Genomic DNA, 56,163 nt, shown 5'->3' with positions numbered 1-56,163 from the left:
GCCGCCGTAGATCCGCAGCCGCCAGTCCGGGCGGGCCGCGGAGACCTGGGCGAAGGCCCGTACGAGCAGGTCGTACCGTTTGACCCGGTGCAGCCGGCCCGCCGCCACCACCCACTTCAGGTCGCCGTCGGCGGGCGGGAAGGCGGACTCGGGAACGGCGTTGGGGATGGCCTCGATCCGCACGCCCGGCAGCTTCATCCGCCTGCGGTAGTCCTCGGCGTCGGCGCGGGTGACGGTGGTGAGGGCGTCGAGCAGGGTGTACCGGTGGGCGATCTCGCGCCGCAGCCGGTAGCCGTGGTTGTCCAGCGTGAGGTGCTCCTGACCGACGCGCACCGGGCCCCGGCGGGTCTGCCGGCTGATGTGCACGTTCAGTCCGGGGCGGGTGCCGACGACGACATCGGCTTCGAGCGCCTGGAGATGGGCGGCGATCCGGGCGTCGGTGAGCCTGCTGTACTGCTTGTGCCGGCTGTCGCCGTGCGGGAACACCGTGGCGGGCCGGGCGTGTTGGGCGGCGTCGCCGTCGAACGTCGCGCTCTTCTTCCGCAGATCGACGAGGTGGCGCATCGTCACGCCCTCGGGCGCGCCGAGCACGGGCGCGTCGCGGTGCCGGAAGACGGAGACGATCTCGACGTCGTGCTGTTCGGCGAGAGTGCGGGCGAGTGTGAAGGTCGTGCGAATCGTTCCCCCGATGCCGTACGCATTGTGCAGAAGAAATGAAATATGCATGGTGCCGTTTCCCCCTGGTCTGGCCGGTCTGTTGCGACTCTACGTCCAGCCGGTTTACCACCCGAAATCCGTCCGGAATATGCCCGGAATCCGGCTGGATTTCGCAGCTGAATGCAGGGCCCTATCCGGCTCCCCGCCGCCGGAGCCGGAACCGTCGCTGACCAGCAGGTTCCCGGAATCCCTGAATCCGGATCGCCGTCGACACCCGGCGCCGTCGCACGATTCGACGGCGCCCGGTTCGCTCTTCGGCCGCCTGCCCGCCGCCCGTTCCGGCAGCGTATTCCTCACGTGTTCGACGGAGAACTCCACGGAAAGGTTGCCTGCGGCCGGGTAAAAACTCCGGAGACTCTCCGCACCGCGGCACAACCGCTCCCGGGGCCCATGGATCGACTCCTCGACGTAGCGATGTGTCGACCCGGTCCTCACTTCCGTCGCCGTCGGTGCGTGACCCCGGCCACGGATCCCGCGTTGTCTCTTCATGAGCCGGGAACCCCTCGGCCCACGCACCGAGTTCGAGGAGCCACCCGTGCCGCGCATGCTCGACGTCAGCCAGGACGTACGCGCCGAGATCGGCGACGACGAAGCCGACCGGCTGCTCGTCGGCGACGACACCCCCGGCAGTTACGACTGCACCTCCTGCCGCACCCCCGGCGACTCCGACCAGGAACGCACCAGCACGGTGCTGTTCATCGGGGACGAGACCGCCGTGCTCGCGTTCGCCCACGCGACGTGCATCCCCTCGCAGGTCGTCAAGGTCGCGGAGGACCAGCTCCAGGGCGCGGTGCGCAGCATCACCGGCAGCGAGCAGAAGAATACGGAGGGGCGCATGCCCGAACAGGCCGTCCTCGGCATCACCAGCGGTCTCGTTCTCATCGAGGACGATGTCCGACCGGCCCTGGTCGTCGAACCGACGGGGCCGGTCGCCCGGCCCGGCACAGACGGCAGCGGGGGCGACGAGTTCCTCCAGCTGCTCCTGGAGCAGGGCTTCCACCCGGCCCCCGACCTGAACCGGCTGCCGGCGGTGCTGCCCGGCTGGTCGGTGCTGCTCGCCGTGGGCCAGCTGCACGCCGTGCTGCAGCCCGGTTCCGGCGGAGGCAACCCGGTCGCCTGGTGGCAGGCCCACCAGCCGCTCCAGGTGACCGACGGCTGGCGGGCCGCGGTCAACAAGTCGCAGACGGTCCTCGTCTTCGCCGCACCGGCCGGCACCATCGGCCAGCAGCCGCGCGAGGACCTGCTCCGGGACGCCCTGGAGAAGGCCGCGGTCAACGGGGCTCTGGTCGCCGCCTCGATGCCGCTCGCCGGGACCTGATCATGTCCGCCCCGCTCGGGCACCCCCGCCGAACAGCGTTTTCTCCGGCGGGACCGCATCCGACGGGCGGTGAGGTCGTTGGCACCTACGTGCACTCATACGACCCCTCCCGCCAGCACCAGAGCCAGATTCCTGCCATGCGTCCCTCGCAGGAACCATCGGTGGGCATGTCCGCCACCCCGATCTACGACGCGCTGTACTCCGAGTACCGGCGCTCGTTCCGGGCGTTGCCGGGTGACCGGAGCGGTGAGGAGAACCTCCGCTTCCCGGCCTTCGGCGCCGGGCTCTTCGCCTCCCGGGCCCCGCTCGGCCACTCGGCCCCGGCCGGACAGGACCGGCACTCCGGGACCGGCAGCGGCAGCGGCAGCGGCAGCGGCCAGAGCCAGCACACCGGGACGCTCGGCTCCTGGCAGCGGGTGGGACGCCACGCCGGGCGTCCCCGGCCCGCGGCGCTTCCGCCGGGGTCCCGGGAGTCCTGAGTCCGCGTACGGGAGAGCCCCGGCGGTCCCCCACATGGGGACCGCCGGGGCTCTCCCGTACGCGTGGGTGCTACTTGTTGCGGCCGCGCTTCTCGCGGACCCGGACCGAGATGTGGATCGGGGTGCCCTCGAAGCCGAACTCCTCGCGCAGCCGGCGCTCGACGAAGCGGCGGTAGCCGTGCTCCAGGAAGCCCGAGGCGAAGAGCACGAACCGCGGCGGCTTGGTGCCCGCCTGGGTGCCGAACAGGATGCGCGGCTGCTTGCCACCGCGGATGGGGTGCGGGTGGGAGGCGACGATCTCACCGAGGAAGGCGTTGAGCCGGCCGGTCGGGATGCGGGTCTCCCAGCCCTCGATCGCGGTCTCGATCGCCGGGACGAGCTTCTCCATGTGCCGGCCGGTGAGGGCCGAGACGTTGACACGGGGGGCCCAGGCGATCTGCGCGAGCTCCGTCTCGATCTCGCGCTCCAGGTAGTAGCGGCGCTCCTCGTCGAGGGTGTCCCACTTGTTGAAGGCGACGACGATGGCGCGCCCGGCGTCCACGGCCATGGTGATGATCCGCTGGTCCTGGACGCTGACGGACTCGCTGGAGTCGATCAGGATGACGGCGACCTCGGCCTTCTCCACGGCGGCGGCCGTACGGAGCGAGGCGTAGTAGTCCGCGCCCTCCTGGAGGTGGACGCGGCGGCGGATGCCTGCCGTGTCGATGAACTTCCAGGTGATGCCGCCGAGCTTGATCAGCTCGTCGACCGGGTCGCGAGTGGTGCCGGCCTGCTCGTTGACGACGACCCGGTCCTCGCCCGCGACCTTGTTCAGCAGGGAGGACTTGCCGACGTTCGGACGGCCGATCAGCGCGATGCGGCGGGGGCCGCCGAGCGCGGTGCCGAACTTCTGCTCCGGGGCGTCCGGGAGGGCTTCGAGGACGGCGTCCAGCATGTCGCCGGTGCCGCGGCCGTGCAGCGAGGAGACCGGGTAGGGCTCGCCGAGGCCGAGCGACCACAGGGCGGTGGCGTCGGCCTCGCCGCTCTGGCCGTCGACCTTGTTGGCGCAGAGCACGACGGGCTTGCCGGCCCGGCGCAGCAGCTTGACGACGGCCTCGTCGGTGTCGGTGGCGCCGACGGTCGCGTCGACCACGAAGACGACGGCGTCGGCCGTCTGGATGGCGTACTCGGCCTGGGCGGCGACGGAGGCGTCGAGGCCCAGCACGTCCTGCTCCCAGCCGCCGGTGTCCATGACCTTGAAGCGGCGGCCCGCCCACTCGGCCTCGTAGCTGACGCGGTCGCGGGTGACGCCGGGCTTGTCCTGCACGACGGCCTCACGGCGGCCGATGATCCGGTTCACCAGGGTCGACTTGCCGACATTGGGGCGGCCGACGACGGCGAGCACGGGGAGCGGGCCGTGACCGGCCTCACCGAGGGCGCCCTCGACCTCTTCGGGGTCGAAGCCTTCCTGCGCGGCGAGCTCCATGAACTCCGCGTACTCGGCATCGCCAAGTTCTCCGTGCTCGTGGTCCGAGCCGTCGGAGTGAATCTGGTCGTTCATGAAGTCCGTTCCTCTTTGCATCATCATCGATGGACCGCGATCAGCGCCGTCCACTACTCAAGTCCGGTCAAGTCTGGCCTATCGCCCGGTGAGGCGCTTGGCACTTTCCAGGTGGGCGGTGAGCTTCCCCTGGATCCGCAGGGTCGCCTCGTCCAGCGCCTTGCGCGTACGCCGCCCGTCGCCGGCGCTCGCGTCGAACGCGTCACCGAAGACGACGTCGACCCGGCTGCGCAGCGGGGGCAGCCCCCGTATCAACCGTCCGCGGCGCTCCGTGCTTCCCAGAACGGCGACGGGGACGATCGGCGCCCCGCCGCGTACCGCGAAGTACGCGAGTCCGGCCCGCAGTGAGGCGAAGTCGCCCTCGCCCCGGGTGCCCTCCGGGAAGATCCCGAGCGCCCCGCCGTCCGCCAGGACGCCCAGCGCGTGGCCGATGGCGGTGCGGTCGACGGTCGTACGGTCCACCTCGATCTGTCCGATCCCGTGCAGGAACGGGTCGAGGGGGCCGACGAACGCCTCTTTCTTGATCAGGAAGTGCACCGGCCGGGGTGCGGTCCCCATCAGCATCGGTCCGTCGATGTTGTGGGAGTGGTTCACCGCGAGTATGACGGGTCCGGCGGCGGGCACGCGCCACGCGCCGAGCACCCGGGGCTTCCAGAGCCCGTACATCAGGCCGATGCCGATCCTTCGCCCGACCGCGGCTCCGCGCAGTGTGGGCGCCCCCGTGGCGTCGCTCACGCGGCGGTCCGCTTCTCCTCGACGAGGGTGACGACGCACTCGATGACCTGCTGGAGGGTCAGCTCGGTGGTGTCCACCTCGACCGCGTCGTCCGCCTTGGCGAGGGGGGAGGTCTTGCGGCCGGAGTCGGCGGCGTCCCGCTTGATCAGGGCCTCACGGGTGGCGGCGAGGTCGGAGCCCTTGACCTCACCGCTGCGGCGGGCGGCGCGGGCCTCCGGGGAGGCGGTGAGGAAGATCTTGAGGTCCGCGTCGGGCAGCACGGTGGTGCCGATGTCCCGGCCCTCCACGACGATGCCGCCCTCGGCGCCGGCGGCGATGGAGCGCTGGAGCTCGGTGATGATCGTGCGCACCTCGGGGACCGCGCTGACGGCGCTGACCTTGGAGGTGACCTCCTGGGTGCGGATCGGGCCCGAGGCGTCCTCGCCGTCGACGGTGATCGTCGGGCCGGTCGGGTCGGTGCCGGAGATGATCACGGGCTTGGCGGCCGCCGTCGCGATCTCCGCCGGGCTGGTCACGTCGATGCCGTTGTTCAGCATCCACCAGGTGATGGCCCGGTACTGCGCGCCCGTGTCCAGGTAGCTCAGGCCGAGCTTGGCGGCGACGGCCTTGGAGGTGCTCGACTTGCCGGTGCCGGAGGGCCCGTCGATGGCGACGATCACTGCGGAGCTTGCGGTTTCCACGGCGGTGGACACCTTCCTGGTACACGGGGTGGGGACGGACGGGCCTGCGGGCGGCCTCGTACCAGGTTACCGAGTGCCGGGCGCGCCCTTGTACCCCGTACGGGGGAGCCTCCGTCCCCGTACGGGGGTGGCGCCGGGGGCCCGCCCCCGTACCGGTCTCAGCTGCGGATCGACCAGCCGCGCTCGGTGAGGGCCGCGCCGAGCGCGGGGGCGGCGCTCGGTTCGACCATGAGCTGGACCAGGCCCGCCTGCTGTCCGGTGGCGTGCTCGATGCGGACGTCCTCGATGTTGACCCCGGCCCGGCCCGCGTCGGCGAAGATCGCGGCCAGCTCGCCCGGCTTGTCGCCGATGAGGACGGCCACGGTCTCGTAGGCGGCGGGGGCGGCGCCGTGCTTGCCGGGGACCCGGACGCGGCCGGCGTTGCCGCGGCGCAGGACGTCCTCGATGGCCTCGGTGCCCGCGCGCCGCTTCTCCTCGTCGGCGGAGTGCAGGCCACGCAGCGCGGTCACGGTCTCCTCCAGGTCGGCGGCGACCCCGGCGAGCACGTCGGCGACCGGTCCGGGGTTGGCGGAGAGGATCTCCACCCACATCCGGGGGTCGGACGCGGCGATCCGGGTCACGTCGCGGATGCCCTGGCCGCACAGGCGTACGGCGGTCTCGTCGGCCTCCTCCAGGCGCGCCGCGACCATGGAGGAGATCAGCTGCGGGGTGTGGGAGACGAGGGCGACGGCCCGGTCGTGGGCGTCGGCGTCCATGACCACGGGGACGGCCCGGCAGAGCGCGACGAGTTCCAGGGCGAGGTTGAGAACCTCGGTGTCGGTGTCCCGGGTGGGGGTGAGGACCCAGGGGCGGCCCTCGAAGAGGTCGGCGGTGGCGGCGAGCGGTCCCGAGCGCTCCTTGCCCGCCATCGGGTGCGTACCGATGTACGGGGTCAGGTCGACGCCGAGCGCCTCCAGCTCGCGGCGCGGGCCGCCCTTGACGCTGGCGACGTCCAGGTAGCCGCGGGCCGCTCCGGCGCGCATGGCCGCGGCCAGGACGGTGGCGGTGTGGGCGGGCGGTACGGCGACGACGGCCAGGTCGACCCGGCCCTCCGGCGGCTCGTCGGTGCCGGCGCCGAGGGCGGCCGCGGTGCGGGCCGACTCGGGGTCGTGGTCGACGAGGTGGACGTGGATGCCACGGCCGGCCAGGGCCAGGGCGGCGGAGGTGCCGACGAGCCCGGTTCCGATGACGAGGGCGGTTCTCACTGGGCGATGTCCTTGCGCAGGGCGGCGGTGGCGCCGAGGTAGACGTGCTGGATCTCCGCGCGCGACAGGTAGGTCTCGACGTGGGCGAGGAGGCGGACGACGCGGGGCATGGCCCCCTCGATGTCCAGCTCCTGGGCGCAGATCAGGGGTACGTCGACGATCCCGAGGCCGCGCGCGGCGGCGGCCGGGAAGTCGCTGTGCAGGTCCGGGGTTGCGGTGAACCAGATGCTGATCAGGTCGTCGGCGACCAGCTCGTTGCGTTCCAGGACGGCCGTGAGCAGCTCACCGACCCGCTCGTCCATGTGCCCGGCCTCGTCCCGCTCCAGCTGGACGGCTCCTCGGACCGCTCGTACCGCCACGTCGTACTCCTTGTTCGTTCACTTCGGCGCTGCTCCCGATCACCCTAGAGGGGTGGTGGAGAGCCCGGTCACCGCGCTCTCTCCGTGAGACGGGCGGTGGCGTGGACCGCGAGGAGCATGCGCCAGATCCGGCCGGCGAGCTCCCCGGGCGTCGCGGTGATCCGCCCGTGCACCCAGTCGGCGAGCATCCCGGTGAAGATCCCGGCCACCGCGCTCGCGGTGAGGTCGTGTCCGGTGTCCGCCGGGCGGCGGGCGCGCAGCTCGTCGAGGCTGCGCTGCCGCAGCTCCCGGTGGAGCAGTTCGCCGAGCGGGCCGCCGCCGCCCTCGCGCAGCAGGCTGCGGTAGACAGGTGCCCTGTTGTGGATGGAGGCGAGGAGGGTGGCGAGCGGGGCCGGGGGCGCGTCCGGGCCGGGCGGCGCGCCGTCCCAGGCGTGCAGGGCGTCGACCGCCTCGGTGACGACCTCGGCGCAGGCGTCCACCGCGAGGGCGTGCAGGTCGTCGTAGTGGAGGTAGAAGGTGGCGCGGCCGACCCCGGCCCCTCGGACCACCTGCGCGACGCTGACCTGTTCGAGTGGCCGGTGCTCGCAGGCGGCGAGCAGGGCCGCGCGGAGCTTGGCCCTGGTGCGTGCGGTGCGCGGGTCGGCGCTGCCGACCGTGACTGCGGGTGTCATCGGCCCAGGATCTCAGCCCGCGAGCAGGACGGCTCCGAGGGCGAGTGCGGACGGCACCGCCTGGACGAAGAGGATCTTCCGGCTCACGGTGACGGCCCCGTAGACCCCGGCGACGACCAGGCAGCCCAGGAAGAAGATCTGCGCCTGGTAGGAGACCGGGTCGGAGGCGAGGAGGCTCCAGACCAGTCCGGCGGCCATGAAGCCGTTGTAGAGGCCCTGGTTGGCGGCGAGGGTGGCGCTCTCTCGGGAGAACTCGGGGGTCGTGCCGAAGGCCTTGCGGCCCCGGTCGGTGTCCCAGAGGAACATCTCCAGGACCAGGAAGTAGACGTGGATCAGCGCGACGAGCGCGACCAGGACCTGAGCTGCGGAGTGCATGACGGTGGGCCTCCCATGGGCGATTTCCTGGACGACTGTACAGGAAGTGTCTTCGGTCCGCCCGGTTGCTTCACCTGTGCGCTCCCCGGCACCACCATGGCCAGCACAGATCGCCCCTTTCACGTCTCGACAACTGGAGAGCCCATGAACGCACGGCGAAGGACGGTCCTGACCGCGGGCGCGGCGGGCGCCGCCGCCCTGGTGACCGGCTGTGGATCGTCCGGCGACGAGGGCGGCGGAGGGGACGCGAGCGGTACGCCGACGGCGTCGGACACGGCATCGCCCGGGACCTTCCCCGACGCCTCGCCCGGCGGTGAGGAGCTGGCCGCGACGAGCGACATCCCGGTCGGCGGGGGCACGATCTTCAAGGAGCGGAAGGTGGTGGTGACCCAGCCGGAGGAGGGCGAGTTCAAGGCCTTCTCCGCCGTCTGCACCCACGCCCAGTGCCTCGTCTCGACGGTCAGCGACGGCACCATCAACTGCCCCTGCCACGGCTCCAAGTTCTCCATCACGGACGCGGCGGTCGAGGCCGGCCCGGCGACCCGTCCGCTGCCGGCCGAGCAGATCACCGTCTCGGGCGGGGCGATCCTGCTGGGCTGAGGGCCGGGACTCCCAGCAGCGGGCGGCCGGAATCCAGAAGCGCGGCGGCCCGCCGTCCACGTACCCTCGCCGCCATGATTACTCCTGCCGACGAGACGCTCGTACGCGACCACACGGTCTACGCGTGCGTCATGGGTTCGCGCGCGTTCGGCCTGGCGACGGAGGGCAGCGACACCGACCGGCGGGGCGTGTACGTCGCCCCCACCCCGCTGTTCTGGCGCTTCGACAAGCCCCCGGCGCATATCGAGGGCCCAGGACCCGAGCAGTTCTCGTGGGAGCTGGAGCGCTTCTGCGAGCTGGCGCTGCGGGCCAATCCGAACGTGCTGGAGTGCCTGCACTCACCGCTGGTGGAGTACGTCGACGACACCGGCCGCGAACTGATCGCGCTGCGGGCCGCCTTCCTCTCCCGCCTGGCCCACGGCACGTTCGTCCGCTACGCGCTGGGCCAGCGGAAGAAGCTGGAGGCGGATGTGCGGCAGTACGGGGAGCCCCGCTGGAAGCACGCGATGCACCTGCTGCGGCTGCTGGCGAGCGGCCGGGACCTGCTGCGCACCGGCGAGCTGCGGATCGACGTCGGCGAGGCGCGTGAGGAGCTGCTGACGGTGAAGCGGGGCGAGGTGCCCTGGCCGGAGGTGGAGCGCCGGATGAACCGCCTCGCCGAGGAGAACGACGAGGCTGCGGACACCTCCCCGCTGCCGCCCGGGCCGGACCGGGCGGCGGTGGAGGACTTCCTGGTCCGGACCCGGCGGGCGTCGGCCTAGGAACCGGGCGTCAGGGCGCGAGCCTCGCCCGTACGACGAGGTCGTGCAGGTCCTGGAGGGCGGTCGCGGCCTCCGGCAGCCGGGAGCGCTCCTGCGCCTCGTCCAGGACGCGGTGCAGCTCCTCAATGCCCCGGGCCACCGATCCCCCGTCCAGGTCCGTCTCGACCCCGTCCCGCTCCCACATCCGGGTCCGGGTCTCCTGGGGCTCGTACAGCCCCCACCAGGTCCTCGGCTGACAGGCCGGCCCGCGCCAGGGTGAGGGGCGGGGTGCTCATGGATCAAGCGTCCCAGAGCGCCGCCAGCGACAGCAGGTCGCTCCGGTACTCGATGCGCTCCGACCACTCCTTGGGCCAGGCCCCCGCGCCCAGGTGGGCCCCGGCGAAGGCTCCCGCCAGGCAGGCGATCGAGTCGGAGTCGCCCCGGGTGCAGGCGGCCCGGCGCAGGGCGGTGAGCGGGTCCTCGGGGAAGAGCAGGAAGCAGTGCAGGGCGGTGGCGAGGGCCTCCTCGGCGATCCAGCCGTCCCCGGTCCGCTCGCACGGGTCCGTCTCGGGCGAGGGGTCGCGCAGGGCCTCCTGGACGGCGGCCAGCGCGCTCTGGCACTCGTCCCAGCCGCGGGTGATGAACGCCTCGGGCGAGGCGTCCCCGGCGTGGCGCCACAGGTCGCCGAGCCAGCGGGTCAGGTAGCGGCCGCTGTTCTCGTAGGCGTAGCTGCGCAACTGGCCGATCAGGCCGAGGGGTTCGGCGCCCTGGGCGAGCAGGAAGACGGCGCGGGCGGTCAGGTCGGAGGCGGCCAGGGCGGTGGGGTGGCCGTGGGTGAGGGCGGCCTGGAGCTGGGCGGCGCCGGCGCGCTGCTCGTCGCTGAGGCCGGGGACGAGGCCGACGGGCGCGACCCGCATGTTGGCGCCGCACCCCTTGGAACCCGTCTGGCTCGCCTGCTGCCAGACCGGGCTGGATTCGAGCATGCGGCAGGCGGTGAGGCAGGTGTTGCCGGGGGCGCGGTTGTTCTCCGGCGAGTGGTACCAGGCGATGAACTCCCTGCGTACCGGGTCCACCAGGCGCTCCGGGGTGAGCAGTCCGCTGTCCATGGCCGTGCGGATGCCGCGGCCCAGCGCGATCGTCATCTGGGTGTCGTCGGTGACGATCGCGGGGGTCGGCAGGGCCATCTGCCGCCAGGGGCCGCTTTTGGTGAGGATGGCGGGGACGTCGTTGAACTCGGTGGGGAAGCCCAGCGCGTCGCCGAGCGCGAGCCCGGTGAGCGATCCGGTGGCCGCCTGCTTGGTGATTCTTCGGGTGGCTGTGGTCATGGCGTTCGTCCTTCCGGGCGCGAGAGGGAGGGTTCGGTGGGCGGCGGGCGCAGCAGCGGCGGGTGCAGGGCCGTGGCTCCGCCCGCCCGGTACAGCGCGGCCGGTTTGCCCCGGCCGCCGGTGCGGCGCGGCGGACCCTCGACCGGCTGGACGAAGCCCGGCGCGTTGAGGACCTTGCGCCGGAAGTTGGGGCGGTCCAGCTCGACGCCCCAGACGGTCTCGTAGACCTGCTGGAGCTCGCCGAGGGTGAACTCGGCGGGGCAGAACTCGGTGGCCAGGCAGGTGTATTCGAGCTTGGCGCCGATCCGGTCGCGGGCGTCGGCCAGGATCCGGTCGTGGTCGAAGGCCAGCGGCCCGGCGGAGCCCGCACCCCACCACCGGGCGCTCGCCGCGTCCCCGCCGCCGCGCGGTTCGGGCAGGTCCGGCAGGAGTGCGGCGTACGCGACGGAGACGACCCGCATCCTCGGGTCCCGGTCCGGGTCGGTGTAGGTGCGCAGCTGCTCCAGGTGGAAGGCGCCCACCGCGTCCGGGCCGAGCCCGGTCTCCTCGGCCAGCTCGCGGCGGGCCGCCTCGTCGGCGGACTCGCGGGGCAGGACGAAGCCGCCCGGCAGCGCCCAGCGCCCCCGGAAGGGGTCCTGGCCGCGTTCGACCAGCAGCACGTGGAGCGCCGCGTCCCGGACGGTGAAGACCGCGAGGTCGACGGTGACCGCGAACGGCCAGAAGGCGTGCGGGTCGTACCCCTCGGGTACGCCGGTGCTCATCGTGTCTCCGGGAGCGGGGCGGCGAAGTCCCAGCCGGTGGCGAGGAGTTCGTCCACGGCGGCGACGGCGGCGGTGAGGCGGGCCTCGGGCGGGCCGGTGATCTCGATGAACCGGCGGCCCGTGCGGGTGAGTTCGGCGCGGAAGCGGTCGGTCATCCAGGGGCGCAGCTCCTCGCCGTCCCGCAGCCCGTCGTCCTCGAAGGCGACGCCCTCGTGGTCGGTGAGCAGCCACAGGTGGTGGGCGGTCCGGTCCGCGATCTCCTCGACGAGCGGGTTGCGGCCGCCGACGTACCGCTCGTGCCAGACAGTGGTGGCGAAGGAGTCCGTGTCGCAGAAGAGCGCCGGGGACCCGATGCGGGCGGCGGCCTCCTCCCGGCCGTTCTGGGCCTCAGCGATGAGCGGGAAGTCCTCGGTGGTGAAGGCGACGTCCTCCCAGGCGGCTCCGGGCCACTGCGCGCGCAGGGCGGCGAGCTTCTGTTCGCTGTACTCGCGCCCGTACTCCGCGACGTACGCCGTCCGGGCCCAGACCCCGCCGCGGTCCCGGTAGTGGCCGGTGAGGGCCCGCGCCAGGGTGGTGGTGCCGGTGGACTCGGCGCCGAGGACAACGACCCGGCGGGCGAGGGCGGCCCGGACCGGCGGGCGGAGGAAGTCCCAGCAGCCCACGGGGTCCTTGCGTACGGCGGTGCCGGAGACCGGGAAGAGGGTGCGGTCGGGGTCGACGAGGACGGACGCGGCGCCGAAGCGGCGGCCGAGCTCCTCCCCGTACGCCTCCGAGGTGAAGACCGCGTCGACCCGCTCGGGCACGGCGGCGGTGAAGACCGCCATGTGCGCGTCCCAGACCGCCGGGTCGTGCACGTCCATGTGCGTGTCGTCGACCGCGCCGACCACCGTGACGTCCGGGTGGATCTCCCGCATCCAGGCGACCCGGTCGGCGAGCGGTACGGACTCCACGGAGGCGGCGCAGACCAGCACGGTCAGCCGCTCGCACTGGTCCCGGGCGGCCTCGACGAGGTGGTGGTGACCGGCGTGCGGCGGGTAGAACTTGCCGAGGACCAGGCCGTGTTCGTAGCGCTTCATACGGCGGCCACCTCCAGGGGCCGGGCGTTACGGGCGGTCAGGTCGCGGTGCCAGTTGCGCAGGCCGACGAGGCAGAGGGCGAGGAACCCGGCGTACAGCAGCGAGGTCAGGTACAGCCCCTTGTGCGCGTAGAGCGGGATGTAGACCACGTCGGCCGCGATCCACAGCCACCAGGACTCCAGCCGCTTCCGGCACTGCCCGTACGTGGCCATCAGCGACAGCGAGGTCGTAGCTGCGTCCCAGAACGGGACGGTGGAGTCGGTGGCCCGGGACAGCAGCAGGGTGATCCCGAGGGTCCCCACCACCCCCGCCGCGAGCAGCCAGGTCCATTCGGTGCGGGTCGTTCTGCGCACCGGCAGGACCGAGGTCCCTGGTCCACCCCCGTGGGTCCAGGTCCACCAGCCGTACGCGGCGAGGGTGATGAAGACGATCTGGAGGCCGGCGTCGGCGTACAGGCCGGACTGGGCGAACAGCAGGATGAAGAAGACGTTGTTGGCGATGCCGATCGGCCAGTTGGCGAGGTGCTGGCGGGCCACGAGCCAGACGCAGAGCGCCCCGCTGCCGAAGCCCAGAACCTCGGTCCAGCTGACCGGGGTGTCCAGGACCGTCACCAGGGGCTGTTGCAGGGGATCGAGTATGTCCGCGAGACTCACCGGTCCGCCTCCTTCTTTATAGTCACTCTGACTATAAAGGGTGGACGGGGGCAGCAAAAGGCCCGCGGCCGGTTCTGTTCGAACTTTCCGAACGGATACCGGCCGCGGGCCTCGGGGCAGAGCTGTTAGAGGCCGACCTCGCGCATCAGCATGCCGACCTCGGTGTTGGTGAGGCGGCGCAGCCAGCCGGACTTCTGGTCGCCGAGCGGGATCGGCCCGAAGGACGTCCGCACGAGGCGCTCGACCGGGAAGCCGGCCTCGGCCAGCATCCGGCGCACGATGTGCTTGCGGCCCTCGTGGAGGGTCACCTCGACCAGGTAGTTCTTGCCGGTGTTCTCGACCACGCGGAAGTGGTCGGCGCGGGCGTAGCCGTCCTCCAGCTGGATGCCGTCCTTGAGCCGCTTGCCGAGGTCGCGCGGCAGGGGGCCCTGGATGGCGGCCAGGTAGGTCTTCTTCACGCCGTACTTGGGGTGCGTGAGGCGGTGGGCCAGCTCACCGTGGTTGGTGAGCATGATGATGCCCTCCGTCTCGGTGTCCAGCCGGCCGACGTGGAACAGCCGCGTCTCGCGGTTGGTCACGTAGTCGCCGAGGCACTGACGGCCGTCCGGGTCCTCCATCGAGGAGACGACGCCCGCAGGCTTGTTCAGCGCGAAGAACAGGTAGGACTGGGCGGCGACGGTCAGACCGTCGACCTTGATCTCGTCCTTGTGCACATCGACGCGCTTGCCCTGCTCGACGACGATCTCGCCGTTGACCTCGACGCGGGACTGCTCGATCAGCTCCTCGCACGCGCGGCGCGAGCCCATGCCGGCCCGGGCGAGGACCTTCTGCAGCCGCTCGCCCTCCTCCTCGGCACCCGGGTGGGTCTTGGGGAGGTTGATCACGGGCTTGTTCGCGTACCGGTCGCGGTTGCGCTGCTCGATCTTGGCGTCCAGCTCACGCGGGCGCGAGGGGGCCGCGCGGCGGAAACCGCCGGTGCGGCCGCTGCCGCCCTGTGCGGGCTTCGGGCCGCCCTTGGCACCGCCGCGGGCCGCCGAGCCGCGGCCCTTGCGGGGGCCTTCCTGCTCGCGGGCCTCGCGGGCGCCGGGGGCGTCGTTGCCCACGTCGTAGCGGCGCTCCTCCGGGCGGGGCCGGCGGGGGCGCTGCTCCTCGTCACGGCCGCCCTGGTAGCTCGGGCGTCCGTCCTGGTAGCTCGAACGCCCGTCCTGGGAACCCGGGCGTCCGCCCTGGGAGCCCGAACGCCCGCCCTGACCGGTGGGACGACCGCCCTGACCGCCGGGACGGCCACCCTGGCTGCCGCCGCGCCCGCCCTGAGCGGAGGGACGGCCGCCCGGGGCTCCGGGCCGCCCGCCCTGGCTGCTGCCGCCGCGTCCGCCGCCCTGGCCGCCGCCGCCCTGCCCCTGGCGGGAGGAGCCGCCGCCACTGCGGCCGCCGCTGCCCGCGCCTCCGCCACTCCGGCCGCTGCCGCCGCTTCCGCTGTTCCTGCCACTGCTTCGCATCAAAATTCCGTCTTGTCGTCTGCGTGAGTATCCGGGGTGTCCGGTGCGTCCGGATCGAACGACGGCACACCCTCTAGCGTCTCAGCCTCGATCGCGTCCGCCTCGGGGAGGAAGGGCGCGAGTTCCGGGAGCTCGTCCAGGCCTCGCAGGCCCATTCGCTCCAGAAAGTAGTTCGTCGTCCTGTACAGGATCGCACCTGTTTCGGGTTCCGCGCCCGCCTCGGCCACCAGGCCCCTCTGGAGGAGGGTCCGCATGACGCCGTCGCAGTTGACTCCGCGCACCGCCGAGACCCTCGACCGGCTCACCGGCTGCCGGTAGGCGACCACCGCCAGGGTCTCCAGAGCGGCCTGGGTCAGCCGGGCGTGCTGGCCGTCCAGGACGAAGCCCTCGACGGCCGCCGCGTACTCGGGGCGGGTGGAGAAACGCCAGCCACCCGCGACGAACCGCAGGTCGAAGCCCCGGCGCTGGACGGTGTACTCGTCGGCCAGCTCCCGCAGGGCGGCCGCCACGGCTCTGCGGGGCCGCTGGAGGACCTTGGCCAGCTGGTCGACGGTTGCGGGCTCGTCGACGACCATGAGGACCGCCTCCAGGGCGGGCTTCAGATCGAGCGAGGCGACCGCGTCCTCGTCCGGGCTCCCGTCCGGGCCGCCGGCCTGTGCGGTGGGCTGTGGGGTGGGCTGTGGGCTCATTCCCGTACGTCCTCCTGTTCCTGCGCCGATACGGCTGCCTCCTGGTCGAACTCGTCCGTCACCACGGGTTCCGTCTCCGTCCCGCCGCACCAGGAGACCAGCAGGTCGCCCAGCGCCTCGTCCTGGTCCAGGGTGACGGCCTTCTCCCGGTACAGCTCCAGCAGGGCCAGGAAGCGGGCGACCACGGTGAGGGTGTCCGGGGCGTCCTCGGTGAGCACCCGGAAGCTCACCGCCGTTCCGGCCTCGCGCAGCCGCTCCACCACGATGCCCGCCTGCTCCCGCACGCTGACCAGCGGGGCGTGGATGTGGTCGACGTACACCTGTGGCCTGGGCCTGGGCTGCATCGCCTTCACCGCGAGCTTCGCGAACCCCTCGGGCCCGATGCTGATGACGACCTCGGGCAGCAGCGCGGCGTGGTGGTCCTCCAGGCCGACGGTACGGGGGTGGCGGCGGGCCTCGGACTCCAGGCGGCTGCTGAAGATCTCGGCGATCCTCTTGTACGCCCGGTACTGGAGCAGCCGGGCGAAGAGCAGGTCCCGTGCCTCCAGGAGCGCCAGGTCCGCCTCGTCCTCCACCTCGGCGGCGGGAAGCAGCCGGGCGGCCTTCAGGTCCAGCAGGGTGGCGGCGACGACGAGGAACTCGGTGGTCTGGTCGAGGTCCCAGTCCGGGCCCATGGCGCGGATGTAGGCCATGAACTCGTCGGTGACCTTCGAGAGCGCGACCTCGGTCACGTCCAGCTTGTGCTGGGTGATCAGCTGGAGGAGGAGGTCGAAGGGCCCCTCGAAGTTCACCAGCCGGACGGTGAAGCGTGTGCCGTCGGCTTCCGGCTCCTCTACGGGCTCCGGGGCCGCCGCCTCCGCCTCCGCCGGCGGCACCACCGCCCCCGGTCCCCGCCCCAGGGCACGGCGGCGCGGGATGGCGGGGTCGTCGGGCAGGGGCATGGCGGTCCAGGGGTGGGGCGGCGGCGCGGACGGGCCCCGCAGGTCGGCGGGGTCCATCCGGCAGGCTACCGGCGCGGCGCCGGTCAGCGGCCGCGCAGCCGCCGTACGAGGATGCTCGCGTCGCCCCGGGACTCCAGGTCGGCGAGGACCACCGCCACCGCCTCACGGACGATGCGGCCGCGGTCGACGGCGAGGCCGTGTTCGCCGCGTAGGACGAGCCGGGCGTGTTCCAGGTCCATCAGCTCCTCGGCGGAGACGTAGACCGTGATCTTCTCGTCGTGGCGTTCGCGGCCGCTGGGGCGCCGGTTCGCGCCGCGTCCGCCGCCTCGCCTGCGCTGCTGCTGGACGGCCTGGGGCTCCCCCTGGGCGGCGGTCGCGGAGCGGTCGCCGGACGGGGCGGGAGCGGTGGCCCGGCGGTCGCCCTCGCCGGAGCGGGCGCGCGAGTCGTCGGTGTCGGCGGAGGCGTGCTCCTCACGGCTCTCGGCCCGGTCGGCGGGGGCTGCGCCCTGGCCGCCCGCGCCGGGCGCCTGGCCGGAGGGGTCGCTCTCCCCGGCGGGTGCGGGCACCCGTGGTTCGCCGTTCGCCTTGCGTCGCCGGTCCGCCGGGGAGGAGGACTGGAGGCCCATCCCTCCCCCGGTGGTGCGGAACAGTTCGTCGGCCCCCGGCAGACTCACTCGGCGGGACACCGGGCGAGCACCTCCCTGGCGAGCTGGCGATAGGCGGCGGCGCCGACCGAGTTGGAGGCGTAGGTGGTGATGGGCTCACCGGCGACCGTGGTCTCCGGGAAGCGGACCGTGCGCCCGATGACCGTGTGGTAGACGTGCTCGTCGAAGGCCTCGACGACACGCGCCAGGACCTCGCGGCTGTGCACCGTACGGGAGTCGTACATGGTGGCGAGGATGCCGTCGAGCTCCAGCTCCGGGTTGAGCCGCTCCTGGACCTTCTCGATGGTCTCGGTGAGCAGTGCCACCCCGCGCAGCGCGAAGAACTCGCACTCCAGCGGCACTATGACCTTGTGAGCGGCCGTCAGGGCGTTCACGGTGAGCAGGCCGAGCGAGGGCTGACAGTCGATCACGATGTAGTCGTAGTCGGCCATCAGCGGCTTCAGGGCGCGCTGGAGCGTGGACTCGCGGGCCACCTCGCTGACGAGCTGCACCTCGGCGGCCGAGAGGTCGATGTTGCTCGGCAGCAGGTCCATGTTGGGGACGGCGGTCTTCAGCAGGACCTCGTCGGCCGCCATGCCCCGCTCCATGAGCAGGTTGTAGACGGTGAGGTCGAGCTCCATCGGGTTGACCCCGAGGCCGACCGAGAGGGCGCCCTGCGGGTCGAAGTCGACGAGCAGGACGCGGCGTCCGTACTCGGCGAGCGCGGCACCCAGGTTGATGGTCGACGTGGTCTTGCCGACGCCGCCCTTCTGGTTGCACATCGCGATGATCTTCGCGGGGCCGTGGTCGGTCAGGGGGCCCGGGATCGGGAAGTACGGCAGGGGCCGTCCGGTGGGGCCGATGCGCTCGCGGCGCTGGCGCGCGGCGTCGGGCGCGAGCGTGGCCGCGTACTCCGGATCGGGCTCGTACTCGGCGTCGGGGTCGTAGAAGTGCCCCTCGGGCACCTCGGCGAAGTCGGCGAAGCGGTCGGTGTTCCGGCCACTCTCGTTGCCGGCCGTGGCGTTCACGTGTAGGCCGTCCATCATCTGGGGGGCTGTCGTCATGTGCTGTTTGGTGGCGAAGGTGCGGACAGCGACGGAGCCGACAGCTTCGAGCCCGATCGGGCTCAGACCCCGTGCAGGCATCCCTGGTTGACCACCCCCGGGAGTAATTGTCGACTCATTCACAAGTCGTCTTACCTCCTTGGACGTGACCAGGAAACTTATCGATAGGTCAGCGTGGCACCATGCCGACGATTGGCGACTCTATGGCGTGTCACCGGTCCGCAGCAACACAATCCGCCGGACCCGGCCCGATGTGTCGGCAATCGAACGCCTTGCTGTCAAGGGTGCACAGCGACCAAGCCGCACATTTCGCCGCTGCACGAATCGGGTAAAGGGTTACGTTCGAGGCGAGTTGCACAAGGGCCCCACGGGGCCCGATACACCTCCGGCCGGACCTTGCTCGGCAAGGTCCGGCCGGAGTCCCGATGTTGACGGGAGGTGTTGACCCGTCAGCCGAGGAGGGTGCTCAGCTCGACGTGCGGGAGGCCGTGCGCCTCGGCCACCTCACGGTAAACGACCTGGCCCTCATGGGTGTTGAGGCCCTTGGCCAGTGCGGCGTCGCGGCGCAGGGCGTCGGCCCAGCCGCGGTTCGCCAGCTCCACGATGTACGGCAGCGTGGCGTTGGTGAGCGCGTAGGTGGAGGTGTTCGGCACCGCGCCGGGCATGTTGGCGACGCAGTAGAAGACCGACTCGTGGACCTGGAAGGTCGGCTCGGCGTGGGTGGTCGGGTGCGAGTCCTCGAAGCAACCGCCCTGATCGATTGCAATGTCGACAAGTACACTTCCGGGCTTCATCTTGGCGACGAGCTCGTTGGTGACCAGCTTCGGAGCCTTGGCTCCGGGGATCAGGACGGCACCGATGACGAGGTCGGCCTCGACGACGGCCTTCTCCAGCTCGAAGGCGTTGGAGACGACGGTCTGCACCTTGGTGCCGAAGATCTTGTCGGCCTCGCGCAGCTTGTTGATGTCGCGGTCGAGCAGCGTGACGTGGAAGCCGAGACCCACGGCGATCTGCGTGGCGTTCCAGCCGGAGACACCGCCGCCGATGACGACGGCACGGCCGGCGTGGGTGCCGGGGACGCCGCCGGGGAGCACGCCGCGGCCGCCGACCGAGCGCATCAGGTGGTACGCGCCGACCTGCGGGGCGAGGCGGCCCGCGACCTCGGACATCGGGGCGAGCAGCGGGAGCGCGCGGTTGGCGGTCTCGACCGTCTCGTAGGCGATGGCGGTGGTGCCGGAGGCCAGCAGCGCGTCGGTGCACTCGCGGGAGGCGGCGAGGTGCAGGTACGTGAAGAGGGTCTGGTCCTTGCGGAGGCGGTGGTACTCCTCGGCGACCGGCTCCTTGACCTTGAGCAGCAGGTCGGCGGCGGCCCAGACCTCGTCGGCGGTGTCCAGGATCTGCGCGCCGGCGGCGACGTACTCCTGGTCCGGGATGGACGAGCCGACGCCGGCGTCCTTCTCGATGACGACCTGGTGGCCGTGGCGGACGAGCTCATGCACTCCGGCGGGGGTGATCGCCACCCGGAACTCGTTGTTCTTGACTTCGCGGGGGATGCCGACCTTCACGTCGATCACGGTCCTTGGCTCGGAGGGTAATCCGGGCACGGCAGTACACACCCGGACATACACATCATAAATGGAGACGCCACGAACGAGCGCGGCAGAGCCAGTCTAATGAAGGACTTCGCGCTGTCTAGCCTTACAAAGCATTAACTTTCTGTCGAAGCACTGCGGATTTCGTAGGCAGAACCCTCCTCACCCAGCAATCTGTCGGCAGCGGACCTGTGCAGCCTGGCCGCCGCCGGATCGCCGAGCCGGTCCAGGGTGTCGGCCAGCCGGAGCTGCAGCGCCGCCTGAAGCCGCACGTCATCGGCGCGACGGGCCAGCTCGGCCGCCTCCCGGCAGGTGTGCAGCGAGTCGTGCGGCCGCCCCGCGTACTCCTGCACCCGGGCGGCCTCGCTGAGCGCCCGCGCCTGGGCCGCCAGGTCGCCGAGCCTGCGGTGGCCCGCCGCGGCGGCCCGCCAGTTCCGCAGCGCCTCGCCGTACCGCCCGGCGTAGCTGTGCACCGCGCCGAGCCGCCCGTAGAGGCGTGCCTCGTCCGCGCGCTCCCCCTGGGTGAGGCGCTGGGCGAGCGCCCGGCCGTACCAGTCGGAGGCCCGGTGGTAGTCGCCGAGCTCGGCGTACGTACTGCCTACGGATTCCATCGCGCGGCCCGTCGCGTACAGGTCCCCGGCGGCCCGTCCGGCATCCAGCGCGGCCCGGTAGCGGGTCAGGGCGTCCCGGGGGCGGCCGGTGCGGGCGTCCAGGTCGGCCAGGTTCAGCAGCGCCGCCGCCTGTTCGCGGGGCAGATCGCGGCGGACGGCCACGTCCAGGACCAGGCCGTGCAGCCCGTACAGCTCCGGGGCGGCTGCCTCGGTGCCCCGGTGCACGGCCAGCGCCCGCACCAGGGCGGCGACCAGCCGCCGGGCCAGGGTGTCGAGCTCGCCGTCGGCCACCGCGAGCCGGGCCGAGGCGAGCAGGGCGGGCTGGCGCAGCAGCAGCCAGACACCCGCCTCCTCCGCGCTGGGGAAGCGCAGGGAGCGTGGCAGCCCGGCGAGCTTGCGGTGGGCGGTGGAGCCGTCGGCCTCGGTGACCGCCCGGCAGGCCTGGAGCCGGCGCACGGTCCGCTCCAGCATCCGGGCGCGGGCCAGCTGGATCTCGGCGGGCCGGTCCCGGTCCTCCAGGAGGGCCCGCAGCATCGGGGCGAGGCAGCCGGGGATCCCGTACTGGGGGTGGGCGGCGCCGTCCGTCCGCAGGAGCCCGAGCCGCACGAAGTCGTCCAGCGTCGACTGGGCGGCCGAGACCGAGCAGCCGGCCAGCGCGGAGGCGGTGTGGGCGTCGGCGAGCCCGGCGGGCGCGAGGGCGAGGAGGCGCAGTATCCGGGCGGCGGCCTGCGGCAGGGAGTCGTGGACGAGCCGGAGGGCGCGGGCCAGCGGGCGGGCCCCGGTGGGCTGCTGCTCGCCGGAGTCGGGGAGTTCGTGGAGCTGCTTGGTGACGTCGGCGACGGAGGCCATGGGGTGGGCGGCGAGCCAGCCGCCGATCAGGGCCAGCGCGGCGGGCTGTCCCCCGCACTCCTCGGAGAGGCTCTCGGCGGTGCGCGGGTCGACGGTGATGCGGACCTGGCCGATGGCGCGGGCGAGCAGCTGGACGGCGGCGCCCGCCTCGAGTCCGCCGATGGTGCAGGGCCGCACGTCCGGGATTCCGGTCAGCGGGCCGGTGGCGACGGCGACGACCAGGCAGTCCGGGTTCTCCGGGAGCAGCGGGTCGACCTGTTCGGCGTCGGCCGCGTCGTCGAGGAGCAGCACCAGCCGGCGTACGGCGAGGGCCTCGCGGACCATCTCGGAGAGTTCGTCCTGGTCGGCGCCGGGCGGGACGGCGAGCCCCAGCAACCCCAGGATCTCCCCGGCGGTGCGTTCGGTGGGGACGGGTTCGCCGCCGGGTTCGGTGAGGCCGACCCGGAGCACCCCGTCGGGGTAGTCGCCGGAGCCCGTACCGGGAACGGCCCAGGGCAGCGCGCCCGTTCCGGATTCCGGTCCCGAGGCGTCGGCCGGGGCCGTACCCGTACCGGTGAGGGCGCCCGCGAGTTCGGCGGCGAGTGCGCTGCGGCCGGAGCCGGGGCGGCCGGCGATGAGCAGGACCCGGGCGCGGGGGGTCTTGCGGCCGGCCAGGGTGTCCAGGCCGGCCCGTTCGATGTCCGCCCGCAGGGCCTTCAACTCGCGTTCCCTGCCGAAGAATCGGGGCGGGGCGGCGCCGGGCGGCTCCTCGGTCCCCGCAGCTTCGGCCGGGCCGCTGGTGTCCACCGCCTGATCGGTCACGGGCCACGCTCCACTTCGCTGCACGCGGTGCCCGCCGGAACTCCGGTCGGGGCCTTTCGAGCGTAGTTCAGCGGTGGTGTGGATCACTGCGGAGCGGGGCGGAGCACGGGAGAACATCCCCCGATCGGATCAGCATTTCTTACGATCGTCCGACCGGAGGATGGATGGAGGGGGTTGGGGGGAGCGGACGGGCCGTCAGGCCTCGAACGGCCGGGCCGGCCAGGGCGCCTCGGCCGGGCGGAGCGAGTCGACGCCGTCGCCCGCGAGGACGGCGGTGAGCGCGAGGGCGCCGACGACCAGGCAGTTGTTGTGCAGGTCCCCCGCCAGCACCGAACGCACCAGCTCGGGCAGCGGAATGCGCGCCTGCTCCATGTCGGCCTCCTCCTCGGAGACCGCGAACCGCTCGCCCTCCACGTCGGAGAGGCCGCGGGCGAGGAAGATCCGTACGGCCTCGTCGCAGCCGCCGGGCGTGGTGTAGACGTCGGTCAGCACTCGCCACTCCTCGGCCTTGACGTGCGCCTCCTCGTACAGCTCGCGCTGGGCGGCGTGCAGGGGGTTCTCACCGGGGACGTCGAGCAGTCCGGCGGGGATCTCCCAGAGCCGCTGGCGGACCGGGTGGCGGTACTGGCGTACGACGAGGACCTGATCGTCCTCGTCGACCGCGAGGATCGCGACGGAACCGGGGTGGACCTGGTAGTCACGGCCGTGGACGGAGCCGTCGGGCATGACCACCTGGTCGGTGCGGACGCTGGTCTTGTTGCCGGTGAAGGGGGTGACGGTCGCGGTGACCTGCCACTCCTCGGGCGTGTCCTGGATACCCATGTGCGTCCTCCCACGTACCACGTACAAAACGAGAAACCGGGGCACGTATCCGTCAGGATCCGTACCCCGGTCAACCGTAATGCCTCGGAACTACTCGGCCGCGCCGACCTTGCGCGCGACGGCCGCCTTCACCAGACCCGCGAAGAGCGGGTGCGGGCGGGTCGGGCGGGAGCGGAGCTCGGGGTGGGCCTGGGTGGCGACCAGGTAGGGGTGGACCTCGCGCGGGTACTCCACGTACTCGACGAGCTTGTTGTCCGGGGAGGTGCCGGAGAAGACCAGTCCGGCCTTCTTCTCCAGCTCACTGCGGTAGGCGTTGTTGACCTCGTAGCGGTGGCGGTGGCGCTCCTCGACGTAGGGCTCACCGGCGTACGCCTCGCGCACGAGGGAGCCCTCGGCGAGCTTGGCCGGGTAGAGGCCGAGCCGCATGGTGCCGCCGAGGTCGCCCGCGCCCTCGACGTAGGCGAGCTGCTCCTCCATGGTCGAGATGACCGGGTGGGAGGTGGCGGCGTCGAACTCGGTGGAGTTGGCGTCGGGGATCTCGGCCAGCGAGCGGGCCGCCTCGATCACGATGCACTGGAGGCCGAGGCAGAGGCCAAGCAGCGGGACCTTGTTCTCGCGGGCGTAGCGGATGGCGCCGACCTTGCCGTCGACACCGCGCTCGCCGAAGCCGCCCGGGATGCAGATCGCGTCGACGTCGCCCAGCTGCTCGGCGGCACCGGCCGCGGTGCGGCAGTCGTCGGACGTGACCCACTTGATCGTGACCCGGGCCTTGTTGGCGAAGCCGCCGGCGCGGATGGCCTCGATGACCGAGAGGTAGGCGTCGGGCAGGTCGATGTACTTGCCGACCAGGGCGACGGTGACCTCGTGGTCGGGGTTGTGGACGCGGTCCAGGAGGTCGTCCCAGGTGGTCCAGTCGACGTCCCGGAAGGGCAGGTCGAGCTTGCGGACGACATAGGCGTCCAGGCCCTCGGTGTGGAGCACCTTGGGGATGTCGTAGATCGACTTGGCGTCGATCGCGGCGACGACCGCGGCTTCGTCGACATCGCACATCAGCGAGATCTTGCGCTTGATGGAGGTCGGGACCTCACGGTCGGCGCGGAGCACGATCGCATCCGGCTGAATACCGATGTTGCGCAGAGCGGCGACCGAGTGCTGGGTCGGCTTGGTCTTCAGCTCGCCGGAGGGGCCGATGTAGGGCAGCAGCGAGATGTGCACTACGAAGACGTTGTCGCGGCCGACCTCGTGGCGGACCTGGCGGACGGTCTCCAGGAACGGCAGCGACTCGATGTCGCCGACCGTGCCGCCGACCTCGGTGATGACGACGTCCACGTCGTCGGTGGCCATGCGGCGGATGCGGTGCTTGATCTCGTTGGTGATGTGCGGGATGACCTGGACGGTGTCGCCCAGGTACTCGCCGCGCCGCTCCTTGGCGATGACCTGCGAGTAGACCTGGCCGGTCGTCACGTTGGCGGAGCCGTCGAGGTCGACGTCGAGGAAGCGCTCGTAGTGGCCGATGTCCAGGTCGGTCTCGGCGCCGTCGTTGGTGACGAACACCTCACCGTGCTGGAAGGGGTTCATCGTGCCGGGGTCGACGTTGAGGTAGGGGTCGAGCTTCTGCATGGTGACCCGCAGGCCCCGTGCCTTCAACAGGGCACCCAGGCTGGAGGCAGTCAGACCCTTGCCGAGGGAGGAGGCGACACCCCCGGTGACGAAGATGTGCTTGGTCGTCGTGGATGTGGGCTGCATAGCCAAAGGGGGCTCCCGTGGTCGCGGTTGTGAGGTGCGTACCGGCTGCCGAACCGGAGACTCCGGGGCGCCGTCGCTGCGGTTCGGGGGCCTCGTCCGCTGTCGGATACGACCACCGGTCCACGGGCTACCAGGGTAACAGCGACGAGGGGAGGCTGCTTCCGGCCACACCCTGCACAGGGGCGTCACACCATCACCCCAGTCGTTTCACGTCCCACCCGATCAGCTCAGAGATGTTGCGGGGACCGTCGCGCGGATCTTCGTACCGCGTCGTATCCTGCTCGGACACTCGCTGCCGAGACGGCCGGGCAGCGGCACCACTTGGGCCCGCTACCGGTACAGGAACTCGTCGGTTCCTCCAGGGTGAAAACCCTACGACCCAACGACCCCATACCCCAGTAAGCGCCCCGGTCGGGGCGACATGGCCGTTCGACTGGAGACGCACGTGGCCGGGCGCATCGAGGATTACGCACTCATCGGAGACATGCAGACCGCTGCCCTGGTCTGCCGGGACGGCACGGCGGACTGGCTGTGCCTTCCCCGCTTCGATTCGCACGCCGTCTTCGCGGGACTGCTGGGCACCGAGGAACACGGCTTCTGGCGGCTGGCTCCCGCGCGGGCGGAGGGAACCGAGCCGCTCCACGCGGACCGGCGCCGCTACCGGGGTGACTCCCTCATCCTGGAATCGGAGTGGGACACGCCGCGCGGCACCGTACGGGTGACCGATTTCATGCCGCCGCGAGACGGGGCACCGCAGCTCATCCGGATCGTGGAGGGCGTCAGCGGCCGGGTGCCGATGCGCTCGGAGCTGCGTATGCGGTTCAGCTACGGCCGGGTCACGCCGTGGGTGCACAAGGTCGACAACCGCACGGTCGCCGTCGCCGGGCCGGACTCCGTCTGGCTGGACACCGAGGCGGACACCTACGGCAAGAACCTGACGACCTACTCCGACTTCACCGTCGGCCCCGGCGACCGGGTGGCCTTCACCATCAGCTGGCAGCCCTCGCACCACGAGCCGCCCGCCCTCCCCGACCCGGAGGGGTCCCTGGAGGCGACCGAGCTGTTCTGGCGCGAATGGGTCGATCAGTGTACGTACCACGGTCCCTACCGGGAGGCCGTCGTCCGCTCGCTGATCACCCTGAAGGCGCTGACGTACGCGCCGACCGGTGGCATCGTCGCCGCGCCGACCACCTCGCTCCCCGAGGAGATCGGGGGCGTACGGAACTGGGACTACCGCTACACCTGGCTGCGGGACGCCGCGATCACCCTCTCCTCGCTGCTGCGCACCGGCTACCGCGAAGAGGCCCGGGCGTGGCGCGAGTGGCTGCTGCGGGCGGTGGCGGGTGACCCGGAGAACCTCCAGATCATGTACGGCATCGCCGGCGAGCGCGAGCTCGGCGAGGCGGAGCTGGACTGGCTGCCGGGTTACGAGAACTCCGGCCCGGTCCGGGTCGGCAACGGCGCCGCCAACCAGCTCCAGCTCGACGTCTACGGCGAGGTCACCGAGGCGCTGCACCTGGCGCACATGACCGGGCTGACCCGCAACGACTACGCGATGGGCCTCCAGCTCAAGCTGATCGAGTACCTGGAGAAGCACTGGGAGGAGCCGGACGAGGGCATCTGGGAGGTGCGCGGGCCGCGCCGGCACTTCGTGCACTCGAAGGTGATGGCGTGGGTCGCGGTCGACCGGACGATCAAGCTGGTCGAGTCCGGGGACGTCGAAGGCCCGCTGGAGCGGTGGTACGAGCTCCGCGACGACATCCACCGGGACGTCTGCGAGCGCGGCTACGACAAGGAGCGCAACACCTTCACCCAGTCCTACGGGTCGAAGGAGCTGGACGCCTCCCTGCTGCTCATCCCGCAGATGGGCTTCCTGCCGCCGGACGACAAGCGGGTCATCGGCACGATCGAGGCGATCCAGCGGGAGCTGTCCACGGAGGACGGCTTCATCCTCCGCTACCCCACCGAGGGTGAGGAGGCGGGCGTCGACGGTCTGGCAGGCGACGAGGGCGCGTTCCTGGCCTGCTCGTTCTGGATGGCCGACGACCTCGCGATGATCGGCCGGGTCGACGAGGCGCGCCAGCTGTTCGAGAAGCTGCTGGCGCTCCGCAACGACCTGGGCCTGCTGGCCGAGGAGTGGGACTCCAACCTGCAGCGCCAGGTGGGGAACTTCCCGCAGGCGTTCAGCCACGTTCCGCTGATCGACACGGCGCTGCGGCTGACGGCGAGCGGTGCGTACGTGGGCTGAGGCCCGGTTCGTCGTGTCGGTGGCTGCCCCTGGTTCCTCAGGGGCGGCCACCGTGCGTTTCAGGGTGCGGTGGGCGGCTCGGCCTCGTACGCGCGGTGGAGCAGCTCCAGGAAGCGTGGGGCGGCGGGCAGTCCGGTGGTGCCGATGCGGTGGACGGGTACGCCCGGGGTCCAGGAGTTCATGACGGCCGCGCCGGCGAGGGCGGGGAGACCGCCGGGGGTGACGGGCGCGACCCGTTGCCCGATTCCGAGCCGGTCCAGCTGCCGGCGGACGATGCCCAGGGTCGTTCCGGTCAGGATCCGGGCCTCGGGCCACACCACCGAATCGCCGTCCCAGAACACCAGGTTCCAGATAGTCGCCTCGCTGAACCGGCCCTCCCGGTCCAGGAAGGCGGCGTCGTCGTAGCCCTCGGCCACGGCCCGGCGGAGGAGGTGCGTCTTGGCCACCTCGCCGACGTGCTTGACGTGCGGCAGGAACCGTTCGTGTTCCGTCGCCGCCAGCGCCAGCGGGCCGCCGGGGCCGGAGGACGGCGGTCCGGTGCGTACGAGGAGTGCGGGTTCCGCGTCGGCCGCGGTGAACTCTCCGGCCGGTGAGTACACCGTGGCCGTCAGCGAGAGGTCGGCCGGTCCTTCGCGGGGTGCGGTACGGACATGGGCCAGGAGCGCGGTACGCAGGTGGGAGCGGACCAGGTCCTCGGGCAGGGCCCGGCCGAACAGCTCCACCGACGCGGCCCGCAGCCGCTCCAGGTGGAGGTCCAGGCCGCGGATCCGGCCGCCGCGGATCTGCATCGCGGTGAAGTGGGCGTGGCCCGTGAAGGCGAGGGGCGCGAGATCGTCGGTGGTCGCGGTCCGGCCGTTCAGGTGGACGAGGGTCGGGGAATCTTCGCTCATGGGCGGGACGTTAGGGCTTGACACCGGTGACAAGGTCAAGCGCGGACGGGCGGGGGAAACATGCTGATCGGGGAGTTGTCCCGGCGGACGGGCGTCAGTGCGCGGTCGTTGCGGTACTACGAGGCGCAGGGGCTGCTGGCGGCCGGGCGCGGGGCGAACGGCTACCGCGCCTACGACGAGGGGGCGGTCCTCTCCGTGGCGAAGATCCGGGCGCTGCTGCGGGCCGGTCTGTCCACCGAGGTGATCCGGGAGGTGCTGCCGTGCGCCCGGGGTGAGCAGCCGGGGTTGGACTGGTGTGCGGAGCTGCGGGAGATCCTCGACGGGGAACTGGCGGCGATGGACGAGCGGATGGAGGCGCTGCGGCGCAGCCGGGGGGCGTTGGCGGGGTTGTTGACGGAGGGGTGACGGGACCGGCCCCCGGCTGTTGTGCCGGGGGCCGGGATGCGTCACTCGAAGGCCGCTGCCGCCTGCTTGAGCGCGGCGGCCACCGCCTCCGGTGAGTCGGGGCCGGGCTCCCCGGGGGTGTAGGTGACCGAGCGCAGGACGCCTCCGTAGCGGAACGAGCGGTGGCGTTCGAACAGCGGCCAGGAGACCGGGGACTTGCGGTCGATGCCGACGCTGATGCCCTGGAACGGGGCCATGCCGATGAGCTGGTGGACGCTGGGCGGGGTGGCCCGCACCTCGCCGTCGACGCTGACGGTGAACGACCAGCGCAGCCCCTTCTCCGCCGTGGCGGTGAGGGCGACGACGTGTTCTCCCGGCGCGAGCGGTCCGGCGTCGGTCTCGTGCAGGACGCCGTACTCGTTGTACGCGAGGTGCAGCCGCCCCTCCTCGACGTACAGGCTGTAGCCGCCGCCCTGGTCGCCGTGGGAGACGAGCACCCCCTCCCCCGTCCCGTCGATGACGACGGTGATCTCGAAGGAGCGCAGGGAGACCAGTCGGGAGGAGCGGTAGCGCTCCAGCTCCGGGGTGCCGGGCAGCAGGGTCAGCGGGCGGGTCAGCCGTTGCTCGGCGGGGTTGCGGCGAGCGAGGGCGCCGCTGCCGTCGGGGAGCGGGAAGACCCCGTTGCGCCAGGCGGCCGCCTCCCATGCCTCCGACAACTCCTTGACCAGGCCGGGGTGTTCGGCGGCGAGGTCGTGGATCTCGGTGGGGTCGGTGCGGATGTCGTAGAGCGCCCACTCGGAGTCGTCGTAGGGGGTGCCGGGGCGGTGCAGGGTGACGAGCTTGTGGCCGCCCCGGTAGTAGCTGCGGTTTCCCGTCATCTCGCAGTACTGCTCGGGGTGGGTGGAGGCGTGGTCGGGGTCGGCGAGTACGGGGGTGAAGCTGATGCCGTCCGGTTCCTGGAGGGTGACCCCGCGCCGCTCGGCGGGGCGCTCCAGCCCGGCCAGCCTCAGGAGGGTGGGGGCGATGTCGGTGACGTACTGGTACTGCGTGCGCACCCCGGGGGCGAGCAGCCCTTCGCGGGCGCCCCTGGGCCAGGACAGGACGAACGGGACGCGGACCCCGCCGGCGTACGTGTGCCCCTTGTAGAGCCGGAAGGGGGTGTTGGAGGCCATGCCCCAGCCGCGGGGGTAGTGGACCAGGCTGCGCGGGCCGCCGATGAGTTCCGGGTCGCGGTCGACGTCGGGGGTCCAGTCGCCGGGGAGGGCGGGGTGGTGGACGAAGCGGCTGAAGTAGGAGCGGGTGCCCTCGGCGCCGCCCTCGCCGGTGCCGCCGTTGTCGGAGGTGAAGACGATGATGGTGTTGTCGAGTTCGCCGAGCGCTTCGAGGGTGTCGGTGAGCCGGGCCAGGTTCTGGTCGATGTTGTCGACGAGCGCCGCGTACACCTCCATGTACCGGGCGTAGAGCTTCTGTTGCTCCTCGGTGAGGCTGCCCCAGGCGGGGACGTCGAGCCCGGCCTCGCTGTTGCGGTCGGGCAGTTCGGTGCCGGCCGGGAGGAGGCCGGCGGCGAGCTGGGCGGCGAAGCGCTTCTCGCGCAGGACGTCCCAGCCCTCGTCGTAGCGGCCCTTGTGGCGGGCGATGTCCTCGGCCTTGGCCTGGAGCGGGCCGTGGACGGCGTTGTGGGCCAGGTAGAGGAAGAACGGCTTGTCGGGGTCGTGGGCGCGGAGCGACTTCACCATGGAGATCGCCTGGTCGGTGATGTCGTCGGTGTAGTAGTAGTCGTCCGCGAACTCGTCGATGTCCAGGGGGCTGTTGTCGCGGACCAGTTGGTGCGGGTGGAAGAGGCTGGTGAGCCCTTCCAGGACGCCGTAGTACTGGTCGAATCCCTTGTTCAGCGGCCAGTTGTCCCGGTCGTCGGCCGCGTTGGAGGCGGAGTCGCGGACCAGGTGCCATTTGCCGACGGCGTAGGTGGCGTAGCCGGTGTCGTGGAGCAGCTCGGCGAGGGTGGGGATGTCGTCGGCGATCTCCATGCCGTAACCGGGGAAGCCGGGGTCGGAGTTGGCGACCATGGAGTAGCCGACGCGGTGCGGGTTGAGGCCGGTGAGCAGGGCCGCGCGCGCCGGGGAGCAGAGCGGCATGGTGTGGTAGTTGGTGAGCCGGACGCCCTCGTCGGCCAGGGTGTCGAGCGTCGGCGTGGCGATTTCGGAGCCGAACGGGCCGATGTCGCTGTAGCCCATGTCGTCGACGAGGACGACCACGATGTTGGGGGCCTTCTCACCGGGGGCCGTGCGCGGCGGCCAGGACGGCTCCGACTCGGCGAAGGTGCGGCCGATCCGTCCGGGGAAGCCGTCGTAGGGGTCGCGGCGGGTGGGGGTGGCGGTGGGGTCGGCGGTGGGGTCGGTGGTCATCGGCTGGGCTCTCCGTCGTGGCTGGGGTGGTGGTCCGATGCGGGGAACAGACGGGCCAGTTCGTCGGCGATCGCAGCCAGTTGGGGCCGGGCCGGGTGGCCGGTGAAGGCGGCGATCTGGAGCAGGGTGGAGCCGCCCCGGACGGTCAGCAGCTCGGTGTCGAGCAGGCCGGGGACGATCCGGCGGACCGCGTCGGCCGCTGCGGGCTCGGCGAGCAGTTCGGCCAGGGGCGTACGGAGGTTGAGCGCGCCCTCGGTGAACTCGTTCGAGCGGGCGGCCGGTTGGCGCCCGGCCTCGGCCCGCTCGCGCTGGGCGTCGACCAGCAGGTGGGCCTCGGTGACGTCCTCGGGGGCGTACGGGAGTCCGAGGCGGGTGTACTGGTCGGCAGGGGCGTCGTTGGCGCGCAGCCGTTCCACCAGCAGCCGGGCCATCCGCAGCTCGACGGCGGTATCGCTGACCGGCTTCTCCTGGAGCGGGTCGGCCTCCAGGTCGAAGAGGAGCGTGCCGAAGCGCTGCGGCCCCAGGGGCGGGGAGGGGTGGGCGGGGACACGGAGGGTGGGTACGCCCTTGGTGAAGGGGAACGGTTCGGCCAGGGTCAGCCCGGTCAGCTCCTCGGGGGTGAAGCGGCCCCGGATACGGGTGGGCATCAGCGTGTGCTCGTACAGCGGCTGGTTGGTGTCGTCGTGGCAGGCCCGCATGTAGACGTACCGGCCGTCGGTGATGTTGACGTGCCCGCCGAACATCCCGAACAGGGCTGATTCCCTGGGGTGTTGTGCGTCAGCCGTTTCGCTCAGCGGGCGGCCCTGCATGTCCGGCGGGAGTTCCGCGCCGAAGAAGTCCAGCAGGGTCGGGGCCAGGTCGATGGTCTGCACGAGGGCCGCGTCACGGGTTCCGGCGCGGTCGGGGCGGCGTGGGTCGTGGACGAAGAGCGGGGTGTGGACCAGCTCGTTGTACCAGGGGGTGACGACCTTGGCCCACCATCCTTTCTCGCCCAGCAGATAGCCGTGGTCGGTGCAGACGACGAGCAGCGTGTCGTCCCAGAGCCCGTGCTCGTCCATCGCGTCGAGGACCCGGCCGAGCGAGTGGTCGCACATGGAGAGCAGTGCCGCGTACTCGTAACGGGCGTGCCGTTCCTGCTCCTTGGTCTCGGTGACCCGGTTGTAGTCGGGCCAGTCGAAGTGCGGGCCCTCGTAGTCGTGCGGGTAGAGGTCCTTGTAGTGGTCCTGGGTGAAGAAGGGCTCGTGCGGGTCGAACGTCTCGATCTGGACGAACCAGTCGTCCTCGGCGCGGTTCGTCCGCAGGAACTCCAGGCCGGCGTCGAAGGTGAGGGTCTGCGGCTGCTTGGCCTCGGTGTCCAGGTACTGCCGGTTGACCCAGTCCTGGCGCCAGAGGTCGTTGCGGGTGGCGCGCGGGGAGTCGGGGATCTCGGGGTCGGCGACCTGCCCCTTCCAGGCGTCGCCCTCCTGGCCCCGGAAGAACTCCCAGGAGTTGTAGCGCCCGTGGTAGGTCGCCCCGCCGTCCTCCCAGTAGTGCTGGTGGTCGCTGACGAGGTGGGTGTAGACGCCGTGCCGCTTCAGGATCTCGGGCATCGAGTCGTCGAAGGGTTCCAGCGGCCCCCAGCCGCGGTGAAGGAAGTTGTGCCGCCCGGTGTGGAGTTCGCGGCGGGCCGGCATGCAGGGCATGGAGCCCGCGTAGCAGGTGTCGTAGGTGACCGTACGTTCCGCGAGGCGGCGGAAGTTGGGGGCGTGGGTCCAGTCGGCGCCGTACGGGGGCAGCAGGTGCCGGTTGAGGCTGTCGAACATCACCATGACGGCCTTCACGCGGTGGCCCTTTCTTTTGTGGCGCCGGCCGGTGCGAGGTCGCGGGCGCGGCGGAAGCCGCCGTGGCCGGTCGAGGAGTCGGGGGTGTTGTGGGAGCGGGCGGCGACCCGGTAGCGGTTGCAGTACGAGGTGTGGCAGAGGTAGGAGCCGCCCCGGATGACGCGCTCACCGGGCCCGAAGGCGTCGGCGCACCACTCCCAGACGTTGCCGGAGGTGTTGTGGAGGCCGTAGCCGTTCGGTTCGTACGCGGTGACGGGTACGGTGCCCGTGCGCCCGCCGGGCCGGTCCGAGCGGTGCGGGAAGCGGCCGAGCCAGGTGTTGCACATCTCCCGGCCGCCCGGGGTGAAGTCGTCGCCCCACGGATAGCGGGCGCCGTCCAGGCCGCCGCGTGCCGCGTACTCCCACTCCGCCTCGGTGGGCAGCCGGGTCCCGGTCCAGTCGCAGTAGGCGAGGGCGTCGTGGTACGAGATGTGGACGACCGGGTGGTCCGCGCGGTCCGCCAGGTCGGAGCCCGGCCCTTCCGGAGCGGCCCAGGACGCGCCGGTGACGCCGAGCCACCAGGGGGCGCCGGGCACCCGGCCGAGGACGTGGCGCTCGGCGGCCTTCGGGTGGAGCAGCAGGTGGAAGACGTAGCTGCTGCCGTAGCGCTCGGCGTCGGTGCGGTAGCCGGTGGCGTCCGCGAAGGCCGCCCAGTCGGCGTTGGTGACGGCGGTGGTGTCGATGGCGAAGGGCGCCACGGTCACCTCGCGCACCGGCCCCTCCCGGTCGGCGAGGTAGCCCTCGCCGAAGGCGTCGCCCATCGTGAAGGTGGAGCCGGGGAGTTCGGCCATCCGTCCGGTCTCGACGGTGGCCGGTCGGCGTACGGCCGGAAGCGGCAGGACCGCCGTGGACGCTCCCGTACAGGCGCGTCCCGGGGTGCAGCACGCGCTCATGCGAGCACCTCGGTCTTCCGGAGTGCCGGCTTTACGGGTACGGGCTCGGGCGCGGCGGCCAGCAGGGCCCGGGTGTACGGGTCCTGCGGGTTCTCGCAGATGTCGTCGGCGCTGCCGCTCTCCACGATCCGGCCCTGGTGCATGACCGCGATGCGGTGGCTGACCTGCCGGACCACGGCGAGGTCGTGGGCGATGAAGACCAGGGCGAGGCCCAGGTCGCGCTGGAGGTCGGTGAGCAGGCCGACGATCTGGGCCTGGACGGAGACGTCGAGTGCCGAGACGGGTTCGTCGCAGATCAGGACGGAGGGCTCGGGGGCGAGCGCGCGGGCGATGCCGATGCGCTGGCGCTGCCCGCCGGAGAACGAGCGCGGGTGCCGGTCGGCGACGGCCGGGTCGAGCCCGGCCAGGGTGAGGAGTTCCGCGACCCGGGCCTCCCGCTCGCGCCGGTCGCCGAGCCCGAAGGCGATCAGCGGTTCGGCGACGATCTGGCCGACCGTCATCCGGGGGTTGAGCGAGGCGTAGGGGTCCTGGAACACCATCTGGATCTGTCGGCGCACCGCGTGCAGCTCGCGGCGTGAGGGCCGGGTGATGTCCTGGCCGCGCAGCCTGACCGTGCCGCCGTCGGAGGGGTGGGCGTGTGCCAGGACCCGGGCCAGGGTGGACTTCCCCGAGCCGGACTCCCCCACGATGCCCAGGGTCTCCCCCTCGGCCAGCGTCAGGGACACCCCGTCCAGGGCGGTGAACCCGCGCCCGCGCACCCCGCGCCGCTTGTACGTCTTGCGCAGGCCGTCCGCCTCCAGGACCGGGGCCCCGGGTGCGGGGCGGTCGATCCGGGTGGGCGGGGCGGGCGCGGGCAGCGGTTCGGTGCGCCCGGCGGCGGGCAGGCAGGCCGCCCGTACGCCGTCGGTCAGCTCGACCAGCGGGGGCACCCCCGTACGGCAGCGGTCCTCCACCAGCGTGCAGCGCTCCGCGAAGGCGCAGCCGTCGCCGAGGAGGGTGAGGTCGGGCGGGGAGCCGGGGATGCCGGTGAGCCGGGTGCCGGAGGGGGCGGAGAGGCGGGGGACGGCGGCCAGAAGGCCGGCGGTGTAGGGGTGGCGGGGGCGGGTGAGGACCTCGGCGGTCGGGCCGTCCTCGACCACGGTGCCGCCGTACATGACGAGGACCCGTTCGCAGGAGCGGGCGACGACGCCCATGTTGTGGGTGATGAGGACGAGTGCGGTGCCGGTCTCCCGGTTGAGGTCGGCGAGGAGGGTGAGGATCTGCTCCTGGACGGTGGCGTCGAGCGCGGTCGTCGGTTCGTCGGCGAGCAGGATGTCGGGCTCACCGGCGAGGGCCATCGCGATCAGGATGCGCTGGCGCTGGCCGCCCGAGAACTGGTGCGGGTGGTCGTCGATGCGGCGGTGCGGTTCGGGGATGCCGACCCGTTCGAGGAGTTCGACCGCGCGGGCCCGGCGTGCGGCCTTGTCCTGTCTGCCATGGGCTCTCAGCACCTCGTCCAGGTGACGGCCCACGGTCAGCACCGGGTTCAGGGCCGTCATCGGGTCCTGGAAGATCATGCCGATGCGGGCACCGCGCACGGCGCGCAGCTCCTCGGCGCCGGCGGCGGCGAGGTCCTGGCCGTCCAGCAGGACCGAGCCGGTGGAGACGCGCCCGGTGCCGGGCAGCATCCGGGTCAGCGCGAGGGCGGTGGTGGACTTGCCGGAGCCGGACTCGCCGACGACGGCCAGCGTCTCGCCCCGGCGCAGGGTGAAGGAGACCCCGCGCACGGCCCGCAGGGCGGAGCCGTCGGGGGCGGTGAACTCCACGCCGAGGTTACGGACTTCGAGCAGTTCGGGGGCGGCCTCCCCCGGTGTGACGACCTGGGGCCGGGCGGTCATCGGCGTACCTCCCGGTGTCATCGGCGTACCTCCCGGTTGAGCGCCTCGGCGATGAGCGAGAGCCCGAGGACGAGCGCGGTCACGGTGATCAGCGGCCCGGCCGCGAAGTGCGGGGCCTGGGCGAGATAGGGCATGGACTGGCTCAGGACCGAGCCGAGCGTGGGCTCCGGCGGCCGGACGCCCACGCCGAGGAAGCTCATCGCGCCCTCGATGAAGACGGCGACGGTCAGCGAGACGGCGACCTGCACGATGAGCGGGTCGGCCGCGTTGGGCAGGATGTGCCGGACCAGCACCCGGGGGCCCGAACTGCCCCCGACCCGGGCGGCGGTGACGTACTCCCGCTCCCGCTGGACGAGGATCCCGCCGCGCAGCAGCCGCCCGAACGCCGGGATCTCGGCGAGCGCGATGACCAGGACGACGGGGAGCCGGCCGGGGCCGAGGATGGCGGTCACGGCGAGCGCCAGGATCAGGCCCGGGAAGGCCAGGATCAGGTCGAAGATCCGCTGGACGAGGGTGTCGAGCACCGGGTGTGCTGCCGCCGCCAGGGCGAAGAGGCAGCCGAGGGCCGCGCCGATGGGGACGGCGATCGCGATGATCCCGAGGTCGGCGCGGATGCCGTACAGCACCCGGCTGAGCAGGTCGCGCCCGAGGTCGTCGGTGCCGAGCGGATGCCCGGGGGTGCCGACGGCCGCGAGGCTCAGGCCGCTCTGGTCGGTGGGGCCGTGCCCGGCGACGACCGGGGCGAGCAGTCCGGCGAGGACGACCGCGCCGACGAGGACGAGACCGGTGCGGGCGCGGGCCGTGGAGAGCGCGGCGCGGTAGGGGTGGCGGGGGCTCCTGCGGGGGGCGCGGCCCGGTTTCCGCAGGGCCTCCACAGGGGCGAGGTCGGGGGTCGAGGTCATGGCGGTCACTCCCACCTGATCCGGGGGTCGAGCCAGGCGTACACGAGGTCGGTGAGCAGTTGGACGACGACGAAGACGGCGACCAGGAGGAGCAGCAGGTCCTGGACGACGGGGTAGTCGCGGCGGCTGAGGCCCTGTTCGGCGAGCTGGCCGAGGCCCGGCCAGGCGAAGATCGCCTCGACGAGCACGGCTCCGCCGAGCAGGTGTCCGGTCTGCATGCCGAGCAGGGTGACGACGGGCGGGAGGGCATTGGGCAGGGCGTGGCGCCACAGCAGCCTGCGCGGGGCGACCCCGGCGGCGGTGGCGGTGCGGATGTAGTCCTCGGCCAGTGCGCGTTCGATGCCGTCCTTGAGGTAGCGGCCGAGGACGGCGGCGCTCGGGAGGGCGAGGCAGAGGGCGGGGAGCAGCAGGTACTGCGCGGCGAGGTCGGGGGCGCCGAGGAACGACACCCGTCCGCCCGGCGGCAGCACTCCGAGGACGACCGCGAACAGCAGCACCAGCAGGACGCCGCTGACGAAGGGCGGTACGGCGAGGGCGGCGGTCGTCGTCACCCGGATCGCGCTGCGGATCCAGCCGCTGCGGGAGGTGGCGCCGAGGATGCCGAAGGCCGTACCGAGCACGATGACGAACAGCAGGGCGGCCACGGTGAGTTCGGCGGTGGCACCGAGGCCGTCGCCGATCAGGTCGGAGACCTGGCCGCCGATCGCGTACGAGGGTCCGAGGTCGCCGGTGACCAGGGAGCCGATCCAGTGCGTGTACTGGGTGAGCAGGGGCGCGTCCAGGCCGAGCCGTTCGCGGATCGCGGCGACGGTCGCCGCGTCCGCGTCGGGCCCGGCCAGCGAGGTCGCCGGGTCACCGGGGACGAGCCGCAGGATGGTGAAGATCAGGAACGAGGCCCCGAGCAAGACGAGGAGGGCGGAGGGCAGCCGCCTCAGTAGGTAGCCGCGCATGTCACACCAGGTAGGCGTCGTCGAGGTTGAGATACGAGAACTTGTTCAGGGCCACGCCGTGCAGCCGGTCGGCGTTGACCTGGACCTGGCCGCGTACGACGAGGTCGATGATGAACGCCTCGTCGAGCAGGATCCCGGAGATCCTCTCGTGCAGGGCGTTGGCCTCGGCGGCGCTCGTCTCCGGCTTCGTCCACGCCTCCTGGACGACCTTGGTGTACGCGGCGGAGCGGTACTTGGAGGTGTTCTTGGCCTCGTTGAACGGGTACGCGCTCACCGCGAGGGTGGAGGGCTGGACCTGGGCGAAGCCGTGGCCCATGGACCACAGGGCCGGCATCTGCTGCGAGATCAGCTTCTTCTGGGCGGTGGCCCCGTCGGTGGGCTCCAGGGTGGTGTGGACGCCGATCTGCTTGAGGTCGTACTGGATGGATTCGGCGATGGCGGTCTCGCCGGGCAACGCGATGTGCAGCAGGGGCAGTTCGAGCTTGCTGTGTCCGGCTGACCTGAGCAGCTCGCGGGCCTTGCCGGGGTTGTGGGTGTAGTGGGTGCGGTGGGCCTCGCTGAAGGCGGGCGAGGACCTGGGCCACGGAGCGGCGGAGGCGAGACCGTAACCGCCGAGGGTCTGGGCGAGGAGCCGGTCGCGGTCGATGGCCCAGGCGAGGGCCTGGCGGACGGTCCTGTCGTTCAGCGGGGCGACGGTGGTGTTGACGCCGAGGTAGATGGCGCCTGCCCCGGTGTCGTAGTCCGTGATCTTGAGCTTGGGTTCGCTCTTGACGACGCCCAGGCTCTTGCCGGGTACGTGGAAGGAGAGCTGGGACTGGCCGGAGCGCAGGGACGAGATCAGCGCGTCGGCCTGGGGTATCACCCGCAGTTCGACTCCGTCGAGGTAGGGGCGGTCCGGCAGCCAGTACGTGTCGTTGCGGGTCAGGCTCAGCCCGGAGCCGGGGCTCCACTTCTTCAGCCGGAACGGGCCGGTGCCGATGAGCTTCTTGCCGGTGACGGCGTCCTCGACCGTCTTCTCATCGGTGATGATCATGAATTCGAAGAGGTCGAAGAGGTTGTTGACCGGATGCGCGAGCTTCAGCACCAGCTCGTGGTCGCCGCGCTTCTCGAACCCGTTGACGGTGGCCGCAGTACTGCGCAACTGGGCGGCGCGCACGGGGTTCTGGAGGTTCTTCACGGCGAAGATCACGTCGTCCGCGGTGAAGGGGCGCCCGTCGTGGAAGGTGACGTCGTCGCGCAGCTTCAGCGTGATGCTGCGCCCGTCCTTCGCGTACGTCCACGAGGTGGCGAGCTCCGGCTTCGGGGTGAGGTCGTCGTCGTACCGGGTCAGGGTGTTGTAGATCAGCCGCTGCTGGAGGGACTGGCCGCTCTGCGCGAAGAGCAGGCCCGGGACGAAGTCGGCGTTGATCGCGAGGTTGAGGATGCCGCCGCGCTTGGGCTTGCCATCGGTCTCCTGCGGAGCGGACGAGCTCTCGGAGACCGCCGAGCGGCAGCCCGTCAGGCCCAGTCCGAGCAGCAGGGCGCTGCCGCCGCCGGCGAGCAGGGTGGAGCGCCGGGAGAGTCCGGTGGACGGGGACGGGGAGGGGTACAGCTCGGTCATCGAAGCCTGCCTGTGACAGTGAGGGACGGTGGGGTGGGGCGGAGCCGGTGCGGGCGTCGCCCATCGATTCCGTAAGGGATCCCGCAATTTATTCCGCTGCGGGAGCAATTGAACGGAGACGTAGGCGTCACCGGCGCTCAGAGCATGAGCACGGGCGTACCGGCGTACGGGCCTGCGGAGTCGGTTGTACGGGTCAGGAGCGGGTCAACCGCGAAGAAGTGGCACCTGAAGGCGCGGGAACAGCGCTGCTCACAGTGGTGCCGGGCACCGGGCCGGGTCCGTGGAACTGCTCCGCGGAACGGGTCCGTGGAGCGCGGGAGGGGTCCGGGTCAGCCGTGGACGGCACAGACCGCGCTGGCCTGTCGACAGAGGTCGACGTGCCTGCGGGAGATGAGGCGCATGTCCGGGTTCACGGGAGCAATATGACAGTGGCTTCGCCGGACGGTCAACCTGGTCTGTCCGGATCTTGGTACGAAATCACCTCCTGCCCCATACGTACGGCTAGCGCTGGGAGGCCGCCAAAGGGCTCCTGAACAGGGGATTCAGCGCGATCGTGCCCCCGGCGACGGGCAGGACGGTCATTCCGGCATGCGGACTGACGATCCGTTCGGGGTCCCCGCAGACATGGGAGAGATCGACCGCGGCGCCCCTGATCTCCTCCAGGTACTCCGGGTTGAGCAGGCTGGAGTGCTCGGTGACCACGACCAGATCGGGGTTGAGGACGTCCAGCAGCAGGGCGGTCGCCCGGCCGACCGCGCGGGCCCGCTCGCGCAGCAGCCGGTCCGCCCGCCGGTCCCCGGCCGCCGCCGCGTCCACCAGCAGGAACACATCGGCCTCGGGCACGATCCCGCGCCGCACGGCGGTCCTGGCCACCGCGATGTTGGAGGCCGTCGCCTCCAGGCAGCCGGTCCGGCCGCAGGGGCAGGTGACCGTGGAGTCCGGTACGGGCAGGTGGGCGACGTCCCCCGCACCGGAACCCGGCCCCTGGTGGACGACCCCGGCGATGCCGAGGGCCGCGTCGACCACGTTGCCGATGAAGAGGTGGACCAGGCTGCGGCGGGCGGCGGGCCGGCCGAAGAGGATCTCGGACTGGGCGATGGCGCGGGCGTGGTTGTCGATGCGTACGTCGATCCCGCCCAGGCCCCGGGAGAGTTCGGCGGCGAGCGGCCGCTGGTGCCAGCCGAGCCTGTCGTGCCGCACCGCCGTCCCGAGCGCGGGATCCACCCACCCGCCGAGCGCGGCGCCGACCCCCAGCAAATGGTGGTCGCCGGTGGTGTCGGCGAGGAAGGCGCGCAGCCCGGCGACGACTTCGCGCGAGAGGTCCCCGGGGGCGATGCCCTCGTGGGGGAAGGTTCGGCGGGCCAGCAGCCGGCCGCGCAGGTCCAGCAGACCGAACGTCGACCCGGGCACCCCGATGTGGACCCCGCCGGCCACCGGCCCGTCGCTCTCCCCGGTGTACAGGTCGACCGGGATCTGCGGTCTGCCGACACCGCTGCTCTCCACCCGTTCGGGCAGCTCACGGACGAGGCCGAGGCGGACGAGGTCGACGCACTGGCGGGATACGGCGGCGGGGCTGAGGCCGGAGAGTTCGGCGATCGACCTGCGGGCGACGGGCCCGTGGTCGAGCACCGCGCGCAGCACCGTCGCGGCGTTGGCCTCGCGGCGGCCGTCGCCGGTGGTCCGGGGGAACGGGGCGGTGACCCGCTCGGTCTGTCCGGTCGTCCGAGGGAGCTGGGGGGCGGCAGTCATGGGGCCTTCCTTCGGTCCTGCGCCACAGGGGCACTCGCAACGTTACGGCGGCGTGAAATCGCGCCGGGGCCCGCGTCCGGTTGCCGGGCGGGGTGGCCGAGCTGTCCGGGACCGCAGGGAAAACCGCTGCTCAGCGACGGTTTGACGGTGCGTTGCCGGACAGTGGCCGGGTCGTGTGCAAGCGCCGATTCAACCACCGCCGGACACCTCCCGGTCCACGGACGGGTGCTTGACGTACGCGGCGGGGCGCTGGAATTCTCCGGTCCATGTTCGCGACGGCCGTTTCCGACGCGCGGCCTGCCCACGCCGGCCGCACCGCAGTGGCGCCCCGGACGTCCACCGGGTGTCCGCGCCGCTGTACCGCCGCCTGACCGGTCGCCCTTCCGGCCGCTCGGGCCCCACGGCCCCACAGTTCCTCCTCTCCGTCGGCCCCCGCTTCACCCCTGGTTATCCAGCGGGGGCCGCCGCTCGCTCGAATTAATTTCGCTCCAAGATTAATCAATGACGGGCCTTGGCCCCCGAAAGGAACCCCACCATGTCCTCGGCAACCACCGCCCCCGCCGGCACCTCCACCCTCACCGTCCAGAAGGTCGGCGGCCGCATCGGCGCCGTCATCTCCGGCGTACGTCTCGGCGGGGACCTCTCCCCCGGGACCGTCGCCGGGATCCGGGCGGCGCTCCTCGCCAACAAGGTCGTCTTCTTCCGCGGCCAGGACCACCTGGACGAGGACAGCCACGAAGCGTTCGGCAAACTTCTCGGCACGCCGGTCGCCCACCCCACCGTGCCGTCCGCCGACGGCCGTTACTCCCTCGGCATCGACTCCGACCACGGCGGCCGGGCCAACCAGTGGCACACGGACGTCACCTTCGTCCCCGCTTACCCGGCCTTCTCCATCCTGCGCGCGGTCGTCATCCCGCCGTACGGCGGCAACACCCTGTGGGCCAACACCGCCACCGCGTACGACGGGCTCCCCGAACCGCTGCGGGTCCTGGCCGACTCCCTGCGCGCGGTCCACTCCAACGACTACGACTACGCGGCACTGCGCCCGCAGGCCCTGCCCGAGGCGCTGGAGCAGTACAAGAAGGTGTTCACCTCGACGAAGTTCCTCACCGAGCACCCGGTGGTGCGCGTCCACCCCGAGACCGGTGAGCGCACCCTGCTGCTGGGCAACTTCGTGCAGCGGATCGCCGGGCTGACCGGCAAGGACTCCCGTACGCTCCTGGATCTGTTCCAGTCGCACATCGAGCGCCCGGAGAACACCGTGCGCTGGCAGTGGCAGGCGGGCGACGTGGCGATCTGGGACAACCGGGCCACCCAGCACTACGGCGTCGACGACTCCGACGCCCACGAGCGCAAGCTGCGCCGCGTCACCATCGACGGGGACGTCCCGGTGGGCGTGGACGGCCGCTCCTCCACGCTGATCTCCCCCGAGGAGGTCCCAGACCCGTCCTTCGGCATCCCGTCCGGAGCCTCCACGGCCGCCTGAGCACGGTCTAAGGCTCGCTGGGCACGGTCCTCCCGCCTCCCCTGCCATGCGCACCCCGTGCCCCGGGCGGTAGCGTCCTGAACAGGACGACCGCCCGGTGGACGGGTGCGGAACAAGGGGAAAGCGGGCCGGGTACGTGGAGAGCCACAGCGGAATCACCGTGCAGCGGGCGCTGGAGCTGCCGGGGCTGCGGGCAGGGCTCCCGGAGGTGGTGGCCGGCGCGGACCGGCTGAGCCGCACCGTGCGCTGGGTGCACGCGGGCGAGGTGCCCAACATCGCCTCCCTCCTCAAGGGCGGCGAGCTGCTCCTCACCACCGGTCTCGGCCTCGGCACCCGCCCCGCCGAGCAGCGCGCGTTCGTCCGCCGCCTCGCCGACCGGGGGATCTCCGCCCTGGTGGTGGAGCTCGGCCCGCGCTTCAGCAGGCTGCCCGCCTCCATCGTGGACGCGGCCCGCGCGGCGGGTCTTCCGCTGGTGCAGCTCCACCGCGAGGTGCCGTTCGTCGCGGTGACCGAGGAGGTCCACACCGAGATCGTGAACGGGCACTACGCCCTGCTCCAGCAGGCGGAGGAGGTGCACCGGCGCGCCACCCGGGCCCTCCTCGACGGCGGCGGGGTGCCGCAGGTCCTCGGCATCCTCGCCGACTTCACCGCCAACCCGGTCTTCCTGGAGACGCCGGACGGACAGCTCCTGTACGCGGCATCCACGGGCACCGGCCCGGTGGGCGCGGACCCGCTCCAGGTCTGGGAGGGCATGCGCGGCGACCGGGCGGCCCGGGAGGTCCCGCCGGTGGGCGCGGTCCTGGTGGATGTGCCGGGCGGCGGTCCGGACACCGGTGCCGTACGGGCCCGGCTGGTGCTGCTCGCCGTCTCGGGCCCCCTCGCCACCGTGCACCGGATGGCGGCCGAGCGGGCGGCGGGCCTCCTCGCGGTCGTCCTGATGCAGGCCCGGCAGGAGGAGGAGCTGGCGGCCCGGGGCCGCGGCGACTTCCTCACCGACCTCGCGGAGGGCCGGATCACCCCGGAGGACGCCCCGGCCCAGGCCCGGGTGCTCGGCTTCCGGCCCGGGGACGCCCAGCTGCTCCCGGTCGTGATGCGGCTGGCCCCCGAGCTGTCGCCGTCGGGCAACTGGGCGCTGCTGGCCCGCGCGGTGCTGGAGGAGCTGGCCTCGGTCGGCGTACCGGTGCTGCTGGGCGTACGGCCCGTGGAGGGGCGGGTTCCGCTGCTGCTGGGGCTGCGCTCGGAGGGCGAGCGCACGGCGGTCGCGGACCGGGTGGCGGCGGCGCTGCGGGCGGGCGTGGGACGGGCCGGTCTCGACCGCGCCGGATCGCAGCCCCCGGTGGTCGTGGTCGGGGTCGCGGGCGGCTGGGCCGGGGCGGGCGCGGGGCTGCGGCACGCCTCGGAGACCGCCACGGCGGCGCAGGGCCTGGACGACCGGCCCTGGTACGACGCCCGGCGGCTCGACATCGATCTGCTGCTGTGGCGGCTGCGGGACCATCCGGACCTGGCGGCGTTCGTGAACCGGGCGATCGGTCCGCTGCGCGAACACGACCGCACCTCGCGCCCGCCGCTGCTGCCGACGCTCCAGGCGTATCTGGCGCACGCGGGCCGCAAGGCGGAGACCGCACGCGAGCTGCACCTCAACCGGCAGACGCTCTACAACCGGCTCGCCCGGATCGGTGAGCTGCTGGGCACGGACCTGGACGACCCGCAGACGGTCCTGGCCCTCAGCCTGGCGCTGCGGGCCCGCCGCCTCACAACCTGAGCACGGGCACTGCGGGCCCTCCGCCTCGCGCCGCAGGCCTCGTCAGCGCCCGCGCCCCGGGGCCGGCTGCGCCAACTCGTCGTACACGCTGAGCACATGGGCGATGGTGTCGTCCTCGGTGGGCCAGCCCGCCGCCTGCGCGCGTCCGGCCTCGGCCAGCCGCGCGCACCGCTCCGGGTCGCCCAGCAGCCGGGCGACCGTACGGGCGAGCGCCTCCGCGTTGCCGAACGGCACCAGTTCGGCGGCCTCACCGACCAGTTCGGGCACCCCGCCGACCTCGGTCGCCACCAGCGGCACCCCCAGCCGCAGCGCCTCCTGCGCCAGCAGCGAGCGGCCCTCCCACCGGCTGGGCAGCACGGCCAGATCGGCGGCGGCGAGCAACTCCCCCACATCGTCCCGGGATCCGATCAGCCGGACAGGCAACTCCTCGTCCCTGATGCGCTGTTGCAGAGCCGACCGGTCGCGCCCCTCACCCGCGATGACGAGCAGGGGTACGGGGTCGAGCCCGCGCCAGATGCGGGCGGCGTCCAGCAGGGTGTCGAAGCCGTGGTGCGGGACGAGGCTGCCGACGGCCATCAGCAACGGCCGCTCGACCGCGCCCAGTTCGGCCCGCGCCTTGCCGTCGTGCAGGGCGTCGGCCAGTCGCGGGACCGGGGCGGCGGCCGGGGCGAGCCGCGCGTCACGGGCCCCTCGGCCCCGCGCCCGGTCCACCAGGTCGGAGGAGGGGGCGAGGACAACGGCCGCCGCCCGCACGGCTCTCCGCTCCAGCAGGTGCAGGATCTGGCGGCGGGCGCCCTCGGCGTACCGGCGGGTGTGCCAGGTCATCACCAGCGGCACGGTCCGTCCGCTGAGGGCGAGGGCGGTGCGGGAGGCGGCGTGCAGCCCGTGGGCGTGGACCACGTCGGCCCCCGCGCAGGCGGAGCGCAGCGCGGCGACGGCGGCCGGGTCGCTGCGCCGGGGCACCGGCAGGAACCGGGCCCCGGTCGCCGTGAAGTCGTAGGCGTGGTCCACCGCGGGCGGGGCGCAGACGGTGACCTGCACCCCGCGCTCCACCAGCCCCGCGGCCAGCGAACCGACGTGCGCGCTGCTGCCCGCACTGCCGCCGCCCAGGACTTGGACCGTACGCAGCTGTGACACGTTGATTGGCTCCCGGGGTCCCCGAGTCGGCGGTAGGTACAGCGCCAAGGATGCCAGTCCGTACGCGCGTTCCGGCACTGGCGGAACGTTGCTGCCGGGCTCGCGGCGACAACCGACCGCACGGCACCACCCTCACGGGTGAATTCGAAGGCGCGAAGTTGCCGTCGTCGGCGCTCCCGCTCAGCGCCCCGAAGCCCCCGCCACCCCCGCCGCGCGCCTCAGCACCCCCGAGGCACGCCGGGCGACCGAGCTGATCCGCTCCCCGTTCGCTGCGGCCGCCACGAGCCCGGCGGCCAGGGCGACCCGTCCCGTACGGCCGGCGAGACTGCCAACGAAACGGCCACCGGGACGGCCACAGCGACGGGCCAGGGCGACCCCCAGCGCGGCCCCGAGCCCATGGGCCCCGGTGTCCCCGAGCATGGCGCGTTCCCCCAGATCGGCGGGGGCGAGCACCGCCGCGGCCGCCATCGGCCCGAAGGCCCCCGGCAGCCCGGAAGCCCCGAGCAGCACCACGGAACCCACGGCCACCCCCGGCCCCACGTCGACGAGGTTCACGAGATGGGCGGTACCGGCGATCACCACACCGGTCAGCACCCCGTCCACCACACGCTCCTCGATCAGCAGCCCGGCGAGCACCCCCGCCGCCCCGATCCCGAACAGCTTCACGGCCCCGCTGGTGACCTCACCCCCGCGCAGCGCCCCCAGATGGGCCCGGAACCCCCGGCGCGGGTCGTCGGCCCCCACGAGGTCGTCGTACGCCCCGCAGCCCGCGGCGGCCAGCACCGCGAGCACCCCGGCCGCACGGTCCCGGGCCGGTCCCGGGGCGGCGGCGATCCCGGCGGCCGCACCGAGCGCGGCCGCGGGTCCGGCGTACAGGGTGACGGTCCGGCCGGCGTGGTTGGTCCGCCGCCAGGAGGCGTCCGTACGGCGGCTCAGCACCGCGTACACCCCGGCGGCGACCCCTGCGCCCACGAGCCCTGCCACGGTCCTGCTCACGTTCTCACCCATGGGGAGAGCGTAGATACGCCTACGGGGCCGGACGGGAGACCCCCCGCCCGGCCCCGTACGCCGCGTCAGCCGTCCTTGCGGGCCGTGGCCAGCAGCTCCTCGGCGTGGGCGCGGGCCGTTTCGGAGTCCTCCTGGCCCGCCAGCATCCGGGACAGCTCCCGGACCCGGTCCTCGCCCTCCAGGACCGTGACCCCGCTCCGGGTGACCGAGCCGTCCACCGTCTTCTCGACCAGCAGCTGCCGGTCGGCGAAGGCCGCCACCTGCGGCAGGTGCGTCACGACGACCACCTGCGCGGACCGGGCGAGCTTGGCCAGCCGCCGCCCGACCTCGACCGCCGCCTTGCCACCGACGCCCGCGTCGACCTCGTCGAAGAGATACGTGGGCACCGGGTCGGAGCCCGCGAAGACGACCTCGACCGCCAGCATCACCCGGGACAGCTCACCGCCCGACGCGCCCTTGGCGATCGGCCGGGGCTGGGCCCCGGGGTGCGGGGCGAGCAGCAGTTCCACCTCGTCGGCGCCCGAAGGGCCGTAGACGACGCTCCGCCCGCCGATGTCGATGCCGGACGCCTCGTCGGACGCCTCGGTCTGCCGGATGGCGAAGGAGACCCGGGCGTGCGGCATGGCCAGCGAGGCCAGCTCCTCCGTCACCGCCTCCGCGAACCGGGCGGCGGCCTCCGTCCGGGCATCGGTCAACGCCTGGCCCAGCACGGAGAGTTCGGCGCGCAACGCGTCGCGCTCCGCCGTCAGCTCGCCGATCCGCTCGTCGTCGCCCTCCAGCTCGGTGAGCCGGCCCGCGCCCTCCTGCGCCCAGGCGAGCACGGCCGCGATGTCCTCGCCGTACTTGCGGGTCAGGGTGGTCAGCGCGGCCCGGCGCTCCTCCACGGCGGCCAGCCGCAGCGGATCGGCCTCCAGCTGGTCGGCGTACCCGGCCAGCTCGCCGGAGACATCGGCGATCAGGATGGAGATCTCGCCGATGCGGTCGGCCAGCGCGGCCAGCGCCGGGTCGTGGGCCCGGACCGACTCCAGGGCCTGCCCGGCGGCGGCGACCACGGTCGTCGCGTCGACGCCCTCCGGGTCCTCGGGGTTCCCCGCCAGCGCGGTGTGCGCGAGGGAGGCGGCGGAGGCGAGGGCCTCCGCGTGCCCGAGCCGCTCCGCCTCGGCGGCCAGCTCGGTGTCCTCCCCCGGCAACGGCTCGACGGCGGCGACCTCGTTCAGCCCGAAGCGCAGCAGATCCGCCTCCTGGGCCCGCTCCCGGGCCCGGGTGGTCAGCTCGTCCAAGGTGGCGGCGACGGTCCGCAGCCGCCGGTAGGCCGCCGCGTACTTCGCGTGCGGGACCTCCACGCCGTCCCCGGCGTACCGGTCCAGCGCCTGCCGCTGCCGCGCGGGCTTGAGCAGGCCCTGCTGGTCCGTCTGCCCGTGCACGGCGACCAGCTCGTCCGCCAGCTCGGTGAGGACCCCCACCGGCACGGATCTGCCGCCGAGATGGGCCCGTGAGCGTCCTTCCGCCGAAACGGTACGGCTGATGAGCAGCGCACCGTCGTCGAGTTCCGCCCCGGCCTCCTCGGCCCGCAGCGCCGCCGCGTCGCCCTCGGACACCGTGATCCTGCCCTCGACGACCGCGGCCTTGGCCCCGACCCGTACGAGGGCGGGGTCGGCGCGCCCGCCGAGCAGCAGCCCGAGGCTCGTGACGACCATGGTCTTGCCCGCGCCGGTCTCACCCGTCACCGCGGTGAAACCGGGTGACAGCTCCACCACCGCGTCGTCGATGACTCCGAGCGACCGTATCCGCATCTCCTCCAGCACGGACATGACCTTACGAGGTCCCGGGCCGGACGCGCGACGGCCCCCACTCCCGGATTCACTCTCCCGGGTAGGACGGGGGCCACCGGCGCTCCCGGGGACCGTCAGTGCGGCGCGCCCCGCCACCCCGAGACAGGCAGCGCGAACTTCGCCACCAGACGGTCCGTGAACGAGGCCTGGTGCAGCCGCGCCAGCCGTACGGGCACCGCTCCGCGCCGAACTTCGACCCGCGCGCCGGCGGGCAGCTCCACGGTCCGCCGCCCGTCGCACCAGAGCACCCCGTGCGGGGTGTGCGGCTGGACCTCGACGGCGAGCACCGAGGTCGGAGAGGTCACCAGCGGCTTGGCGAACAGGGCGTGGGCGCTGATCGGGACCATCAGCAGCGCCTCCACCTCGGGCCAGACGACCGGCCCGCCCGCCGAGAAGGCGTACGCCGTCGAACCGGTCGGGGTCGCACAGACGATCCCGTCGCAGCCGAACCCGGTGACCGGACGGCCGTCGATCTCCAGCACGACCTCCAGCATCCGCTCGGGCGACACCTTCTGCACGGCCGCCTCGTTGAGCGCCCAGTCGGTGTGCACGATGTCACCGTTGCTGTGCACGATGACGTCGATCGTCATGCGCTCCTCGACGTCGTAGTCGCGGGTGACGACCCGGGAGACCACCTTGTCGAGGTCGTCGCGCTCGGCCTCGGCGAGGAAGCCGACGCGGCCCAGGTTGACGCCGAGCATCGGCACCCCCGAGGCGCGGGAGAACTCCGCGCCGCGCAGCAGGGTGCCGTCACCGCCCAGGACGATCAGCAGCTCGCAGCCGTCCACGGCGGAGGGTGAGGTGTCAGTGACCGTCTCCACGGTGTCCGGGAGCGGCAGATCCGCCGCCTCGGTCGCCAGGACCCGCACGCCGAGCCCGTTGCGCAGCAGCCCCTGCACCACGAGCTCCGCGCTGCGGATCGCGGCCGGACGGCCGGTGTGCGCCAAAAGAAAGACTGTTCGTGCCGCATTCGTCGTCAACGAGGCCCCTCCGCCACTGCACGGTCGACATCCGCGGGATCCAGCTCAGGTGCACCGGCCCGCAGCCACAGAAAGTACTCGACGTTCCCGGACGGACCGGGCAACGGACTTGCCGTCACCCCGCGTACGCCGAGGCCGAGTCCCCAGGCCCGGCGCGCCACTTCGCGTACCGCTTCGGCGCGCAGCTCGGGACTGCGCACCACCCCTCCGCTGCCGAGCCGCTCCTTGCCCACCTCGAACTGCGGCTTGACCATGAGGACCAGGTCCGCGTCGGGCGCGGCGCACCGGGCGAGAGCGGGCAGCACGAGCCCGAGCGGAATGAAGGACAGATCCCCCACCACCAGGTCGACCGCCTCCCCGTCGATGGCCTCCAACGTCAACTCCCGCACATTGGTACGGTCCTTGACGACGACGCGTTCATCGGACTGGAGCGACCAGGCGAGCTGCCCGTAGCCGACGTCGACGGCGACGACCTGCCGGGCCCCGGCCCGCAGCAGGACATCGGTGAACCCGCCGGTCGAGGCCCCGGCGTCCAGCGCCCGGCGCCCCTCCACGGCCAGCCCGAGCGGGACGAAGGCGGCGAGCGCCCCGGCCAGCTTGTGCCCGCCGCGCGAGACGTAGTCGGGGTCGCCGTCGTCCTGGGTGACGACGATCGCGGCGGCCGTCTCGACCTGGGTGGCGGGTTTGGTCGCGGTGGTCCGGCCGACGGTGACCCGCCCCGCGGCGATCAGCTGACTCGCGTGCTCGCGCGATCGGGCGAGCTTGCGGCGTACCAGCTCGGCGTCGAGGCGGCGACGTGCCACTCCTGCCACGTTCGGTTCAGCTCCTGTTGTTGTGCGTGTCGTACGAAGGCGCCGGTACGGGACCGGGCCCGGGTGCGGCCGGACGGGCGTCCAGCGAGGTCAGCGCGGACTTGAGCCCACGGTGTACATCCTCGTACACCTCGGCGTGCCCGTCCGCCGGGAGGTGGTCCGCATCCGCCAGCCGCCCCAGCAGCCCGTCGACCTCGGCCCGGCCGGTGGGGGTGCGCCCGACGCCCAGGGGCGTGGGCTCCTCGGGCATGCTCATGGGCGGCGTTCCCGCCTCCGGCATCAAGTCGCTCATGCCGAAACGCTACCGCGACGGGCCGGTGTACCGTCGAGCACGATGGCGACCATGGCGGAGTGCCGCAGCGCACTGAGAAGACTTTCGGACAACCTCGCGACGGCCGACGGCGACGTACGCGGCGCCGCCGCGCTCGACCGCTCGCTGAGCTGTCACATCAAGGACCTCGACATCACGTTCACCGGCCGCCTGGCCGACGGCCGGATCCAGGTCGAGGACACGGTCGAGGGCCCGCCCCGCGAGAAGGCGGAGATCAGGCTGGCGATGACGGGCGACGACCTGGTGGCCCTGATCGACGGCGACCTGAACTTCGCGAAGGCGTGGGCATCGGGCCGCGTACGCCTGGAGGCCGGCTTCAGGGACCTGCTGAAACTGAGATCGCTGCTGTAGCAAGCAGCTCTCCCAGGACGTGCGGCGGCACAATCAAGCCCGTCCGGCAATTGAGGACAAAGCGCCCACCAGGGTGCCACCCGCACCCGTTCACCGATCCTCAGGCGGCAACCTTGCGCGCCTTGCGGGCGGCCGGCACGACGAGCGGCGTCCCGGTCTCGGGATCGTCGATCACCTGGCACCGCATCCCGAACACCCGCTCCACCAGCTCCGCGTCGACCACGTCCGAAGGCGCACCCTCCGCGACGATCGCCCCGTCCCGCATCGCGATGAGGTGCGTGGCGTACCGCGCGGCATGGTTCAGATCGTGGAGCACGGCGACCAGCGTGCGCCCCTGCGTCTCGTGCAGCTCCGCACACAGGTCGAGGACATCGATCTGGTGCTGGATGTCGAGGAACGTCGTCGGCTCGTCGAGCAGCAGCAGCGGCGTCTGCTGGGCCAGTGCCATGGCGATCCAGACCCGCTGCCGCTGCCCGCCGGACAGTTCGTCGACATAGCGGTCGGCCAGCTCGGCGACCCCGGTCGAGTCCATGGACTCCTGGACCACCCGCTCGTCCTCCGGCGACCACTGCCGCAGCAGCCCCTGGTGGGGGTAGCGGCCCCGGGCGACGAGGTCGGCGACGGTGATGCCGTCGGGGGCGATGGAGGACTGCGGCAGCAGCCCGAGCGTGCGCGCGACCTTCTTCGCGGGCAGCTGGTGGATGATCTGCCCGTCCAGCAGCACCTGCCCCCGGCTCGGCTTCAGCATCCGGGCGAGCGAGCGCAACAGGGTCGACTTGCCGCAGGCGTTGGGCCCGACGATCACCGTGAAGGAGTTGTCGGGTATCTCGACCGAGAGATCCTCGGCGATGACCCGCTGGTCGTAGCCGAGGGTCACCGATTCTGCGGTGAGGCGCTGCATGGTCGTACTCCCGGAGGCAGGGGGTGTCCGGCGGATCAGGGCCGGACAGGCCACCGATCAACACCAAGTTAGGTTAGCCTATCTTCCTCTTGGCGCCCCTCGTCCCGGACCACCGGTCAGACCCCCGGACGGCCCCCCGGCCACCGCTGCCTCTACTGCTACAACCCCAGCTCGGTGACGGCCTTCTCGCTGTCCAGCCCGCACACCCCGTCCCCGGCGAAGGTCCACGCGGCGCCGCAGAGCGCCCGCAGTCCGTCGAGCGGATCTCCCTCGCCCTCCAGGACCAGGGTCTCCCCGTCGCGTACGACCGCGGCCCACCCCCCGCAACGGAACACGGGGGCCGGATCGCCCTCCGCCCCCTCCGACGTGACCTCGGGCTGCCCGGTCAGCAGCCCCCGCAGGTCCCGGTCCACGTACGTCGGGCGGTGCTGCGGGGGCGCGGCGAGCAGCTGGGCCGCGTCCGTCACCCCGGTCAGGACGAGCAGCGAGTCCACGCCCCCGTTGAACGCGCCCTCGATGTCCGTGTCCAGCCGGTCCCCGACGACGAGCGGCCGCTTCGCCCCGGTCCGCAGCACGGTCTCCCGGTGCATCGGCGGCAGCGGCTTCCCCGCGACCTGCGGTTCGGCCCCGGTGGCGATCCGTACGACCTCCACGGCGGCGCCGTTGCCCGGCGCGATGCCCCGGGCACCCGGAATGGTCAGGTCCGTGTTGGACGCGTACCACGGCAGCCCGCGCGCGACGGCGTAGCTCGCCTCGGCGAACCGCCCCCACGCCAGGTCCGGCCCCCCGTACCCCTGGACCACGGCCACCGGGTCGTCGTCCGCCGACTCCACCGGCACCAGGCCGCGCTCCCGCAGGGCGACCAGCAGCCCTTCGCCCCCGATGACCAGCACCCGGGACCCGGCGGGCAGCTGATCGGCCATCAGCCGGGCGACCGCCTGGGCCGAGGTGATCACGTCGGCGGCCTCGGCGGGCACGCCCAGCTCCGTCAGGTGCTCCGCCACCGCGTCCGGCGGGCGCAGCGCGTTGTTGGTGACGTACGCGAGGTGCATCCCGTCGTCCCGCGCGGTGGACAGCGAGGCGACGGCGTGGACGATCGCCTCACCGCCCGCGTACACCACCCCGTCCAGGTCGAGGAGAGCCGTGTCGTACGCCTCGCTCAGCGCCGTACTGCTCCCCGACGGCCGGTACCTGTCGTGCTGCTGGCTCATATGACTCTGCTCCTCATTCGTGCCTCTCCCCCGATCATCGCGCATGCCCCATGCACACATACGATGCTCAAATGAACACTTCAGGTCCCGACGAGCAGGGGCTGCGGCTGATCCCGTTCCGCGGACTGCGTTACGTCCCCGAGCGGGTCGGCAGCCTTGCCGCGGTGACCTCGCCGCCGTACGACGTGGTCGTCAGGCCGGACGGTCTGCACCACCTGGAATCGGCGGACCCGCACAACATCGTGCGCCTCATCCTCCCCCAGGCGGACACCGCCGAGGACCGGCACCGGCAGGCGGCGAGGACACTGGAGCGCTGGCTGGCCGAAGGCGTCATCGCCCCGGACCCGGCACCCACGCTGTACGTCTACGAGCAGCGCAACGACGAGATCCTCCAGCGCGGCCTGATCGGCGCCCTGGCACTGTCCCCCGCCGCCGACGGGATCGTGCTGCCGCACGAGGACGTCATGGACGACATCGTCGCGGACCGCGCGGAGCTGATGCGCACGATGCAGGCCCACCTGGAACCGCTGCTGCTGACCTACCGCAGCGACGGCGCCGAGGAAGGCACCGCGGCAGTAATCGAGCGCACGGCCGAGCGCCCCCCGCTGCTCTCCACCACGACGGAGGACGGGTTCCACCACCGCCTCTGGGCCGTCACGGACCCCGCCGAGCGCACCGAGATCGAGACGGACCTGGCCCGGCACCAGGCGCTGATCGCCGACGGCCACCACCGCTGGGCCACCTACCTCCGGCTCCAGCGGGAACAGACCGCGCCGGGCCCCTGGGACTTCGGCCTCGTCCTCCTCGTCGACACGACCCGCCACCCGCTCCAGGTCCGCGCGATCCACCGGCTGTTGCGCGGCCTGCCGGTCGCCCGGGCGCTCGAAGGACTCGCGGGCCTCTTCCGGGTCCGTACGGTCGAGGGCCCGCTCCCCCGCGCGCTCGACGCCCTGGCCGGCGCGGCGGCGGAGGGCAACGCGTTCCTCCTCGCCGGCGACGGCGGCTTCCACCTGGTGGACCGCCCGGACCCGGCCCTGCTGGCCCGTACGATCCGGACGGACCGCCCCGAGGCGTGGCGCACCCTGGACGCGACGGTCCTCCACTCCGCGCTGCTGGACGACGTGTGGCAGATCCCCGACGCCCCCGAGCACATCGGCTACATCCACGACACCGAGGCAGCCGTCGAGCAGGCCGAACGCCTCGGCGCCACGGCGGTGCTGATGCACCCGGTACGCGAAGAGGTCGTCCGGGACCTGGCCAGGCAGGGCGTCACCATGCCCCGTAAGTCGACATCCTTCGGCCCGAAGCCGGCGACGGGCCTGGTCATGCGCAGCCTGACCGTCGACTGACGAGGCCGAGGGCAAACAGAAAGGGGCGGCACTCCCGAGGGAGTACCGCCCCTTTCCGATTCAGCGACTAGGCCTTGGCAGCCTCGTCGCCACGCTCGTCCTCGTCCTCGTCGTCCTCGTCGTCGCCCTCGGGCGCGTCGTCGACGGACGGAACAGTACCGACGGCCTCAGCGGCATCGGCGGACTCCACGACCTCGTCGTCACCCAGGGCGTCGACGAACTCCACACCGTCCAGCTCGGCCAGCCGGTCCGACGCGTCGGTCGAGCCGTCCTTGTCGGCCTCCAGGGCCTTGCCGAACCACTCACGGGCCTCGTCCTCGCGCCCCGCCTCGAGCAGCGCGTCCGCGTAGGCGTAGCGAAGACGCGGCGTCCACGGCTGGACGGAGCTGGAGGCGAGCTCGGGGCCCTGCAGCGTGACGATGGCGGCGTCGATCTGCCCCATGTCACGACGGGCTCCGGCGGCCACCAGCCGCATCTCGACCTGGCCGGCCTTGTCCAGCTTCTGCACCTCGGGCTCGCCCGCCATGGCCATCGCCCGCTCGGGCCGGCCGAGACCACGCTCACAGTCCGCCATGACGGGCCACAGGTCCACGGACCCGGTCATCCGCCGGGACGCCCGGAACTCGGCGAGCGCCTCCGCGTACCTCTGCGTCGCGTAGGCCGCGAACCCGGCCGCTTCCCGGACGGCGGCGACGCGCGAGGCCAGCCGCAGAGCGATACGGGCGTACGCGTACGCCTCCTCCGGGTCCTCGTCGAGCAGCCGGGCCACCATGACGAGGTTGCGCGCGACATCCTCGGCAAGGGTCTTCGGCAGGCTCATGAGCTCCTGGCGTACGTCCTTGTCGATCTCCTGACCGGTGACGTCGTCGGGGATGGGCAGCCGCTTGATCGACTCACGGTCCCGGTCCCGGTCGTCACGGCCACGGAATCCGCCACGGTCACGGTCGTCACGCTGGCCACCAGCGGGCCGACCACCACGATCGTCACGGCGGAAACCGCCGCCGGAGCCGCCACCGCGGTTGTCATCACGGCGGAAGCCACCGCCGCTGGGCCGGTCGTCGTCGCGACGCGGCCCACGCGGCCGGTCGTCACGACGCTCGAACCCACCACCACTGGGACGGCCGTCACGGCTGTCGTCACGCTGCTGACCACCGCGGTAACCACCACGGTCGTCATCGCGACGAGGCCCACGAGCCTGATCGCGGTCCCGGTCGTCACGGCGGGGCCCGCCACCACCGGTGCTACTGCCACGGTTGTCATCACGCCGGAAGCCACCGCCGGTGTTGCCACCGCGGTTGTCGTCCCGGCGGAACCCACCGCCGGTGTTACCACCGCGGGTGTCGTCACGGCGGAAACCGCCGCCGCTGGGCCGGTCGTCGTCGCGACGCGGCCCACGCGGCCGATCGTCACGACGCTCGAACCCACCACCACTGGGACGGCCACCACGATCATCATCGCGACGGAAACCGCCACCGGTGTTGCCACCGCGGTTGTCGTCCCGACGGAAGCCACCGCCGGTGTTGCCACCACGATCATCATCGCGACGGAAACCGCCACCGGTGTTGCCACCGCGGTTGTCGTCCCGACGGAAGCCACCGCCGGTGTTGCCACCACGATCATCATCGCGACGGAACCCACCGCCGGCGTTGCCACCACGGTTGTCGTCACGGCGGAAACCGCCACCGCTGGGCCGGTCGTCGTCACGACGAGGCCCACGCGGCCGGTCATCACGACGCTCGAACCCACCACCGGCGGGTCGACCACCACGATCGTCACGGCGGTAACCGCCACCGGTGCTACCGCCACGGTTGTCATCGCGACGGAAGCCGCCACCGGCCTTGCCACCACGGTCGTCACGGGGGAAGCCGCCGCCGCTGGGCCGGTCGTCATCGCGACGAGGCCCACGCGGCCGGTCGTCACGACGCTCGAACCCACCACCACTGGGACGGCCACCACGATCAGCATCGCGACGGAAGCCACCGCCGGTGTTGCCACCACGGTTGTCGTCCCGACGGAACCCACCACCGGTGCTACCGCCACGGTTGTCGTCCCGACGGAACCCACCACCGGTGCTACCGCCACGGTTGTCATCACGACGCGGCCCACGGTCCCGGTCACGATCCCGGTCATCGCGGCGGAAGCCGCCACCGGCGCCACCACCGGTCGGCCGGCTGTCATCACGGCGAGGGCCGCGGTCGTTGTCACGGCGAGGAGCTGCGGAACCGGACCGGTCGTCACGACCACCGCGGAAACCGCCCCGGTCACCACCGTCCCGGCGACGCGGCTCGCGCTCCGGACGATCGTCGGGAGAGTTGGTGGACATGGGTGTGACTCCTGTCTTCGGGTACCACAGACATTCTCGCGCAGCCGACCGTCCGACGCGCTTCGACAAAAACAAAAGGACCCCTGGTCCCAGCGTGAACGCTGGGACCAGGGGTCCTTGAAAGATTGTTCGGCGGCGTCCTACTCTCCCACAGGGTCCCCCCTGCAGTACCATCGGCGCTGAAAGGCTTAGCTTCCGGGTTCGGAATGTAACCGGGCGTTTCCCTAACGCAATGACCACCGAAACCCTATCGGGTTCTAGCGAACAAGCACACTCTTCAATTAAGTAGTGAAACTGTTCAACCGGTGCGATAACTGTTCGCAACCCGGGAACAACACAGTGGACGCGAGCAACTGAGGACAAGCCCTCGGCCTATTAGTACCAGTCAGCTC

General features: G+C 72.4%; 52 protein-coding genes and 1 rRNA gene (1 of these 53 only partly in view). 10 read left to right on the top strand and 43 right to left on the bottom strand.

Translation table 11 applies throughout. The features are described 5' to 3' along the window. A protein-coding gene (locus IE264_RS28955) for a glycosyltransferase family 4 protein (protein ID WP_032758268.1) crosses the window boundary here: on the bottom strand, positions 1 to 726 show its 5' portion. It extends 558 nt beyond the left edge of the window; the window shows 726 of its 1,284 coding nt (coding positions 1-726); it begins with the start codon at positions 724 to 726; the stop codon falls past the left edge of the window. Positions 727 to 1,252: 526 nt separating this feature from the next. Here IE264_RS28955 and IE264_RS28950 point away from each other — a divergent pair. Together IE264_RS28950 and IE264_RS28945 are read left to right on the top strand one after the other, a co-directional pair. Next, a complete protein-coding gene (locus IE264_RS28950) occupies positions 1,253 to 2,035 on the top strand; it encodes a DUF8842 C-terminal domain-containing protein (protein WP_031123860.1) in 783 nt (260 codons plus the stop codon). A gap of 137 nt (positions 2,036 to 2,172) precedes the next feature. Next, positions 2,173 to 2,514 (top strand): hypothetical protein, encoded by a 342-nt coding sequence (locus IE264_RS28945; protein WP_032758266.1) that lies wholly within the window; start codon positions 2,173 to 2,175, stop codon positions 2,512 to 2,514. A gap of 70 nt (positions 2,515 to 2,584) precedes the next feature. On the opposite strand, the gene der is transcribed toward IE264_RS28945, so the two are convergent. From der to IE264_RS28910, 7 genes are all read right to left on the bottom strand, one after another. Beyond that, positions 2,585 to 4,054, bottom strand: a complete 1,470-nt coding sequence (gene der, locus IE264_RS28940) for a ribosome biogenesis GTPase Der (protein WP_032758264.1) — start codon at positions 4,052 to 4,054, stop codon at positions 2,585 to 2,587. A gap of 78 nt (positions 4,055 to 4,132) precedes the next feature. Then, positions 4,133 to 4,789: a lysophospholipid acyltransferase family protein gene (locus IE264_RS28935; protein WP_032758263.1), complete on the bottom strand. Its 657-nt coding sequence runs from the start codon at positions 4,787 to 4,789 to the stop codon at positions 4,133 to 4,135. Beyond that, a complete protein-coding gene (gene cmk, locus IE264_RS28930; RefSeq protein WP_032758262.1) occupies positions 4,786 to 5,481 on the bottom strand; it encodes a (d)CMP kinase in 696 nt (231 codons plus the stop codon). Before cmk ends, IE264_RS28935 begins: the two co-directional genes overlap by 4 nt. A gap of 146 nt (positions 5,482 to 5,627) precedes the next feature. Continuing rightward, the gene (locus IE264_RS28925; protein WP_015607658.1) at positions 5,628 to 6,713 is read right to left on the bottom strand and encodes a prephenate dehydrogenase; all 1,086 of its coding nucleotides are present in this window, start codon (positions 6,711 to 6,713) and stop codon (positions 5,628 to 5,630) included. Then, entirely contained in the window at positions 6,710 to 7,072 is a 363-nt protein-coding gene (gene aroH / locus IE264_RS28920) for a chorismate mutase (RefSeq protein WP_015607659.1), read from the bottom strand. Before aroH ends, IE264_RS28925 begins: the two co-directional genes overlap by 4 nt. A gap of 68 nt (positions 7,073 to 7,140) precedes the next feature. Next, entirely contained in the window at positions 7,141 to 7,743 is a 603-nt protein-coding gene (locus IE264_RS28915; protein WP_032758261.1) for a TetR/AcrR family transcriptional regulator, read from the bottom strand. Positions 7,744 to 7,755: 12 nt separating this feature from the next. Next, positions 7,756 to 8,118: a DUF1304 domain-containing protein gene (locus tag IE264_RS28910; protein WP_032758260.1), complete on the bottom strand. Its 363-nt coding sequence runs from the start codon at positions 8,116 to 8,118 to the stop codon at positions 7,756 to 7,758. Between the two features lie 144 nt (positions 8,119 to 8,262). Between IE264_RS28910 and IE264_RS28905 the strand changes: the two genes are divergently transcribed. Further along, a complete protein-coding gene (locus IE264_RS28905) occupies positions 8,263 to 8,718 on the top strand; it encodes a Rieske (2Fe-2S) protein (protein ID WP_032758259.1) in 456 nt (151 codons plus the stop codon). Between the two features lie 74 nt (positions 8,719 to 8,792). Further along, entirely contained in the window at positions 8,793 to 9,479 is a 687-nt protein-coding gene (locus IE264_RS28900; RefSeq protein WP_032758257.1) for a nucleotidyltransferase domain-containing protein, read from the top strand. Between the two features lie 10 nt (positions 9,480 to 9,489). Here the strand turns inward: IE264_RS28900 and IE264_RS28895 are convergent, their stop codons facing one another. From IE264_RS28895 to pyrG, 14 genes are all read right to left on the bottom strand, one after another. After that, positions 9,490 to 9,663, bottom strand: a complete 174-nt coding sequence (locus tag IE264_RS28895; RefSeq protein ID WP_229887829.1) for a hypothetical protein — start codon at positions 9,661 to 9,663, stop codon at positions 9,490 to 9,492. 94 nt (positions 9,664 to 9,757) lie between these two features. Next, positions 9,758 to 10,783, bottom strand: coding sequence for an ADP-ribosylglycohydrolase family protein (locus tag IE264_RS28890; RefSeq protein ID WP_015607665.1), 1,026 nt, complete (start codon positions 10,781 to 10,783; stop codon positions 9,758 to 9,760). Then, positions 10,780 to 11,544 (bottom strand): NUDIX hydrolase, encoded by a 765-nt coding sequence (locus IE264_RS28885; RefSeq protein ID WP_015607666.1) that lies wholly within the window; start codon positions 11,542 to 11,544, stop codon positions 10,780 to 10,782. Before IE264_RS28885 ends, IE264_RS28890 begins: the two co-directional genes overlap by 4 nt. Beyond that, entirely contained in the window at positions 11,541 to 12,620 is a 1,080-nt protein-coding gene (locus tag IE264_RS28880; protein WP_032758254.1) for an AAA family ATPase, read from the bottom strand. Before IE264_RS28880 ends, IE264_RS28885 begins: the two co-directional genes overlap by 4 nt. After that, positions 12,617 to 13,273: a nicotinamide riboside transporter PnuC gene (gene pnuC, locus IE264_RS28875; RefSeq protein ID WP_032758252.1), complete on the bottom strand. Its 657-nt coding sequence runs from the start codon at positions 13,271 to 13,273 to the stop codon at positions 12,617 to 12,619. Before pnuC ends, IE264_RS28880 begins: the two co-directional genes overlap by 4 nt. 125 nt (positions 13,274 to 13,398) lie before the next feature. Then, complete coding sequence (locus IE264_RS28870) at positions 13,399 to 14,772, bottom strand: pseudouridine synthase (RefSeq protein WP_032758251.1); 1,374 nt, start codon at positions 14,770 to 14,772, stop codon at positions 13,399 to 13,401. Further along, positions 14,772 to 15,461: an SMC-Scp complex subunit ScpB gene (scpB, locus tag IE264_RS28865; RefSeq protein ID WP_032758250.1), complete on the bottom strand. Its 690-nt coding sequence runs from the start codon at positions 15,459 to 15,461 to the stop codon at positions 14,772 to 14,774. Before scpB ends, IE264_RS28870 begins: the two co-directional genes overlap by 1 nt. After that, on the bottom strand, positions 15,458 to 16,402 hold the full coding sequence (locus IE264_RS28860; RefSeq protein WP_032758425.1) for a segregation and condensation protein A: 945 nt from the start codon (positions 16,400 to 16,402) through the stop codon (positions 15,458 to 15,460). The genes scpB and IE264_RS28860 overlap by 4 nt, the downstream gene beginning before the upstream one ends. Before the next feature lie 83 nt (positions 16,403 to 16,485). Further along, complete coding sequence (locus IE264_RS28855) at positions 16,486 to 17,076, bottom strand: hypothetical protein (protein WP_032758248.1); 591 nt, start codon at positions 17,074 to 17,076, stop codon at positions 16,486 to 16,488. Next, positions 17,073 to 18,191: a ParA family protein gene (locus IE264_RS28850; RefSeq protein WP_015607673.1), complete on the bottom strand. Its 1,119-nt coding sequence runs from the start codon at positions 18,189 to 18,191 to the stop codon at positions 17,073 to 17,075. The genes IE264_RS28855 and IE264_RS28850 overlap by 4 nt, the downstream gene beginning before the upstream one ends. 368 nt (positions 18,192 to 18,559) lie before the next feature. Continuing rightward, positions 18,560 to 19,675, bottom strand: a complete 1,116-nt coding sequence (ald, locus tag IE264_RS28845) for an alanine dehydrogenase (protein WP_032758423.1) — start codon at positions 19,673 to 19,675, stop codon at positions 18,560 to 18,562. A gap of 143 nt (positions 19,676 to 19,818) precedes the next feature. Continuing rightward, positions 19,819 to 21,963 carry a tetratricopeptide repeat protein gene (locus IE264_RS28840; RefSeq protein WP_015607675.1) on the bottom strand — a complete coding sequence of 715 codons (2,145 nt, stop codon included), beginning with the start codon at positions 21,961 to 21,963 and terminating at the stop codon, positions 19,819 to 19,821. Between the two features lie 195 nt (positions 21,964 to 22,158). Further along, positions 22,159 to 22,785, bottom strand: a complete 627-nt coding sequence (locus IE264_RS28835; protein ID WP_032758247.1) for an NUDIX domain-containing protein — start codon at positions 22,783 to 22,785, stop codon at positions 22,159 to 22,161. A gap of 90 nt (positions 22,786 to 22,875) precedes the next feature. After that, on the bottom strand, positions 22,876 to 24,531 hold the full coding sequence (gene pyrG / locus IE264_RS28830) for a CTP synthase (RefSeq protein WP_032758246.1): 1,656 nt from the start codon (positions 24,529 to 24,531) through the stop codon (positions 22,876 to 22,878). Between the two features lie 445 nt (positions 24,532 to 24,976). Between pyrG and IE264_RS28825 the strand changes: the two genes are divergently transcribed. Beyond that, entirely contained in the window at positions 24,977 to 26,779 is a 1,803-nt protein-coding gene (locus IE264_RS28825) for a glycoside hydrolase family 15 protein (protein ID WP_032758245.1), read from the top strand. A gap of 59 nt (positions 26,780 to 26,838) precedes the next feature. Here IE264_RS28825 and IE264_RS28820 read toward each other — a convergent pair whose 3' ends face one another. Further along, positions 26,839 to 27,669 carry an aminotransferase class IV family protein gene (locus tag IE264_RS28820; protein WP_032758243.1) on the bottom strand — a complete coding sequence of 277 codons (831 nt, stop codon included), beginning with the start codon at positions 27,667 to 27,669 and terminating at the stop codon, positions 26,839 to 26,841. A gap of 60 nt (positions 27,670 to 27,729) precedes the next feature. Here IE264_RS28820 and IE264_RS28815 point away from each other — a divergent pair, with 60 nt between their 5' ends. Further along, positions 27,730 to 28,074 (top strand): MerR family transcriptional regulator, encoded by a 345-nt coding sequence (locus IE264_RS28815; protein WP_032758242.1) that lies wholly within the window; start codon positions 27,730 to 27,732, stop codon positions 28,072 to 28,074. Positions 28,075 to 28,115: 41 nt separating this feature from the next. Here the strand turns inward: IE264_RS28815 and IE264_RS28810 are convergent, their stop codons facing one another. The 9 genes from IE264_RS28810 to IE264_RS28775 form a co-directional block, all read right to left on the bottom strand. Further along, positions 28,116 to 30,458 (bottom strand): arylsulfatase, encoded by a 2,343-nt coding sequence (locus tag IE264_RS28810; protein ID WP_190167726.1) that lies wholly within the window; start codon positions 30,456 to 30,458, stop codon positions 28,116 to 28,118. Further along, a complete protein-coding gene (locus tag IE264_RS28805) occupies positions 30,455 to 32,278 on the bottom strand; it encodes a sulfatase (RefSeq protein WP_032758240.1) in 1,824 nt (607 codons plus the stop codon). The genes IE264_RS28810 and IE264_RS28805 overlap by 4 nt, the downstream gene beginning before the upstream one ends. After that, positions 32,275 to 33,210, bottom strand: a complete 936-nt coding sequence (locus IE264_RS28800; protein ID WP_032758239.1) for a formylglycine-generating enzyme family protein — start codon at positions 33,208 to 33,210, stop codon at positions 32,275 to 32,277. The genes IE264_RS28805 and IE264_RS28800 overlap by 4 nt, the downstream gene beginning before the upstream one ends. Then, positions 33,207 to 35,087, bottom strand: coding sequence for an ABC transporter ATP-binding protein (locus IE264_RS28795; RefSeq protein ID WP_051821894.1), 1,881 nt, complete (start codon positions 35,085 to 35,087; stop codon positions 33,207 to 33,209). The genes IE264_RS28800 and IE264_RS28795 overlap by 4 nt, the downstream gene beginning before the upstream one ends. 17 nt (positions 35,088 to 35,104) lie before the next feature. Continuing rightward, on the bottom strand, positions 35,105 to 35,989 hold the full coding sequence (locus tag IE264_RS28790) for an ABC transporter permease (RefSeq protein WP_032758420.1): 885 nt from the start codon (positions 35,987 to 35,989) through the stop codon (positions 35,105 to 35,107). Positions 35,990 to 35,994: 5 nt separating this feature from the next. Next, positions 35,995 to 36,939 (bottom strand): ABC transporter permease, encoded by a 945-nt coding sequence (locus tag IE264_RS28785; protein WP_015607692.1) that lies wholly within the window; start codon positions 36,937 to 36,939, stop codon positions 35,995 to 35,997. Position 36,940: 1 nt separating this feature from the next. Then, positions 36,941 to 38,539: an ABC transporter substrate-binding protein gene (locus tag IE264_RS28780; protein WP_032758238.1), complete on the bottom strand. Its 1,599-nt coding sequence runs from the start codon at positions 38,537 to 38,539 to the stop codon at positions 36,941 to 36,943. A gap of 329 nt (positions 38,540 to 38,868) precedes the next feature. After that, complete coding sequence (locus tag IE264_RS38745) at positions 38,869 to 38,940, bottom strand: putative leader peptide (protein WP_319349079.1); 72 nt, start codon at positions 38,938 to 38,940, stop codon at positions 38,869 to 38,871. A gap of 100 nt (positions 38,941 to 39,040) precedes the next feature. Further along, positions 39,041 to 40,288, bottom strand: a complete 1,248-nt coding sequence (locus IE264_RS28775) for an ROK family transcriptional regulator (RefSeq protein WP_032758236.1) — start codon at positions 40,286 to 40,288, stop codon at positions 39,041 to 39,043. Between the two features lie 535 nt (positions 40,289 to 40,823). On the opposite strand from IE264_RS28775, the gene IE264_RS28770 reads away from it, so the two are divergent. Both IE264_RS28770 and IE264_RS28765 read left to right on the top strand, forming a co-directional pair. Beyond that, entirely contained in the window at positions 40,824 to 41,774 is a 951-nt protein-coding gene (locus tag IE264_RS28770; protein ID WP_015607695.1) for a TauD/TfdA dioxygenase family protein, read from the top strand. A 136-nt stretch (positions 41,775 to 41,910) separates the two neighbouring features. Then, positions 41,911 to 43,536 (top strand): PucR family transcriptional regulator, encoded by a 1,626-nt coding sequence (locus IE264_RS28765; RefSeq protein ID WP_032758234.1) that lies wholly within the window; start codon positions 41,911 to 41,913, stop codon positions 43,534 to 43,536. A 42-nt stretch (positions 43,537 to 43,578) separates the two neighbouring features. On the opposite strand, the gene IE264_RS28760 is transcribed toward IE264_RS28765, so the two are convergent. The 6 genes from IE264_RS28760 to IE264_RS28735 all read right to left on the bottom strand — a co-directional run bounded on the left by IE264_RS28760 (position 43,579) and on the right by IE264_RS28735 (position 49,597). Then, on the bottom strand, positions 43,579 to 44,673 hold the full coding sequence (locus tag IE264_RS28760) for a glycosyltransferase family 4 protein (protein WP_032758233.1): 1,095 nt from the start codon (positions 44,671 to 44,673) through the stop codon (positions 43,579 to 43,581). Between the two features lie 180 nt (positions 44,674 to 44,853). Then, positions 44,854 to 45,681 carry a hypothetical protein gene (locus tag IE264_RS28755; RefSeq protein ID WP_051821893.1) on the bottom strand — a complete coding sequence of 276 codons (828 nt, stop codon included), beginning with the start codon at positions 45,679 to 45,681 and terminating at the stop codon, positions 44,854 to 44,856. A gap of 65 nt (positions 45,682 to 45,746) precedes the next feature. After that, positions 45,747 to 47,492 carry a DNA repair protein RecN gene (gene recN / locus IE264_RS28750; RefSeq protein WP_015607699.1) on the bottom strand — a complete coding sequence of 582 codons (1,746 nt, stop codon included), beginning with the start codon at positions 47,490 to 47,492 and terminating at the stop codon, positions 45,747 to 45,749. A gap of 95 nt (positions 47,493 to 47,587) precedes the next feature. Further along, positions 47,588 to 48,493: an NAD kinase gene (locus IE264_RS28745; protein ID WP_015607700.1), complete on the bottom strand. Its 906-nt coding sequence runs from the start codon at positions 48,491 to 48,493 to the stop codon at positions 47,588 to 47,590. Continuing rightward, on the bottom strand, positions 48,490 to 49,305 hold the full coding sequence (locus IE264_RS28740) for a TlyA family RNA methyltransferase (protein ID WP_032758232.1): 816 nt from the start codon (positions 49,303 to 49,305) through the stop codon (positions 48,490 to 48,492). The genes IE264_RS28745 and IE264_RS28740 overlap by 4 nt, the downstream gene beginning before the upstream one ends. Positions 49,306 to 49,312: 7 nt before the next feature. Further along, entirely contained in the window at positions 49,313 to 49,597 is a 285-nt protein-coding gene (locus tag IE264_RS28735; RefSeq protein ID WP_078657514.1) for a hypothetical protein, read from the bottom strand. 42 nt (positions 49,598 to 49,639) lie between these two features. On the opposite strand from IE264_RS28735, the gene IE264_RS28730 reads away from it, so the two are divergent. Further along, positions 49,640 to 49,987, top strand: a complete 348-nt coding sequence (locus IE264_RS28730; protein WP_032758229.1) for an SCP2 sterol-binding domain-containing protein — start codon at positions 49,640 to 49,642, stop codon at positions 49,985 to 49,987. A 100-nt stretch (positions 49,988 to 50,087) separates the two neighbouring features. On the opposite strand, the gene IE264_RS28725 is transcribed toward IE264_RS28730, so the two are convergent. Together IE264_RS28725 and IE264_RS28720 are read right to left on the bottom strand one after the other, a co-directional pair. Then, positions 50,088 to 50,888 (bottom strand): ABC transporter ATP-binding protein, encoded by an 801-nt coding sequence (locus IE264_RS28725; RefSeq protein WP_015607704.1) that lies wholly within the window; start codon positions 50,886 to 50,888, stop codon positions 50,088 to 50,090. A gap of 158 nt (positions 50,889 to 51,046) precedes the next feature. Further along, entirely contained in the window at positions 51,047 to 52,099 is a 1,053-nt protein-coding gene (locus IE264_RS28720; protein ID WP_032758227.1) for an HAD-IIA family hydrolase, read from the bottom strand. A 71-nt stretch (positions 52,100 to 52,170) separates the two neighbouring features. Between IE264_RS28720 and IE264_RS28715 the strand changes: the two genes are divergently transcribed. Then, on the top strand, positions 52,171 to 53,448 hold the full coding sequence (locus IE264_RS28715; protein WP_032758226.1) for a DUF1015 family protein: 1,278 nt from the start codon (positions 52,171 to 52,173) through the stop codon (positions 53,446 to 53,448). Between the two features lie 67 nt (positions 53,449 to 53,515). Here IE264_RS28715 and IE264_RS28710 read toward each other — a convergent pair whose 3' ends face one another. From IE264_RS28710 to rrf, 3 genes are all read right to left on the bottom strand, one after another. Continuing rightward, positions 53,516 to 54,268, bottom strand: a complete 753-nt coding sequence (locus IE264_RS28710) for a tetratricopeptide repeat protein (RefSeq protein ID WP_032758224.1) — start codon at positions 54,266 to 54,268, stop codon at positions 53,516 to 53,518. Next, a complete protein-coding gene (locus IE264_RS38580; RefSeq protein WP_308428532.1) occupies positions 54,265 to 55,692 on the bottom strand; it encodes a hypothetical protein in 1,428 nt (475 codons plus the stop codon). The genes IE264_RS28710 and IE264_RS38580 overlap by 4 nt, the downstream gene beginning before the upstream one ends. A gap of 206 nt (positions 55,693 to 55,898) precedes the next feature. Further along, positions 55,899 to 56,015: ribosomal RNA gene (gene rrf / locus IE264_RS28700) — 5S ribosomal RNA — on the bottom strand. Positions 56,016 to 56,163 lie beyond the last annotated feature (148 nt).

The organism is Streptomyces microflavus (assembly GCF_014650075.1).
Lineage (GTDB): Bacteria > Actinomycetota > Actinomycetes > Streptomycetales > Streptomycetaceae > Streptomyces > Streptomyces microflavus.
The sequence above is the reverse complement of the archived record's forward strand: the minus strand, read 5'-3'. Positions and strand labels throughout refer to the sequence as shown.

What these genes read in the sequence shown, in the direction of transcription:
- IE264_RS28945 (WP_032758266.1), top strand. Translation starts at nt 2,173, where the DNA reads ATGCGTCCCTCGCAGGAACCATCGGTGGGCATGTCCGCCACCCCGATC.
- der (WP_032758264.1), bottom strand. Translation starts at nt 4,054, where the DNA reads ATGAACGACCAGATTCACTCCGACGGCTCGGACCACGAGCACGGAGAA.
- IE264_RS28915 (WP_032758261.1), bottom strand. Translation starts at nt 7,743, where the DNA reads ATGACACCCGCAGTCACGGTCGGCAGCGCCGACCCGCGCACCGCACGC.
- IE264_RS28910 (WP_032758260.1), bottom strand. Translation starts at nt 8,118, where the DNA reads ATGCACTCCGCAGCTCAGGTCCTGGTCGCGCTCGTCGCGCTGATCCAC.
- IE264_RS28905 (WP_032758259.1), top strand. Translation starts at nt 8,263, where the DNA reads ATGAACGCACGGCGAAGGACGGTCCTGACCGCGGGCGCGGCGGGCGCC.
- IE264_RS28900 (WP_032758257.1), top strand. Translation starts at nt 8,793, where the DNA reads ATGATTACTCCTGCCGACGAGACGCTCGTACGCGACCACACGGTCTAC.
- IE264_RS28895 (WP_229887829.1), bottom strand. Translation starts at nt 9,663, where the DNA reads ATGTGGGAGCGGGACGGGGTCGAGACGGACCTGGACGGGGGATCGGTG.
- IE264_RS28890 (WP_015607665.1), bottom strand. Translation starts at nt 10,783, where the DNA reads ATGACCACAGCCACCCGAAGAATCACCAAGCAGGCGGCCACCGGATCG.
- IE264_RS28885 (WP_015607666.1), bottom strand. Translation starts at nt 11,544, where the DNA reads ATGAGCACCGGCGTACCCGAGGGGTACGACCCGCACGCCTTCTGGCCG.
- IE264_RS28880 (WP_032758254.1), bottom strand. Translation starts at nt 12,620, where the DNA reads ATGAAGCGCTACGAACACGGCCTGGTCCTCGGCAAGTTCTACCCGCCG.
- IE264_RS28870 (WP_032758251.1), bottom strand. Translation starts at nt 14,772, where the DNA reads ATGCGAAGCAGTGGCAGGAACAGCGGAAGCGGCGGCAGCGGCCGGAGT.
- scpB (WP_032758250.1), bottom strand. Translation starts at nt 15,461, where the DNA reads ATGAGCCCACAGCCCACCCCACAGCCCACCGCACAGGCCGGCGGCCCG.
- IE264_RS28860 (WP_032758425.1), bottom strand. Translation starts at nt 16,402, where the DNA reads ATGCCCCTGCCCGACGACCCCGCCATCCCGCGCCGCCGTGCCCTGGGG.
- IE264_RS28850 (WP_015607673.1), bottom strand. Translation starts at nt 18,191, where the DNA reads ATGCCTGCACGGGGTCTGAGCCCGATCGGGCTCGAAGCTGTCGGCTCC.
- IE264_RS28835 (WP_032758247.1), bottom strand. Translation starts at nt 22,785, where the DNA reads ATGGGTATCCAGGACACGCCCGAGGAGTGGCAGGTCACCGCGACCGTC.
- pyrG (WP_032758246.1), bottom strand. Translation starts at nt 24,531, where the DNA reads ATGCAGCCCACATCCACGACGACCAAGCACATCTTCGTCACCGGGGGT.
- IE264_RS28820 (WP_032758243.1), bottom strand. Translation starts at nt 27,669, where the DNA reads ATGAGCGAAGATTCCCCGACCCTCGTCCACCTGAACGGCCGGACCGCG.
- IE264_RS28815 (WP_032758242.1), top strand. Translation starts at nt 27,730, where the DNA reads ATGCTGATCGGGGAGTTGTCCCGGCGGACGGGCGTCAGTGCGCGGTCG.
- IE264_RS28810 (WP_190167726.1), bottom strand. Translation starts at nt 30,458, where the DNA reads ATGACCACCGACCCCACCGCCGACCCCACCGCCACCCCCACCCGCCGC.
- IE264_RS28800 (WP_032758239.1), bottom strand. Translation starts at nt 33,210, where the DNA reads ATGAGCGCGTGCTGCACCCCGGGACGCGCCTGTACGGGAGCGTCCACG.
- IE264_RS28795 (WP_051821894.1), bottom strand. Translation starts at nt 35,087, where the DNA reads ATGACCGCCCGGCCCCAGGTCGTCACACCGGGGGAGGCCGCCCCCGAA.
- IE264_RS28790 (WP_032758420.1), bottom strand. Translation starts at nt 35,989, where the DNA reads ATGACCTCGACCCCCGACCTCGCCCCTGTGGAGGCCCTGCGGAAACCG.
- IE264_RS28785 (WP_015607692.1), bottom strand. Translation starts at nt 36,939, where the DNA reads ATGCGCGGCTACCTACTGAGGCGGCTGCCCTCCGCCCTCCTCGTCTTG.
- IE264_RS28780 (WP_032758238.1), bottom strand. Translation starts at nt 38,539, where the DNA reads ATGACCGAGCTGTACCCCTCCCCGTCCCCGTCCACCGGACTCTCCCGG.
- IE264_RS28775 (WP_032758236.1), bottom strand. Translation starts at nt 40,288, where the DNA reads ATGACTGCCGCCCCCCAGCTCCCTCGGACGACCGGACAGACCGAGCGG.
- IE264_RS28770 (WP_015607695.1), top strand. Translation starts at nt 40,824, where the DNA reads ATGTCCTCGGCAACCACCGCCCCCGCCGGCACCTCCACCCTCACCGTC.
- IE264_RS28755 (WP_051821893.1), bottom strand. Translation starts at nt 45,681, where the DNA reads ATGGGTGAGAACGTGAGCAGGACCGTGGCAGGGCTCGTGGGCGCAGGG.
- recN (WP_015607699.1), bottom strand. Translation starts at nt 47,492, where the DNA reads ATGTCCGTGCTGGAGGAGATGCGGATACGGTCGCTCGGAGTCATCGAC.
- IE264_RS28735 (WP_078657514.1), bottom strand. Translation starts at nt 49,597, where the DNA reads ATGAGCGACTTGATGCCGGAGGCGGGAACGCCGCCCATGAGCATGCCC.
- IE264_RS28730 (WP_032758229.1), top strand. Translation starts at nt 49,640, where the DNA reads ATGGCGACCATGGCGGAGTGCCGCAGCGCACTGAGAAGACTTTCGGAC.
- IE264_RS28725 (WP_015607704.1), bottom strand. Translation starts at nt 50,888, where the DNA reads ATGCAGCGCCTCACCGCAGAATCGGTGACCCTCGGCTACGACCAGCGG.
- IE264_RS28720 (WP_032758227.1), bottom strand. Translation starts at nt 52,099, where the DNA reads ATGAGCCAGCAGCACGACAGGTACCGGCCGTCGGGGAGCAGTACGGCG.
- IE264_RS28715 (WP_032758226.1), top strand. Translation starts at nt 52,171, where the DNA reads ATGAACACTTCAGGTCCCGACGAGCAGGGGCTGCGGCTGATCCCGTTC.
- IE264_RS28710 (WP_032758224.1), bottom strand. Translation starts at nt 54,268, where the DNA reads ATGAGCCTGCCGAAGACCCTTGCCGAGGATGTCGCGCGCAACCTCGTC.